Genomic DNA, 57,671 nt, shown 5'->3' with positions numbered 1-57,671 from the left:
CATTGGCCGTGGCGACACGGTTTCGGTGTTCATGCCCAATGGTGTAAACACGGCCAAAATCATCGTTGCCACCATGTACGGTGGTTTTGTCGTCAATCCGATTAACCTGCTCTGTCAGGAAAAACAACTGGCCTATATTATCGGCCACGCCGATACCAGAATCGTCTTTACCACAACAGAGCTGGAACCGGTGGTCCGCGCCGCATTGAAAGCCAGTGGCGCGCAGGCGATGGTCGTGGCCACGGCACCAGACGCGGCAGCGCTACCCACATTAACGCTCGCGCCGTTGCCGTCGAGCACAGGCGAGCCCGTTAGCGCCAGCCTGCCAGCCCTGCTCATGTACACATCGGGCACTACCGGTGTTCCCAAGGGCGTCGTACTTACCCATGCAAATCTGCTGGCCAGTGCCCGCGCCATTGCCAACGAACACCAACTGGAAAAATCGGATCGCTGCCTTTGCGTGCTGCCGCTGTATCACATTAATGCACTTGTGGTAAATATATTGACGCCGCTGCTGTGCGGCGCCGCTGTCATTATTGATTGCAAGTTTTCAGCCACGCATTTCTGGCCCCGAGTCCAGAAATTTGAGTGCACCTGGATCAATGCAGTGCCCACCATCATCAGCTATTTGATCAATGACGAAAACTTCTGCGCCATCGATCGCAGCCAAATCCGTTTTTGCCGCTCCGCATCGGCAGCACTGGCGCCCTTCCATCACAAATCATTCGAAGAAAAATTTGGCATCGGCATTATCGAAACCATGGGAATGACAGAAACGGCGGCGCCCATATTCAGCAACCCCTATGATCCGGCACAACGCAAGATCGGCAGTATCGGTCGGCCCTCCGGCGTGCAGGCCAGGGTCATCGACAAGCAAGGCATGGATTTGCCACCGGGAGAGAAAGGCGAAGTCCTGGTCCGGGGCGACAACGTCATGCTCGGGTACTACAAGTCGCCCGAACAGACCCAAAAAGCGTTTACTGCAGACGGCTGGCTGCGCACCGGCGATCTGGGATACCGGGATAGCGATGGCTTTTATTTTATTACCGGACGCGTCAAGGAGCTCATTATCAAGGGAGGTGAGAACATCGCACCGCGCGAGATCGATGAAATTTTACTGGCTCATCCGGACGTATTGGATGCCGCTGTGGTTGGAATAGACGACAAGCATTATGGCCAGAATATCGCGGCTTATATCGTAAAACGCATGACGACCCGAAACGACGATGACCTTATCCAGGACATCAATCAGTTTTGTCTCAGGGAGCTGGGCAGCTACAAATCGCCTGCCGCGTTCCGTTTTGTCACGGAGTTGCCAAGAGGACCTTCAGGGAAGGTGCAACGCCTCAAATTGCTGGAGCTGTAGAAATTGTCGGAACAGAAAACATGATTCAATCATCAAGGAGACAACATGATCAGGAACATAAAAACCAGACATATGATACTGGGCCTGCTGTGCGCAATGTATTTCATTGCCTATGTAGACCGGGTCAATATCGCCGTCGCAGCACCCTTTATCGCCGAAGAATTCAATCTGTCGCCGACAGAGCTTGGCTTCATCTTTTCCGCCTTTGCCTATCCGTATCTGGTCATGCAGATATTGGGCGGGTGGCTGGCTGACCGATTCGGCCCGAAAAAGATCCTGCTTATCCTGTCCCTGATCTGGGGCCTGGCGACATTGCTGACCGGTTTTATCGGCGGCCTGATGGCGCTTGTGATTATGCGCGTACTGCTGGGCGTTGGCGAAGGAGGCGCCTTTCCCACAGCCACGCGCGCCATGACCTCATGGATGCCCAAATCCTCTCGCGGTTTTGCCCAGGGTATTACGCATAGCTTTTCGCGACTGGGCGGCGCCATTACCCCGCCCGTTGTCCTCGCCATTGTGTATTACGCCGGCTGGCGCGAGGCGTTTATTGTGCTGGGCGCGATCAGCCTGTTATGGACGCTGGCCTATCTGCTGCTATTTACCGATACCCCCCATCAACACAAAACCATTACCCCTGCAGAACTGGAGGAAATCGGCGAGCCGGCCCGCAAGAACATGGCTTTGGGTAAAACCCCATGGAAAGACATGATCAGCAAAATGTGGCTGGTGACTTTTGTGGATTTTTGCTACGGCTGGTCCCTGTGGGTGTTTCTGACCTGGCTGCCCTCTTACCTGAAGGATGACAGGGGATTCGATCTGAAAGCGATGGCGCTGTTTACGACACTGCCGCTACTGGCCGGTGTGATCGGCGATACCCTTGGCGGAGTGATTTCCGACAAGCTGTATATCCGCACCAAACGCCTGCGCTTTGCCCGCGTATCTGTACTCTCGCTGGGCCTGTTTCTGGCGTTCCTGTGCATTATGCCCATGATATTCATCCGTGATCCGCTTATTGCGATTGTCCTTATCTCCGCCTGCTTTTTCTTTCTTGAATTGACCAATCCGGTTCTGTGGAGCCTGCCCATGGATATTGCCGGCAAGTATGCGGGCACGGCGGGCGGGATGATGAATTCAGGATTCGGCCTGGCAGGAGCGATTTCACCCGTGGTCTTCGGGTTCCTGATTCAGACAACGGGAAACTATACCCTGCCGTTTCTGATCTCCGGCGGTTTGCTGTTGATAGGCGCCATTGCAGCCTTGATGATCGATCCGAACCGGACCGTGAATGACGCAGCAACCAAGCCGGTCGACTTTCAGTTCAAGGCCAGACCAGCTCCGGCCTTTGCACTTGGCGTATCGTCAAGCCATAAGCGCTGATCTGGTGTGCTTTGCTGCCCGATGCCATACCAGGCGCCGGGCAGGACACAACTATTCACCTCCATGACAACTGGCATTACAGTGGAAACGGGCCTCGCATCTATGAGAATATACGAGGCCCGCGCTTCATACCAGACGCATTACTTCAACAACAATTCCGGCAGCCATAGCGAAAAGGCGGGCACATAGGTCACCAGCGCCAGGGCAAGAATCAGCGCCCCGTAGAACGGCCAGATGGTGCGCATGACAGTGCCCACCGAGACCTGGCCAATCGCGCAGCCAACAAACTGCGTGGTGCCAACCGGAGGCGTGTTCAGGCCCAGGGCGCAATTGAGGAGCATCACAATCCCAAATTGCACCGGCCCCATGCCATACTGCATGCAGATCGGCAGAAAGATCGGCGTGCAGATCAGGATGGTGGCGGCCATATCCAGAAAGGTGCCCAGCACAAACAGCGACACATTGACCATCAGGAAGATCGCCCATGGGCTGGTGGAAATGGAGGCCATCAGTTCGCCGGTTTTCTCCGCCACGCCATAAAAGCCGATCAGGTAGCCGAACGTGGCTGAAATGCCGATCAATAGCAGCACCACACCGGTGGTCTTTACTGCCTTGGCGGCGGCGCGCACAAATTGCTGCATGGTCAGCGAGCGATATACAAGGCCGGTGAGCAGCAACGAGTAGAGCACCGCAATGGCCGCCGATTCCGTGGCCGTAAATACCCCGCTCAATATCCCCGCGATGATCAGCACAATCACAAACATGCCGGGTATGGCGGCCACCATGGATGTGAACACGATACGCCATCCGGGAAACGTGCCCGCCGGATAACCGCGTTTGCGCGCAACCAGGTAGGCGGCAAGCAGATTGCACAGCGTCAGGATCACCGCCGGCACGATACCGGCAGCAATCAGCGCAGCAATGGATACTTTACCGCCGGCCGCAAGCGTGTAGATGATGATGTTATGACTGGTGGGCATCAGCGCTCCCACCAGCGCAGCATGCGTGGTCACGTTGACCGCATAATCGGCGTGGTAGCCTTCGCGTTTCATCATGGGAATCATCACCGACCCCATGGCCGATACATCTGCCACGGGCGATCCCGACACACCGCCAAATAACGTGCATGCAATCACATTCGACATTCCCAGGCCGCCGCGCACATGTCCGACCATGGATTTGGCGAAGTTGACAATGCGATCGGCGATGCCGCCGTACAGCATCAATTCCCCGGTAAAAATGAAGAACGGAATGGCCAGGAAGGAAAAGGCGTTCATGCCGGATGTCATTTGCTGGAACGCAACGGCAATGGGAAGGTCTTCATAAGCGATCGTGGCAATGGATGCCAGGCCAATGGCAAAGGCAACCGGTACGCCAATCACCAGAAAGCCGACGAACGACATGGAAAGAAGCGTCAAAGCCATGCGGGCACCACCTTTTGATTGCGCAATATCGCGATGATATGCTCGATCGAAAACAAGACGATCAACACACCGGACAGCATCGCGGGCACATACTTCCAGGCTTCCGAAAGACCAAGATTGGGAATTTTCACCGCATGCACCGATTCTGCCAGCTCGCCGCAATACCATGCCATCAGCGCGCCAAACAGCAACACCAGCGCATGCACGAAAATGCACAACCGGCGCTTTTGCAAAGGCGGCAGCAGATCAGCCAGCGATTCGAAACCGATATGCCCGGCATCACGCACCCCCACGGCGGCGCCCATCATCGTCACAAACAGCACCAGCAGCAGCGACAGGCTTTCAGCCCAGGTAGGCGTATCGTTCAGGACATGACGCCCGAACACCTGAAATGCCACGGCAGCGATCAGGCAGACCAGACCGGCGACACTGGCCATCATGCACAAACGCGCCAGCAGTGCGCATCCGCGCGCATACAGATCCAGCGGAGAAGTCCGGCCGCAGCCGGGCCTCCCCGCATGAACATCGCCAACGGTTTTGGATTCAATCATTTGCGCAGTCATCACAGATCCTATTTCACAGCCTGGATGCGCGCAACCAGATCTTTCATTTGCGGTGTCGTAATAAAACGATCATAGACGGGCTTCATTACCGCCTGAAACGAGGCCTTGTCCGGCTCTACAATCTGCGCACCACCCTTTTGAACCACTGCGCGGGATTTTTCTTCACGCTCTGCCCACAGTTTGCGCATATAAGGAACCGACTCCTGAGCCGCCTGGCGAATGATTTGCTGATCCGCTGCCGGCAGCTTGTCCCACTGCCGTTTGGAGTACACCAGGATCTCCGGCGTCATCGTGTGCTCTGTCAGCGAAAAGTACTTGGCCACTTCAAAATGATGACCGCTATCGTAGCTGGGAAAATTGTTTTCGGCTGCGTCCACCAGGCCGGTCTTGAGTGCCGTATAGACTTCGCCCATCGGCATGGGTGTCGCGTTGGCGCCAAGCGCTTCGACCATGGCGACCGACAGGTCAGACTGCTGTACCCGGATCTTCATCCCCTTGACGTCCGCAACAGTTTTAACCGGCTTGTTGCGGGTATACATGGAGCGCGCTCCACTGTCATACCATGCCAGACCGACAAAACCGGCATCTTCGCAGGACTTGAGAATCTGGCTCCCGATATCGCTGTCCAGCACTTTGTGCTGGTGCTCTACTGAACGAAACAGAAATGGCAGCGACGGCACCCGTGTGGTTTCACAAATGTTATGCATGGCAGCACTGCTTACCCGAGCCATGGCCAGCGCGCCCAGCTTGACCTGTTCGATCGAGTCGTCTTCGCTGCCCAGCTTACTGCCTGAAAATACCTTGACCGTAATACGGCCATCGCTTTTTTTCTTGATAAGATCGCCCATATATTCCACCGCTTTCACGGTGGGATAGTCACTGGGATGGATGTCGGCCGAGCGCAGTTCAAGCGCCTGGGCGGTGCTCATGCCTGCAAACGCAAACATGGCGGCGGTCACGATCTGACCGAAACGGCTGGGGGTCAATTGCATTGTCTTGCTCCGGGTTGGGGCTGATATTGTTGTCGGATATGAACTGATTAATAAAACGGTAAAGCGTGGTTGCTGCAATGCTGCGCGCCGACCTGTACGGGCCGGTTTCCTAAACTCATCACAATCGCTTAATCACGATAGCTGGGCTCCTCTATACCGCGTGTTCCGGGCTGCAAAGCGAACACTGCGCCATCCAGGGCGTCGGGCGCCGCATCTGCCGGACGTATGCTTGTCACAAACAATGTGTCAAAACTGCGACCACCGAAGGCGCACATGGCAACCCGGGGGACTGGCACCTGCACACTGCGATCCAGGCGGCCGTCGGGCGTATACCGATAGACCCGTCCCGCTTCGTTGCCGCAAATCCAGTAACAACCATCCTGGTCTATTGCGCCGCCGTCGGGGCGCCCGGCAGGCAAGGCATCAATGAAAACGCGGCGATTGCCCGGCAGGCCGGTCTCTGGATCGTAGTCATACACCCACACAGTCTTGCGCGATGGATGGGAGTCCGACAGATACATGCGGTGGCCATCAGGGCTGAACCCCATGCCATTTGGCACAATCAACGGCTCCGCCAGCGGCATGGCTAGCTCGCCGGCCGCGTAACGGTATAGCCGGCCTACCGGCGCGCCCGCAGCCATGTCCATGAGCATGGTGCCGGCCCAGAAGCGACCCTGGCGATCACAACGACCATCGTTAAAACGCATGCCGGAACGCGCGTGCATCACAGTTGCCATAGGTTGCACGCCTGGTGCGGGATCGGCGACGGTCAAATCAGAAAGCGAAAAAATCCCTGTTTCCATGGCTGCCAGCCAGCCATCGGCCCGCATGGCGATACAGCCGGCCATCTGCGGCAAAGACCATTGGTCAATAGCGCCGCTATCTGGCTTATAGCGCCACAATTGCCTGGCCGGAATATCAGTCCAGTAAAGCGCCTGGTGCTGCGGATGCCATACCGGGCTTTCTCCAACCTGGCACAACATGTTGCCGACCCGTTCAACATGGGCGTGCGTCATACATGTACTCCTGTCCTGGACTGGCGGACATCACATTCATCATTAACGTATGCGAGCAGTTGCTGCGTCGGTGCGCTTGTACGAGAAGCACAGCTCATTTGATGCAGCATGAGCCACCTCCGAGAAAAAAGGGATATGACGTCCGATAAGATATACAAAACCACTGTACCGAATGTGATACCCGCCCAGCATCTTGCAAACCGCGAAAAGTCGCCAAAAAGTCGCTGTCGATTCCTCATACTTTTCCTTTTTTCATAAGAAAAGTGAAGACTCGCAGCACGCAGAAAGAAAACAGAACAATGGATTTCATGGCGGTGATTTATATTTTCATTGTATGACATCATACAAGTTTGTGAGTAGTATGGAATTCAATATTTTGGCTGTCAAGCACTCATTAATTCGGGATATCCCTTGTTTGCAGCAAGCATCGGCGTGGCCATTACCTGGTTGAAAGCCTGCTTACGCCTGGCCCTCACAGCCCTGCAAAGGCACCACATTCGCATCAACCCATGATATTTGGCATATCATGATTATCATGAACATTCCGTAAACCAGCACAAGGCAGAAAAAAACCATGGTTGTGGCTACGAGCACACTCTCGAGCCAACCGTGGCTCGCCTGTCCGACAAAGCTGCCGAATGGCTGGTCAATGCGGTGGCGCATGGCAGCATTCACGTTCACGATGAGCGATCAACCTGCATACCTGACCTACATTGATCGATAGTTTATGCCAAATATGGAATTAGCTAAAATTAATCGGCAATAATATCGCTAATTGTTCCATAAATGGAATTCATAATTCTGTAATAAGTATTTTTCTATCGATATCAGAAGTCCATAATGAACTCACTGAATCCTGCAGTGCGTCAAAACCGACGCACACTCCCGCAGATTTCTACCGATCATATATGGAGTTAACATCATGAAAAACGTACTTGCTTCCCTTCTCTTTGGTGCCGCTTTTGTTGCCGGTGCCGCCCATGCTGCCGATTTTTCCGAAAGCCAATATCCCTTCCCTGAAAATGCGGTCAGCCCCGTGCAGCAAAATCTGATCGTTGAGCAAAGCAACACCAGCGACTCTTCCTACCCTGCGATTCTTGTACGAAGCACCGATAGCCGTGCTGATGTGCGACGCGATCTGGCTGACTATCAGGCAGAACATCCTGCAGACGAATACATGGGTGACTAAGCCAGGAACGCGCCAGCCTATTGCATCTGGTATAGCGTGAAAAAAAGGCCATATTCCGCAACGGATATGGCCTTTTCTTTGTTGACGAAGCTATTTAGGGAGGATTTTTACGGTTGGCTGGCCAGCAGCGCCTTGATATCTGCAATTCGGTAAGCGGCATTTCTCTTCATCACCTGGCTGAAGACTTCAATAAATGCGCGTGTGGCTGGCGACAGCAGACGGCGCCCGGGGGTGACACACCAGACGATAGCTTCGGGTAAATTCCAGCCCGGCAGAACAGGCACCAGCGTGCCGTTTTCAACAAACGGTCTGGCCATGGGTTCGGGCAAACCGCCGATGCCCATGCTATGGAGCGCCATGGTCCGCTGCAGACCCAGGGAATTTGAACTGAACATGCAAGCCGGCGAGCCTTCCCAAAAATCGGTGCCGCGGCTCAATCGCCAGCGCCGAATGTCGCCCATACTATTCATCAGCATCAATCCACGATGTGTTTTCAGATCCGCCGGCTCCTGGGGCGGGCCATGTTTGCTCATATAGGAAGGACTGGCATACAGGGACGTCACCAGTGTAGCAAGACGGCGGGCGACCAGGCTATTGTCGTCGGGCAAAGAGCTAGCCACACGAATGGCGGCATCAAATCGTTCTGCCAGCAGATCCACCCGTCTGGCCGACAGATCCAGTTCCAGCCGCACATTCGGATGCTGCTCTGAAAACAGAGGCAAAAACTCGGCGAGCGCATGTTCAAAAAAATCGGGAGGAAATGACACCCGCAATGTTCCCTGGGGGGTTGCCTGCCGGTCCCGGGCAAAAGCGATCGTGCATTCTGTTTCATCGACCAGTCGCCGGGCGTGTTCAAGAACTTCACTGCCAAACTCAGTGATCATCAGCTTGCGCGTGCTGCGGGTGATCAGGCGCTCGCCCAGCTCTGTCTCCAATCCGCTGATGCGGCGTGACAGGGTGGACTTAGGCAGGTCGAGTCGGTCGGCTGCGGCGGAAAAACTGCCGGAATCCATGACCTGGGCAAAAAGAATCAGGTCGTTTGCGTTGATTGTCATGACGGTTGCGATTGTTCCAGATAAAGGAAAAAGAGTTCCGAATTTCGGTCTACAGAATCCCTAATATACCCCATACAATAACAGTATCAGTGGTGCAACAGAGGGCGCGCTGCATTCAGTGCACATCCATTGCAAATGCACTTCAAATATAGCCTTCGAAGCACCCTAACCCATTATCAAGGAATAAACAAAATGCTGGAAATCAGAAAAAGTGAAGAACGCGGTGTTGCCGAGCACGGGTGGCTAAGTTCACGCCATTCGTTCTCGTTCGGCGGCTATCATGATCCCGCCCATACCGGATTTGGCCCGTTGCTTGTCATCAACGAGGACCGGGTGCAGCCCGGACGCGGCTTTGGCAAGCATGGTCATCGCGACATGGAAATTATCTCATATGTATTGGAAGGCAAGCTTGCTCACTCCGACAGTATGGGTAACGGTTCGGCCATTGGCTACGGCGACGTGCAGCGCATGAGCGCCGGGACCGGCATCATGCACAGCGAATATAATGATTCGGCCGAGCAACCGGTGCACTTCCTGCAAATATGGATTGAGCCAGACAGAGCCGGTATCGCACCTGGCTATGAAGAGAAAGCCTTCACACCGGCAGAGAAAAAAGGCCGCCTGCGCCTGATCGCTTCCCCCGACGGGGAACAGGGCTCGGTGCTGATCCATCAGAATGCAAGAATATATGCCAGCATCCTGAATGCCGATCCCGCACTGAGCCACGAACTGGCTGACGGGCGCGCCGGGTATGTGCATGTGGCCAAAGGCAGCGTGACTGTCAATGGCCAGCTGCTACAGGCGGGCGATGCGCTGAAGATCACGGATGAAAAATCCGTGGTTCTGGAAAATGGCAGCAACGCCGAAGTACTGATGTTTGATCTGCCTGCGCAATTCTAATGGTCACTGCCGCTGGCCGTTCAAACAGCAGGCACCGCATTCAGTTGCTGCCTGCAGCCTGAACGGCTCCAGACTTATAGACGTATTGCCGCAGTTGCAGGTAATCGCCACGTGATGAAAAGCCACCGATCCGCCAGGAGGAGACAACGGGCCGGATCGGTGGTAAAAACGTAGCAAAACTGATCGTTGCAAATTGATTTTACGCAATTTCGGTCGGCACGATGTGCCAGGACAGGTTCGCCCTCAATGGCTACCGATGAGACAATGCCGAAAGAAGGGGAAATCATCGCGTTTACGTTTGCTTTTAAGTTGGCAGGAAGCTCCCGGACCTTCAATGCTGTCGTACTCATCGGACGATTTCCTTATGGTGATTGATATCATCCATCGATATTTCAATTGTGATAAATTTTGTGTCATAGCGATCACCGCCTGACAAAGTCTACGCAGTGCACTTTGAATAGGGAACGTTTTTTTGCGATAAGCAAAGACACGATTCGCATTAGAGTTTGTGGTCACTTTCAAATGCAGCGTCCCGACTGGGCAGGATGAGCGAATGGCGTTGCTGCAAACGAGAACTCCTCCCGGTCATATTGCGTGCACTGAAAAAATGGTAAAGTGAAGTTGCCGTCTTTTGTATTGATGGCTGCGTATTTCAACTGACATCCGTGCCCGACGACCAGACGAGTTCCCATGAATAGCCGAGACCCTCATTTCGAAAATGAAACCCTGCAGGCAATCCTGACCCGCAAAAGCGTGCGCGGCTTTTTGCCCGATCCGGTTTCCACCGACGACATCCGCACTATTCTGCATGCAGCCGCCCGCGCGCCCAGCGGCAGTAATATTCAGCCCTGGAAAGTCCATGTGGTGACCGGCGCCGCGCGCGCCGCCATTGCGCAGGCCTTGATGCAGGCACACGACAACGGCGAGCCGGAAAAGCGCGAATACCAGTACTACCCGGTAAAATGGCGCGAACCTTATCTGGCAAGACGGCGCGAAACCGGCTGGTCACTGTACAACACGCTGGGCATAACCCGAGAGGACAAGATCGGTATGAAACGCCAGCATGGCCGCAATTTTGCGTTTTTTGATGCGCCGGTTGTCCTGTTCATTACGCTGGACAACGACATGGAGACCGGCAGCTGGATGGACACCGGCATGTTTATCCAGACCATCATGATCGCGGCCAGATCGCTGGGGCTGCATACCTGTCCCCAGGCGGCACTGAGCAACTATCCCGAAATCATTCGCAGCCATCTGCATATCGCGGATGACCAGATCATCGCATGCGGTATTTCGCTGGGCTATGAAGATACCGAACACCCGGCCAATCAGTTTTCCACCAGTCGGATCGAAGTTGACGAATTTACGGTATTTCACGCTGATGGGCAGGAAAGCGCATCATGACCGACGCCCCCCGCCCCCGACAAACGCCGCTGTCCAACAGCCTTCTTTCTTCACTGCTGCCCGTTTTGCAACTGTCCCCACAGTATGCGCGGGCGCATCTGCAACTGGGTGCGGGAAATTTTTTACCGTCCAATCTGCAGGTCAATGAACTGGCTTGCGGCGCCGTCGCTGCAGCCGCATTGTCCGCCGCCGATCTGCGCCAGGCGCAGACCGTGACGGTAGACCCCGCGCAAGTGTCAGTTGCCTTTCGCAATGATCAATTGCAAACAATAGACGGCGAGCACGCTGCGGTCTTCAAGTCTCACTCAGGTTTTTTTCAAACCACAGATGGCTGGGTCAGGTTACATGGCAACTATCCCCATCACCGCCAGCGCCTGCTGGACGCACTTGGCCTGCCCGATGCGTGCCCGCGTGAACAGTTGGCCGATACCCTCAAACAGTGGCGCGCTATTGACGTAGAAGAAACAGTAACCGCAGCCAAAGGCATTGCCGTCAAGGTGCGCGATACTGCGCAATGGCAGCAGTCGGAACAAGCGCAGCAAGCCGCTGGCGTGCCGCTGCTGTCCATAGACAATATCGCGCGGCAAACGCCAATCCCGCCCGGCTCCCAGCAGGGGCGGCCACGGGTGCTGGATCTGACCCGCGTGATTGCCGGACCGGTTGCCACGCGCACACTGGCTTATCTGGGCTGCGATGTGTTGCGGATTGATAATCCGGCCATGCCGGAGCTGCCGGTGCAACATGTGGACACCGGTGCCGATAAACGCTCTGCCCTGCTCGACTTGCGTGAACCCGAAGCATTGCACAGACTGCATGAACTATTGAGCACCGCCGATGTCCTGGTCACAGGCTATCGCCCGCAGGCACTGGCGGCTTTCGGGCTGGACAGCGCAACGCTGGCCCGAACCTACCCCCATCTGATTCACGCGACGCTATCGGCCTGGACGTTTGCAGGTCCATGGAGGGATCGACGCGGCTTTGACAGTATCGTGCAGGCGGCGACCGGCATTGGCATGCTGGAATCTGCGGACGGCGCCACGCCCGGGGCCCTGCCGGCGCAGGCGCTGGATCATGCCACCGGCTATCTGCTGGCGGCCGGCATTTTGCGTGCGCTCAAATGGCGCAGCGAACAGGGTGGCACCTGGCGCGTGCAGGCACATTTGCTGGCGACCGCCAACTGGCTGCTTGCCAGTGGTGCCGCTACCGATAAAGGTATTTCGCTAGCCGATGTGTCACCGTGGCAGTTGCGCCAGCCCAGCCCATCAGGAATCGTTATACAATCGCTTCCTGCCTTTGCCATAGACAGCCACGCCCGTTTTTCACAGGTCGGCGGTCTTTGGGGCAGTGACGATCCGTCCTGGCGGACCGACTAAACGGCTTGATAGCCTCCCTGCGCACCCCACTTCACCAACCTGCCTCATGCAACCTTCAACTTCCGGCACGACGCCACAACACGTGGCCCTGGCCCTGCTCGCGCTGTCCCTGGGCAGCTTTTGTATCGGCACCACTGAATTTGCCAGCATGGGAATATTGCCGCTGATCGTAAGCGATCTGCAGGTCAGCATACCGACTGCCGGTCATGCCATTTCAGCCTATGCCATTGGCGTTGTGACCGGCGCGCCGTTGCTGACCATGGCAGGCGCACGCCTGCATCGGCGACCGTTTCTGCTTCTGCTGTTTTTCATGTTCATTGTGGGCAATGTGCTGTCAGCGCTGGCGCCCTCTATCGAATCGCTGATTGTGGCGCGGTTTCTGACCGGGCTGCCGCATGGTTGCTATTTTGGCGCGGGCGTTGTGGCCGGCGCCCATCTGGTCGGCAAAAGCAAAACCGGCAGGGCTGTGTCGCTGATCCTGCTGGGCCTGACCGTGGCCAATATCATTGGTGCGCCTGCAGCCACCTTTGCCGGACAGGTATTGGGCTGGCGCAATACCTACCTGTTGGTCGCGCTGTTCGGCCTGCTGGCCTTCGGTTGCCTATGGCGCTGGTTACCCAAATCAGATGCGCTAAAGGGCAATCCGGTCAGCCAGGAGCTGCATGGTCTGAAAACACCCCAAGCCTGGTTTCTGCTCCTGATCATCGCCATTGGCACCAGCAGCATTTTTGCCGTTTATACCTATATTGGTCCCATGGTGACCGATGTGGCCCATTTGCCTGCGGCGATGATTCCGGTCGCCCTGATGACCTTTGGCGTCGGCATGACCAGCGGCAACCTGCTGGGCGGCTATCTGGCGGACAAATATCAACAGAAGGGAATCATCATCGGCTTTTGCTGTGTGCTGATTGTGCTGTTTATCCTGGGCCTGACGGCAAGCTCTTCCTGGATGCTGTTGATCTGTATGTTTGGCATTGCGTTCAGCTCCATGCTGGTGGTGCCTTCCATGCAGGTCCAGATCATGCTAAGCGCCCCGCAGGCGCCTACACTGATGGGTGCCTTGACACATGCCGCTTTCAATGCCGCCAATGCACTGGGCGCTTGGCTGGGCGGCATCACCATTACCGCCGGCCTGGGTCTGGTTTCGCCCGTATGGGCGGGCCTGCTGATGACACTGATCGGCCTGGTGATTTTCCTGATGCGAGGCGTTATTTTGCGCAGGCACCAACTGCGCACATAGCCCACTACGATACGCTTGCGCTGACAATTACGCTTGTGATGATAATTACGATGGCGATGATGCTCACGCGGCAGACAGGCGCCCGACGCATTGCCGGGCGCGCTGGCTGATCCGACAAGGATTCTTGGCGGTTTACCAGCCCGCTTCCGTAACCAGCGTCTGCACCATTTGCGTTGCCGGCATCGGCCGGGCCAATGCCGCCGCCTGGCCTGCCCATTGCGCGGCAAAGTCATCATTGCCTTTGGCGCTCGCAGCCGCGTTCAGTGCCTTGGCCGCATCATAGGTCATGGAATAGCCGGGGGTGGGCGGACGGGCGCTGGACGGTTCATCTATATACAGGCGGTTGCGCAAACCACGCGCTGCGCGCCCCGATAGCGTCGTCGTAACACGGGTGTCATAAGCGCGTTCGCTTTGCAACGCCTTGCGGTAGGCGGCATTGGCGGCCGATTCCGGGCACAGCACAAACGCCGTGCCGCATTGCACGCCAGCCGCGCCCAGGGCCAGCGCGGCCTTGATAGCAGCACCGTCCATAATGCCGCCAGCGGCCACCACCGGCAATGCCGATTGTGTTGCCAGCATATGCACCAGGGCAAACGTACCATACTGAGCGTCGCCATTTTCCGGGTCGAATACGCCCCGATGTCCGCCGGCTTCATATCCCTGGGCAATCAGCACATCAATGCCGGCGGCCTCGATCTGGCGGGCCTCTGCGGGCGTGGTTGCGCTGGCCATCAGAAGGATGCCGGCGTTTTTCAACGCGTCAATATATTCCTGCGACGGCAAGCCGAAATGGAAACTGACCACTGCCGGACGGGTTTGCAGCACCAGTTCAAGCATATCCGGGTAATCGGGAAATGGCCTGTAGATGTCCTTCAGTTCTGATGGCGGCGTGGCCCCGAACGCTTCGAACATGGGACGCAAGTGCTCCAGCCACGCCTGGCTGGCCGCCTGGTCCGGCGCGGTCGGCCGATGGCAGAAGAAATTGATGTTTACCGGATTGCGCGTCAGGCGCTGGACTTCGGTGATCATGCTGCGCGCCTGATCCAGCGAGGCGGACGCCAGTCCCAAAGAGCCCAGCGCACCGGCCTCCGATACGGCAGCGGCCAGTGCCGGCGTGGAAACGCCCGCCATAGGTGCCTGGATCAGCGGATATGTTGTATTCAATAATTGGACGAGTGATTTACTCATGACATTCCTTTTTGCGTGACTGCTCGGCCCGGCCGGGCCGAATGCAGCAACAGCACGGGTCAACACATGCAGCGCTTCACGATGTCCGACATCAGGTTTGCCGGCCCATCATACCAAAGCGGCAGGCGGAATTTGCCCTTGTCATACATCGCATTGGGGTTTTGATCGTTGTGTGAAAAACGGCCTGCACGCGTGCAGGCCGTCCATACCATCACTCACCCCTTGATTCAGTACCCCAGAGTGACGCCATCCGGATTACGCGGATCAGAGTAGCCATACATCATATTGTCGCGAATCTGTATGGTTTGCGTGCGGCCCATTGTGGGCTTGACAACGACCTTGTAGCCCTGTTTTTTCAGCAGCTCGATGGTATCGGGACTAAATCCGGGTTCCAGCCGCAGTTCGTCCGGCAGCCATTGGTGATGAAAGCGCGGCAGGGCAGCAGCAACGGCCGGGTTCATGCCAAAATCAATACTGTTGGTGAGCGTCTGCAACACAGTTGTGATAATGCGTGCGCCGCCAGGGCTACCGGTCACCAGCCAGGGCTTGTCGTCCTTGAGCACCATGGTTGGCGTCATGGACGACAGTGGCCGCTTGCCGGGCTCAATGGCATTGGCCTCCCCGCCGATCAGGCCGAAGGCATTAGGCACGCCCGGCTTGGCCGAAAAGTCATCCATCTCATTGTTCAGCAGAACGCCGGTATTGCCGGCTACAATCCCGCTGCCGAAATTCAGATTCAGCGTATAAGTGACTGCGACCGCATTGCCGTCCTTATCTACAACAGAGTAATGGGTAGTCTGGTCGCTTTCATATTTCTGCGGCGCGCCGGGCTTGATATCCCTGGCAGACGTCACTTTTTCTTCGGCCACCAGTTTGGCCAGATCATCAGCATAGGATTTGGCGATCAGGCCTTTTTGCGGGACTTTGACAAAATCGGTATCACCCAGATATTCGGACCGGTCGGCATAAGCGCGCTTCATGGTTTCTGCCATCAGGCGAATGGTTTTGGCGCTGTTGGGGCCCGATTCGTTCAATGGGAAGTGTTCCAGCACATTCAACATCTGAATGATATGGATACCGCCCGAGCTCGGAGGCGGCATGGACACAATCTTGTAGCCGCGATAGTCACCGGTGACTGGCTCACGTTCCACCACTTTGTAGTTGGCCAGGTCCTCTTTGCTAATCAGTCCCTGATGCTTGCCCATTTCCTGGACGATCTGCTCGGCAATGGCGCCCTTGTAAAACGCATCACTGCCCTGTTCTGCGATCATTTTCATGGAATTGGCCAGATCTTTCATGACCAGTTGCTCACCCGCCTTGAGCGGTTCGCCATCCTTGAAGAAAATGGCCTTGGTGTTTTCCCACTTGCCCAGGTTGTCTTTTTCCACAGCCAGCGCTTCGGCCAGCGTCGGGCTGACGGCATATCCCTTTTCCGCAAGGGCAATGGCCGGCTGGATCACCTCTGCCAGCGGCATGGTGCCCCATTTTTTCAGGGCATGCTCCATCCCTTTGACCGTACCCGGTACGCCAACGGCAAAATGGGTATACAGCGATTTATTATTGATGACCTGGCCCTTGTCATCCAGATACATGTCGCGGCCGGCCTTTGACGGGGCCATTTCACGAAAATCAAGCGCGATGGTCTTGCCCGATTTGGCCTCGTGCACCATCATAAAACCGCCACCGCCCAGGTTGCCCGCATTGGGCAATGCCACGGCCAGGGCAAAGCCCACAGCCACCGCCGCATCGACCGCATTACCGCCTTTTTTGAGAATCTCCAGTCCGATCTCCGAGGCCAGGCGCTGCTCGGATGCCACCATACCGTTTTTGGCGCTGACCGGATGGAAAATATCCATGTCGTAGTCATACTTGATGGTAGGCGGCGCCGGCAGGTTGACGGTGCTTGCGGCAGCCGGTGGTTCCTGCGCCGTGACCTGGCCTGCACCCAGCGCCAGCGCAACGCTCAGGCAGGTTGCCGACAGCGCAAGCCGGCTTATTCTTTTGTCGAACAACATGTCTGTACTCCTCGATTTTTTTAGATGTATATCCTGAACAACCTGAGAAAACACCCGTTGCACAGGCTGGGGGCCAATGGATTGAACACGATTGTAAAATCATCCGCAACAAATTGATAGGTGTTGGTGCCGCTGTTTAACCCCTTCTTACAATCTGTTTTATTGCCTGTGCAGATTTGGCGCGGTTTACCAGTCACCACCTTTTTTCACCTGTTCCAGTTGACGGCGATCACGCTTGGTCGGGCGGCCATGCTCAAGACTGAGGGCGGGCTCACCGGCCAGCCTCCGCTGTTCCTGCGCGGCCTCGCGCGCCAGCCGGCTCGCTTCGGTCTCTTCATAAAGCGTGCGCGCAACAGGCGCCGGCCCCCGTATGGCAGATAACGCCAGCACCTGAACCGTGATCGTGGTCTGATCACGTCGGACCGCCACCAGGTCGCCCGGGCTCACTTCACGGGCGGGTTTGATCGGGTGATCGTTGATCAGCACGCGGCCTTTGCCGATTTCAGTGGCCGCCAGCGAACGCGTCTTGTAAAAACGTGCTGCCCAGAGCCATTTATCAATACGTAGTTTTTCCATAGGATGATAGGTAAGCGGTTCTGCCCAAGCGGGCTTAATGCAGGCAAGACTTCGCATCGCATGTCGTTGGGGACGCGACAACATGCCGGACTATTGTAGTCGCATTTGGCAGCGCGCGCGCTGGCGATTGTCGCCTGCGGCCCGGGGTTTTCCTGGCAACTGTCCTGCAGCGCCCGATTGGGTGTAAACTCTTTGCCGACATTCAACTTATTCCCTTAGGTATCATGAGCATCATGAAACGATTCTTTCCCGCGCTTGCAACCTGCGCCGCGCTACTGAGCATCGCTGCCCCCGCCACTGCCGTCGCCGATGATATTGGCTGCGTCAGCACCACCTGGCGTATTGTCAACAATGACAAGGTCTGCGTACAGTCTTTCAACGATCCGCAAATCGAAGGCGTGACATGCCATCTGTCCTACGCCAAAACCGGCGGTGTGTCAGGCGCGCTGGGTTTTGCAGAAAACCCGTCACGTTTCTCGTTGTCGTGCCGCCAGACAGGCCCGCTCAAGGCTGCGCAGCCTGTGCGCAAGGTACAGGAAGATGTGTTTACCCAGCGCATGAGTTTTCTGTTCAAGGGACTCAATGTCTCGCGCCTGGTTGACATCGAAAACAAATCCCTGATCTATCTGGTTGTCAGCGAAAAACTGATTGACGGCTCGCCCTACAACAGCATTTCCGTTGTGCCGCTGATGCCCTGGCGCGATATCGAGCCGGTCATCACATTCAAGTGAGTTCGCCATGACAACAAGCGGATGCAAGGTCGCATTGCATGATTGTTGATGTGCTGTCCAGGCTGGACACGAGGCGCCCATGGTGGTCGCCTTTGCGCGCCTGGCTGCCAGGCCATACACATTGGGACGCGGCCTCCCTGGCAGCAGCGGCCATGAACGCACCCATACCAGTGGCGCCATTGCTCAATGCACTGGCGCCGGCGTCGTGCCCCATCCGATTTACCAGCCAGTCTGCACTGCCTGCGGACATGGCCTATGAGCAGTTCATCGGACAGAACGGCGAGTGTCCGACGCGGGACAATTTGCATGATTTTTTCAACGGCCTGTGCTGGTTCCGGTTTCCCAAGGTAAAAACCCTGTTCAACAGAATCCAGTGCCAGCAGATTTTGCGCCAGGGTGTGGGTCAGCGACGCGGCGTGGTTCGCGATACGATCACCCTGCTGGACGAGGGCGGCCTGTTTCTGCAAGCGCCATCCGCCTTGTGGGACGCAATCGAGCAACGGGATTGGCGTCGCGCGTTTGTCAAGGAACGCGCTTTGTGGCAGCAGACGCATGTTGCCATTGTCGGCCATGCCCTGCTGGAAAAATGCGTAAATCCATACAAGGCAATCACGGCAAATGTGATACGCATCCCGTCGGATACGCCCACCTGTGATATCGACGGGGTAATGGCGCAGACGTTGGAAAACCTCCTGACCGAGGAACAACTGCAGGCCAAGCCACACTGCCCCTTGCCTGTCATGGGCATCCCGGGCTGGGATGCCGCCAGCGAGAATCCGGCTTTCTACGACGACCCGCAGGTATTTCGCCCGCCGCGCCCATAACGCTTCACCAGGGCCTTGGGGCCCATAAAGGTCGTAAAGCCTGTAGGACCCGCCACGCCCGTAAGGCTCCATAAAGGCTCATAAGGCCCGTGCCCCTAGGGCGCAGCGGCCAGCGCCTGCGCAACTGCGTTACCCGCTAAACACACCGTATTGCTGCAGCGCCTTGAACAGCATATAGGCGGCCAGCGCAAACAACAGGCAGGCAAAGACCCTGCGCAGTTTATCTACCGGCAAGGTGTGTGCCATGCGTGCACCTACCGGCGCCAATAACACACTCATGATAACCAGCAATATGAGGGCCGGCCAGTAAACATAGCCCAGCATGCCGTCGCGCACGCCTACTTCGCGGATACCGGACGCTATATAGCCCACGCTATTGGAGAATGCAATGGGAAACCCAAGTGCGGCAGAGGTTGCAACCGCGTTGCGCAGGGGCACATTGCACCAGACCATGAAAGGGACCGACAAAAACCCGCCACCGGCGCCGACCAGACCAGAAATAAATCCGATGCCGGTACCGGCTGCCGTGCGTCCCACCATGCCGGGCAGTTGCCGGGACGGTTTGGGCTTTTTATTGCGCAACATGTTCACGCCCGAATAGCCAACAAACAGCGCAAAAAACAGCGACAACGCAGCGCCATGCAAATAGGCAAATACCGCGCCTCCCGAGAGCAGGCCACCGAGCACGATGCCCGGAGCCAGCGTAAAGACCACCGGCCACAGGACAGCGCCCTGTAGATGGTGGGCTCGCATGCTGGAGATCGATGTAAAGAGGATCATGCCCATGCTGGTCGCGATGGCCGAGTGAACCGCAAGGTCGGGCGACATCAGGGAGGCGCCAAACAACAGGGTCAGAAAGGGCACCAGCACCATGCCGCCGCCCACACCCAGCAAACCGGCCATGAAGCCGCCAAAGGCCCCCAGACACAACAAGGCAATAATGGTCAGCACGCTCATCGGCAGTCTCCTGCGTGAATGCGCATCGGCACAGGGAAAGCGGCAGCAGCAAAAACACGCCCGATAGCGGCGCGGTAGCCCCGCATTATTTCAGGTTTCCGGACAGGAACTGCTGCAGGCGTGGACTACGTGTATTGCCGAAGACCTCATCGGGCGTACCTTCTTCTTCTACCGTACCCTGGTGCAAAAACATGACATGACTGGCCAGGTTGCGGGCAAAGCCCATTTCATGGGTCACCACAATCATGGTCCGCCCTTCTTCGGCCAGTTTCTGCATCACGCGCAGCACCTCTCCGACCAGCTCAGGATCAAGCGCCGACGTGGGCTCGTCAAACAGCATCACCTCAGGTTCCATGGCCAGCGCCCGGGCAATGGCCACGCGCTGCTGCTGACCGCCGGACATCTGGGAGGGATATTGATTTTCCACCGCCGGCGGCAGGCCCACCTTGTTCAGGTATTGTCGCGCGCGCTCGATGGCTTCGGCCTTCGGCACGCCCAGCACATGCATAGGCGCTTCAATTATGTTTTCCAGCGCCGTCATGTGCGCCCACAGGTTGAAGTGCTGGAACACCATGGCCAGCTTGGTGCGAAATACCTGCAAGCGCTTTTCATCGGAGACGCGCAAGCGTCCCCTGGCGTCTTTGCTCACCGTCAGCGCCTGGCCATTGAGCGAGACCGATCCGCTATTGGGCTGTTCAAGAAAATTGATACAGCGCAGGAATGTACTTTTACCGGAGCCACTGGAACCGATCATGGCGATCACGTCACCTGCTTTGGCCTGCAGCGACACGCCTTTCAATACTTCGTTTTGTCCATAAGACTTATAGATGTTCTGAACATCGAGTTTATACATAACGATCCTAGTGTTGGCTGTGACCCAGAAAGCCCAGCGTTCTCTTTTCCAGCCGGCGAAACAGTGCCACGAGAACAAACGAGACACACATATACAAAACGGCTGCCGTACCATAAGCGGCAAACGTCAGATAGGTGGCGGCGTTGGCGTCGCGTGCCACCTTCAGAATATCCGGCACAGTGGCGGTAAAGGCCAGCGACGTGGCATGCAGCATAAGAATGACTTCGTTGCTATAGGCCGGCAACGCCCGACGCAGCGCCGAAGGTAAAATAACTCGCGTATACATTTTATACCGGGACATCCCGAAAGCACGCGCGGCATCCAGTTCGCCATGCGCACTGTTTTTGATGTAACCGGCAAAAATCTCGGTGGTGTAGGCCAGCGTATTGAGCATGAGGGCCAGCACCAGGCAATTGTAGCCGCTCATGAAAAAAGCGTGCAGCAAAGGCGTATCGCGCACCACCTGCAGGCCGATGACGCCGCTGTAAATCAGCAAAATCTGCACATACAAGGGCGTGCCACGAAACACGTAACTGAAGAACCAGATCGGCCAGGCGATCCAGCGATTTTTCGAGACCCGCCCCACCGACATGGGAATGGCCAGCACCAGCCCCAGGACCAGGGAGAGCACCAGCACCCATAGGGTGACCGCCAGCCCGGAAAACGCAGTGCCATCCCAGAACAGCAGCGGCTTCCAATAATCGTTCAGGATGGTAAGAAAATTATTGAGCGACTCGATCATAGCTGCGCCTCTCGCACGCCCACGGAATACTTGCGTTCCAGCAGCCACAGGACAATGTTGGACACGCTGGTGAGCACAAGATAGATGAACCCGGCCACACAAATGAACAGGAACATGGACGAGGTGGCCCGACCGGCACCCTGAGTCACCTGAACCAGGTCAGTAAGCCCGATAATGGAAACCAGGGCCGTGGCCTTGAGCACGACCTGCCAGTTGTTGCCTATGCCCGGCAGCGCAAAGCGCATCATTTGCGGAAACAGCACACGCCGAAACACCTGGCTGCTGCGCATGCCATAGGCGCGCGCCGCTTCCAGCTGGCCGCGTGGCACGGCAAGGAACGCGCCGCGAAAGGTCTCGGCAAAATAGGCGCCGTAGATAAAACCGATGGTAAGCACGCCGGCATAGAAAGGTTCGATTTCAATCACCTGCATGCCCAGCATATCGGTAATTTCATTGAGCCCCATCTGGATACTGAAAAATATTAGCAGCATCAGCACCAGATCGGGCACGCCCCGAATCAACGTCGTGTAGACCTGGGCCATGCCGCGCAACAGCCGGTTGCCGAACAACTTCGCGCTGGCGCCGATCAGGCCCAGCACAAAAGCGACCAGCAGCGACAACAAAGCCAGTTTGATGGTTTCCCAGGTGCCGTGCAGGATCTGGGCGCCATATCCATGCAAAAACATGCTATGGCTTCACGTTTTTCAGGTTGATTTCACCCGGCTTGAAGTACTTCCCGGCAAGTTTGGCAATGGTGCCATCCTGCTGCAATTGACCCAGCGCCGTATCGATGGCCTGCTTGAGCTTACTGTCCGACTTGCGCATGCCGATGGCGATTTCACCCGTCAATGCCTTGTCATCGGTAATGGCCGGGCCCACGAACGCAAAATCGCTGCCGGCGGGTTTGCTCAGAAAACCGCTTTGACCGTTGGGTTTTTCAATAATGGCGGCGTCGATCCGGCCGGCAGCCAGATCGGCGAAGGTTTGGTTCTGGTCCTGATAGGAGATTATCTGCACGCCGTTGCTACCCCATTTCTGTTTGGCATAGGTTTCCTGGGTGCTGCCCTGCAGCGCGCCAACCCGTTTGCCCTTCAGGGAATCGACGGTCGGCAACAGCCCGCTATCCTTGCGGGCCATCAAGTGGGTGGGGATCCCATAAATGGGTTGACTGAAGGAGAGGATTTTTTCCCGTTGCGGCGTAATTTGCATGCTTGAGTGGATCAGCGTGATTTTGCGTGCGGCCAGAGCTGGAATCAGGCTGTCGAAAGACTGTTCCACCCAGGTGCATTTGGCCTGCATTTTCTTGCAAATCTCGGTCATGACATCAGCATCAAACCCCTCGATCTCCCCTTTTGCATTTCTGTATTCGAACGGCGCATAGCCGGGCTCAATGCCCACCTTCAGTTCTTTCCAATCGCTGGCCAGCGCGGTGGCGCCAAAACCGGCAGACAGCCCCACCGTAACGGCAAGCAGCCAATTTTTCACATTCATCATCTTCTCACTTCAAAAATTTGTCTTACCACGAAAGCCGTGCGGGGGCGGTGATCAATCGCCACGGCCTGCACCCGCGCTTGCTGAAGTCGAAATAGTACTGATTTGTGAACCGTCTGACCACTAGGGATCACCTCTAGCGCGAATTTTGTCCGGATCGAATTGCCCCGGGCGGTAGCTCAAAGGCCATTTACGATCGCCTGTTATTCTTTATAATGCTATCTTTTGACCCTTGGCCTACGTTGGATTTTCTTATGATCACACCCTTTCCCAAGCCTCTTGCGCCTATTCAGCTTGAAGGGCACGGCCTCGTGCTGCAACCCATGCGTCTTGCCCATGCAGAGGGCCTGCGCAACGCGGCGGCCGACGGGCAACTATGGAATCTGACGTTCACATCGGTTCCAGACCCGGGCCAGGAGGCGGCGTATATCGAAGCGGCGCTCAAGGGACAGCAGGAAGGTCATATGCTGCCGTTCGTGGTGCTGGATGCCAAATCTCGCAAAATTATCGGCACCACCCGCTACCACGACATTGTGCCCGAGATCGCCCGGCTTGAAATCGGCTACACCTGGTACGGTCAATCCTGGCAGCGCACGCATGTGAATACTGTCTGCAAATATCTCATGCTGTTTTATGCGTTCGAATCGCTCAAGGCCAATGTAGTCGGCTGGCGTACCGACAATCTGAACCAGCGCTCCCAGAATGCCATTGAGCGCCTGGGCGCCAAAAAAGATGGCGTGCTGCGCGGCCACGCCCTGCGTCGTGATGGTACGGTTCGCGACACCCATATGTACAGCGTGACGCAAGAGGAATGGCCGGCCATCAAACACCAGCTCAAGGAAAAACTGCCCAAGTAAACCCCTGATCCCGAAGTCCCGCTAGCGGCGCCTGCGCGCCGCATCCAATGCCTCTTTTTTTGCAGTTTCCATGACTTCTTTGCTGCTCTCCCTGTTGCCCATCGCTGCCTGGCTGCTGGCCGGCTACATTGTTGGCTATCTGCTATCTGCCCGTGCCGTGTCGGTGCTGTCCCGCGCCATCACCCCATTCGTCTGGATCATGCTGTTTGCCATCGGCTATCGCTTCGGACAGCAATTGTCAGTCATGCATCAAGTACTGCTTATTCTGCAAACCGCGGTACTTTATTCGGTGGGCATTACGCTGTTGTGTTCTCTGGCGCTGCTGGTGCTGTTTCGCCCCGGCACCCGTGCACAGACGGGGCAGCATGACCTGGGCATCATGCACGTCATTCGAGAATGCGGTATTGCGCTGGCATTCTTGCTGGTCGGCCTTGGACTGGCGACGCTCGCGACCCGTTGGGCCATTTCTGTCCCCGTACCGGGCTCTGAGTTTTTTCTGTACGCTCTGCTGTTTCTGATTGGCGCCGATCTGGCGCATACGCCCTTGCAGCGCAATGCCATCCGTCCGGCGATGTTCACGTTGCCGTTGGTGGTCATTATTGTCTCCCTGCTGGCGGGCGCCCTCATCGCCTGGGCCACCAACACAGACATCCGGCACGGCCTGCTGCTTGGCAGCGGATTTGGCTGGTTCTCGCTCTCGGGCGTGCTCGTTACCGCCAGACTTGGCGAATTTTACGGTGCGACAGCCTTGCTCACAGACCTGTTCCGTGAGTTGCTTGCCATTGTCGTGCTGTTCTTTGCCGGAGCCCGCTATCCCATGGCAGGCATCGGCGCTGCCGGCGCAACCGCCATGGACACCACGCTGCCTATTGTTCGCAAAACTGCCGGCAATCCTTTCTTGGTAACGGCCATCTTTTCCGGCGTCGTGCTCAGCCTTGTCGCACCCTTCCTGCTTAGCTACGTGCTTTCATTGTTTGACTGAATATGCTATAATTGTTGTTAATTAATGATTAAATTCGCTTAATTTACGCTAATTGAAGGTTATTGTTAATTAAAAGCTATTTTGTAGCTTTGGCTATTTTATCGTTTTTTGTTTTTGTGCCATTTGGCTTTTCTCGGCCCGGACGTGTCCGCAGTCAGCCAGATATATCAGGTCTGATAAAAACACCTGAAAATACTGACAAGCAAGTACCCCTTATAAGCAAGTTCCCGATAAGCCGGACACGCCAGCGCTTAACAAGCGCCATGACGGCACGTGCAGACACGTACCTGTCACCTGGGGCAAGACGCGCCCTTTTCAACTTCGTGCAGCGGCTATTACGCTTGCGTGGCTTCGCTATGGCACCACATATCGCAGGTATCAGGCATCCGGCATCTAGTCATCGCCAAAGCGCAAAACTGTAGCCCTTGCATCCTGCAATAGTGTTTAGTTTTAACTATCAACTATATAAAAATAATAAATTTTACTAATTACGATCCATTGCGTACAATGGATACATCTGATGAAACATCGCTGTGTTATCAATAAGGCTTGGCAGCCACCAGCTTGCTTTCATCTACTGTTTGTTTCACTCAATAAGGAATCCAATATGTTGCAGAATAAAGAAGGCCAACGCGTTCCATCCGTTACATTTCCCGTGCGTTCTGGAGACGACTGGAAAAAAGTGTCTACCGACGACATTTTCAAGGGCAAAACCGTTGTTGTCTTTTCACTGCCTGGCGCATTCACCCCAACGTGCTCGTCCACGCACCTGCCACGCTATAACGAACTGGCCAAAGCGTTCAAAGAACGCGGTGTTGACGAAATCGTCTGCGTATCTGTAAACGACACTTTCGTTATGAACGAATGGAAAGCACAGCAGGAAGCCGACAATATCACGGTAATCCCTGATGGCAACTGCGAATTCACAGAAGGCATGGGCATGCTGGTAGACAAAGCCGACCTGGGCTTTGGCAAACGTTCATGGCGCTATTCCATGCTGGTCAAAGACGGTGTCGTTGAAAAAATGTTCATCGAGCCTGAAAAAGAAGGCGATCCGTTTGAAGTGTCTGATGCCGATACGATGATTCGCTATATCGATAAAGACTACCAGGACAAACCGTCCATTGTCATGTTCACCAAGCCTGGTTGCGGCTATTGCGCCAAAGCCAAAGCACTGCTGAAAGAAAAAGACCTGCCCTTTGAAGAAGTGGTTCTGGGCAAGGACGCCAGCACCGTAGCCATTCGCGCGATCACCGGCAAAACCAGCACACCACAGGTTTTCATTGGCGGTCAATATATCGGCGGCAGCGACGAACTGGCAGCACATTTCGCCGGCAAGTAATGCGGATGTTGCAGTGGCAACAGCAGGTCTCGCAGCCAGGTCAGTAACCTGAAGCGGCGATCTGCCCGGGTCTGCCGGAACCATTCCGGCAGACAGCAACTGCGCTGTCCAACGGCATGTTATTGCAACCTCGATAACGCAATCACAAAGCCGATAGATCGGCAGCGAGCACACCTGGGTGATGCCGCTGCTTTTTTTTCGCCCGCAAACCGGTAGAATCAGAGCTGGTTGCGTCAAAAACACCAATATCAGGGATCGAATATGAAATCAATCAACGCCGATGTCCTTATCCTGGGCGGTGGCACGGCCGGCATGAGCGCATTTCGCGCCGCCCGCAAATCCACAGACAATGTATACCTGGTAGAAGACCACAAGTTTGGCACCACCTGCGCACGCGTGGGCTGCATGCCTTCAAAATTGCTTGTTGCCGCCGCCGACGCTGCCCATCATGTGCGCACGGCCGATCAGTTCGGCGTGCATCCCGATGGCGCCCTGCGCATCGATGGCCGCCAGGTGATGGAAAGAGTGCGTGCCGAACGCGACCGGTTCGTCGGTTTTGTGCTGGAAGACGTGGAAGCGTTTCCCGCCACCCACCGGATTCTTGGCCGTGCACGCTTCAAAAATGAACATGTGGTCGTGGTCGATGACCATACCGAAATTACTGCGCAGCGTATCGTGATTGCTACCGGATCGCGTCCTTTTATCATACCTGCCTGGCAGTCGCTGGGTGAGCGCCTGATTGTCAACGATAATGTCTTTGACTGGGAAACCCTGCCTGCCAGCGTGGCTGTATTTGGCGCCGGCGTGATCGGCCTGGAAATCGGCCAGGCCCTGCATCGACTGGGTGTAAAGGTATCTGTGTTTGGCAAGGACAATGCGCTGGGTGGGATTACCGATCCGGTTGTGTTGGAAAACGCGCTGGACATTTTCGGCAAGGAAATGGATCTGCATCTGGATGCAGACACGCAGGTCAGCCTGTTGCCCAGCGGCAAGGGCGTAAAAATTGACTATGCTGAAAACGGCACAAGCGGCTCGGTCACGGTCGATTTCCTGCTTGCTGCCACCGGTCGCAAGCCCAATGTAGAAGACCTGGGCCTGGATAACCTGAACATTGACCTGGATGCGCGCGGTGTGCCAAAGGCCGACCCTTACACCATGCAAACCAGCGTGGCGCATATTTTCATCGCAGGAGATGCGTCCAACCAGCTGCCACTGCTGCACGAAGCGTCCGACCAGGGGCTTATCGCAGGCAAGAACGCCGGCACGTTCCCAACCGTTACAGAAGGCCTGCGCCGTTCTCCGATCAGCGTGGTATTCAGTGATCCGCAAATTGCCAGTATCGGCGTGCGTTTCAAGGACGTCACCAGCCAGTTTGATAATTGTGGCTGTTACGCGGTCGGGGAAGTCTCTTTCAGCAATCAGGGCCGCAGTCGTGTCATGGGTGTCAACAAGGGACATCTGCGCATTTATGCAGAGCATGGCAGTGGGCGCTTGCTGGGCGCTGAAATGGTCGGACCGGCAGCAGAACACCTGGCGCACCTGCTGGCCTGGGCTCATCAGCAAAAGATGACTGTCGCACAGATGCTGGATATGCCGTTTTATCATCCTGTCATTGAAGAGGGTGTTCGCACCGCATTGCGTGATCTGAGCAAGCAATTGCGTCTGGCAGAGGATCTGGCTGGCGAATGTGCCGAATGCCCCGGACAATAATGAGCGTGTCGTGGGCAATGACCATTGCACCATAAGGACTTATTGAAGGACTGGTAAGAATCCTTAGGACCCATAAACGCATGCCGGCATGCTATCGGTACTGCTTATCCGGCACCGGCAAACAGGGGCAGCGCAACAATACGCGCCCCTGTTTTTTTTTGCGTAGGCACAAGCCCTCTTCGGCCCCCTACGCTGGGCCCTGTGGTCGGCAACCACGGCGCAGCAAGGATAGAACCTCAGCACTACTGCGCCATCGCGGATTATCGCAGAGGGCTGGAGTAGCAATTAGGCCGGCCTTATAGCGATAATGGACCAATGAATTAATGGACTAATCGCACAACGCAGCAATAGACTAAGAGAACAACATGCCAATTGCCCCCTGACCGTCGCGCTGACGGAAACGCGTATTCCCTTTTCATATTCTGCTTATTTATTGAACGTGTGACCAATACTCACACCGGCATCAAAGATCCAGCCCCCAGGCATGCTCGATCTGCACCCGCACGGTCTGCCCATGCTCAAGCAGGCGGGCGTGGTAAAAAGTCACGGACTGGCCATCGGCCAGATTGGCGATATATTGGTAGCGCTCGCCCTTATAGACCCGATGCCGTACGGTTACGTCGATGCCATCATCGACAACCATGACATGTTCGGGTCGCACCAGCATGGCGCCGCGATGCATTGCCCCACTATTGGACAACAGGCTGAGAATGTCGTCGCTTCTCAGGTTTTTACCATGCACATGGCTGGGCACATCCAGCACCGCTCCCTGGCCGATAAAGGTGGCGATCCAGCGCGAGGCGGGACGGCGATACAGATTTTCCGGCGTGTCCCACTGCTCAAGACGGCCGTGGTTCATAACGGCAATCCGATCGGCCATCGCCATGGCTTCGGCCTGATCATGCGTCACATAAATGAATGTTGCCCCGGTGCGCGCATGGAAGTCGCGAAAGGTGGTTTCCATTGAGGCACGCAAATGCACATCCAGATTGGCCAGCGGCTCGTCCAGCAGGACTACGTCGGGATGGGAGATCAGACAGCGCGCCAAAGCGACACGCTGGCGCTGGCCGCCACTCAAGGCCTGGGGAAAGCGATCGGCCAAATGGCCCAGATTGACGGTTTCAAGCGCGGCAAATACCTGGTCACGATAAGGCTGGCCCCGGAGTCCACGCAGCGACAATGCATATCCTGCATTGTCCAGCACGGTCTTGTGAGGCCACAGCGCATACGACTGAAACACCATACTCATATTGCGCTGCTCCGGCGCGATATGCTGATCCGGTGAAGCCAGCAGCCTGTCATTGAGCACAATACGCCCCTGATCAAGCTGCTCAAAACCGGCAATCATTCTCAGGGTCGTGGTTTTGCCGCAGCCACTGGGGCCAAGCAGCGCTACAAACTGTCCTTTCTCGATGGCAAGACTGATGTCGTCGACGACCGCATGCTCGCCATAGCGTTTGCTAATATTTTCCAGGGTCAGTTGCGCCATGGAATCACTCCTTGTGGAACACGTCTGCCCAAGGCGTTCAGGCAGAGCATCAGAATCAGCACCATGAGCACAATCAGCACCGACACAGCTGAGGACAGCACCGTTTCACCGCCATCATCCAGATTGAACACCAGTACACCCAGGGTTTCGTTGCCGGCACTCCACAACAGGGCCGATACCGTAAGCTCATTGACTGCAATCAAAAAGACCAGCAGCATGCCAGCGAATGCCGCGGGAGCCAGTAGCGGGAAAACGATATCACGCAGTCGGCGCATCGGCCCGGCCCCGCAAAGTTGCGCCGCTTCTTCAAGCGCAGGATCCAGTTGCTGCATGCTGCTCTGTATCGGTTTGAGACACACCGTCATGAAGCGGGACAGATAGGCAAACAGAATCAGCCCCAACGTGCCATACAGCGTCACCTGAATCAGCGGCAGCGGGCGGGCAAAAAGCAGAATACACGCCACTGCCAGCACCACACCAGGAATGGCATAGGGAATATCGATAAGCCCCTGTAAAAGAGCGTTGCTGCGCGAAGGAAAGCGCACAAACAGATAGGCAAGGGGCAGGCAGATGCAGGCCAGGATCAGCGAGGCAGAGCCGGCCAGCAGGATGCTATTGCTGAAGGCCCGAAAGGTCACGCTTTGATGGAAAAGTATCTGCCAGTAGGCCTGCAGACTGACGGTATCCAGCGACAGCGGAATCCCCATGGCCGCAACCAGTGAACTGGAAATCAAGGCGATCAGCGGCACCACGACGATGGCCAGCACCAGCAAAAACAGCGCCAGCTCTGCCAGCCTGCGCCGTGCCCCGAGAGAAAACGCGAGCGGGCTGCCTGGCATGCCGGTCAGCGGCATACGTGAGGAAAAATGCTGCTGCGCGACCACGCCCACCAGCGCAATCACGCCAATGATCACCGACAGGCTGGACACGTCGGCCAGCATATCGGGTCCGAAATCGGCCATTTTCTGGTAGATCAACGTGGGCAATACGTAATAGGACACCGGGATGCCCAGCATTGCCGGAATCCCGAAGTTACCCAGGGCGGAGACAAAGGCGATGGCTGTGCCGGCAAGCAGACCGTTGCGGCACAGTGGCAGGATCATATCGCGGACCACATCACGTTGCGAGGCGCCGGCCAGACGGGCCGCTTCGATCAATTCCTTGGGCAGGGCAATCAGGCTCCCACGAACCGCCAAATAGACCAGGGGCGCATGCTGGATTCCCATGAGCATGGAAATACCCCACCAGGAACGCAGATGTTGCGGACTGCCCAGCGGCGGAGCCAGATGAAGCATTTGCAGCAGCGCACTACCCGGTCCACTTAACTGCAACCAGCTCAGGGCGGTTACCTGTGGCGGGATCATCATGGGCAGCATGATCATAAACACCCAGAAACCTTTGGCGCGGATGTCGGTGAGCACCACCAGCAACGCCAGTGTGGTACCCAGCAGCACAGAGAGCAAAGTGGCCAGGCCGGCAGTCAGCAGGCTGTTGCCGGTCGCCCGCCAGGTTGATGCGCTGCGCAGCATGGACCACATGGCCCCGCCGTCGTCCCCGGGCATATCGGTCATTGCCATGATCAGCAGCCGCGCCGGTGGCAGCAAGGCCAGAGCCAGCACCAGACACAGCAGCACTGGCGTCAAAATCGATGCCGGGTTTCTGCCAAACGGCCGCCAAAAGGAAAGAGATGTCGCCATAATGAAATTCAGGTTTGTGGTCTGGCTTGCCCGACCGCCTGATTTCGAATCGTGTTGTGTTCAAACATATCGGGATACATCGCCGGGGCGGGTTTATGTCGACCCTGATGGGGCCGCGGGGTCCACGCGCCGGCAAGCGCCTGCGCCATTGTACCTGCAGCCCTGCGATTGGAAGCATAGTTGGCAAGCGTCACATTGCAACGTTGCCCTGCGCTACCCGGGCATGCGCGGACAGCATGTTTGCGGGCACTATCGCACAATGCGCTCAACCGCCATAGGTATTGCTGAGTTTTTCCTTGTTCGCACCCGCATTCTGTAGTGCTGCAGCGGCATCAAATGGCAGCAGTTTGATTTGGTCGCGTGGTGGAAAGCCCGGGGGGTTTTTCATGCCATTGCGGCCTGGAATATAGCCCTGCTGCAGCACCAGTTCCTGGCCTTGCTGCGACAGCAGGAAATCAACGAATTTTTTTGCAGCGTCGGGATTTTTTGCCGACTTCATGATGGCAACAGGCTCGGTCACCAGGCTCACCCCTTCGACAGGAAAGACAAAGTCAATCGGCGCGCCCTTCGCCTTTTCACGGATTGCCATGTAGTCGACCAAAATACCATAGGGCTTGCCGCCAGACGTAATATCGGTCAGCACCCCGCCATTGCCTTTTTGTGAAGCCACACCATTGGCCTTCAGATCCTCATAGTACTTCCACCCAAAATCAGGATTGCTGGTCAGGGCCGACAGATGAATCATGGCTGCGCCCGAATACAGGGGGCTGGGCATGGACACCTGGTTTTTATAGTCAGGCTTGACCAGGTCGTTCCATGATTGGGGTTTTTGCGCGGCCTTGGTGTTATAGGCAATGCCGGACGTAATCAATTTGGTGCCATGGTAATAGCCACTGTTGTCATACAGCGCAGGGTCATATTGCGCGCTTTCCGGCGATTTATAAGCCAGCAGCTGGTCTTCTTTTTTCAATTGTTCCAGGGTCACGCTGTCGGCAATCAGCAACACATCGGGCTTTGCAACACCCGCGTTCATTTCCGCACGCAATTTGGTCATGAGTTTTGTCGTTCCGTCGCGGACCCATTCTACCGTGGTATCCGGGTGCGCTTTCTGGAATGCGTCAACAGTCATCTGCGCATCGGTTGCCGGCTGGCTTGTATACAGGACCAGCGTATCGGCGGCAGCGACACCGGAAAACGCCAACAGCGCGGCTGCAATTGAGTTTACTGCGACCTTCATGAAGACCTCATTTTATAAGCGGTAGAATTGAACGATAGTAAAAACTTTATATTTCATGATTGTGACATTCCGAATAATACCTTGGTAAACCGGCACTGCGTGAAAAGAACGGATGCAACGCCCGACACAGCCGGCAGCAACGGGACATTTTTTTCCGGTTTACAGCGAACCGATTAATCCATAACATGGAGCCTGTTTTTCCTGCGCCAGCCCGCTTCGGACTCGCCCACACATCGTTCACTGACAGGTCACACCATGCCACGCCACGCCACGGTCAACCCGCAAAGACGCACACGGCTGATACAGGTGCTCGCGTTTGCATTGAGCGCGGCCTGCGGCAAACTCCATGCCGCTGCCACCAGCGCCCGCGGCGCCTCGGCCGACGCAACAACAAAAGCACCAACACCGACCGATGCACCGCCATCCCCTGCCGCCGCGAACACAAGCACCCCTTTGCCGCCGCCGGCCGAGCCGGCGCCGCTACCCGCAAGCCTGGCCTGGAAAGACGCCGACAGCCTGCTTGTTCATAACCCGCATGCCATTGAAACGCGCCGCGCGGTGCTTGGTCGCCAGTTAATTACCCCGACGCAGTGCCTGTTTGTCCGCGACAACGCCCTGCCTCCGCCTGCGCGGCTGTTGGCCGAGGCTGGGCAATGGCCCGTCGCCTTCGACGGGGTCGCCCAGCCTGACGCCTACACATTGGCCGAGTTGCAGGCAATGCCCACCCGAACGGTGGCCACGGTGCTGCAGTGTGCCGAAAACGGCCGCGCCCTGCAAAGCAGGCCGGCCATTGGCACGCAATGGCAGACGGGCGGCGCCGCCTGTGTGATCTGGACGGGCGTGCCATTGACAACAGTCATACATGAGCTAGGGGGCGTTGTCCCCGGCAGCCGTTTTCTCACCGCCAGAGGGGCCGATAGCCTGCCCGATGGCATTGCCTCGGACTTCACCCGGGTTGAACGTTCGGTCCCGTTATCCGCACTCGAACACGCCCTGCTGGCCTGGACCCTCAATGGCGCGCCCATTCCCCTGGCGCATGGCGGCCCGCTGCGTCTCGTATTGCCGGGCTATGCCGGCATCAATTACATCAAGTATGTCAGGCGCATCGCCTTCACCACCGAAGAATCCAGCGCCCACATCCAGACAGCCGATTTCCGGGTGCCGCTGCGACCGGGCGAACCACGCCTTACCATCCCTGCCTGGAGACTTCCAGTCAAATCCTGGATCACCGAGCCCCTGGGCTCGGACGAACCGGTCAAAGCAGGCACCGTGCCAATCCGTGGAGTGGCCATGGGAGGCGCTTCAGCCGTGACCCGAATCGAGGTGACCGCCGACGGCGGCGCCACCTGGCACCCCGCCCAGTTTACCGGGAGCGATTTGGGCCCATTCGCCTGGCGCCTGTTCGAGATTTCGCTTAGCCTGCCACCCGGCCCCATCGAACTGGCCTGCCGCGCCACCAATGCCGCCGGACAACAGCAGCCCGACTTCACCACCGACAATACGGGGTATTTCGTCAATGGCTGGCGCGAGCATCACGTGGCCATAACTATCGCGCCTGCCGGATAAAACGCCGCTGCGGCTTGCAAGCCGCCTATGTGGTGGCGCATAATCGGTCCTGCTTCCCTCCTCTTACCGTTACCCGGAATTTCCATGCCTTTGCGTCACTGGCTTGCTGCCCTTCTTGTTGTCCTCCTGTGGGGGCTCAACTTCGTGGTGATCAAGTTTGGTGTCGATGAATTTCCTCCTTTGCTGCTGGGCGCCTTGCGTTTTGCCATGGTCGCCTTCCCCGCCATTCTGTTTATCCCCCGACCAGTCATTCCACTGCGATTGCTGCTGCTTTTCGGCCTGACGCTATGCTTCGGACAATTTGCCTTTCTGTTCAGCGCCATTGCAATGGGCATGCCGGCGGGCCTGGCCTCGCTGGTGCTGCAGTCGCAGGCATTCTTTTCTGTCTTGATCGCACCGCTACTGTTGAATGAAAAAGTACGGCTGCACAGTATTATTGCCATGGCCGTGGCCGCCATCGGTCTGGCCGTTATTGAAATGGGCGCTGACAGTGCCCAGCCGGTGCCGCTGTTTGCGTTCTTTCTTACCTTGTGTGCGGCATTCAGCTGGGGTTGCGGCAATATCGTCATAAAAAAGGCCGGCCCAGCGGTCAATATGTTCAGTCTGCTGACCTGGGGCGCCGTATTTCCTGTCTTTCCTTTTCTGCTGGCCTCCTTGTGGTTCGAAGGTCCCCAGGCGATGACCCACAGTCTGACCAATCTGTCGTGGACCGGCGTCGGCTCGGTCATGTACCTGGCCTATGCGGCCTCATTCGTTGGCTACTACTTATGGGGGCGCCTGCTGGCGCACCACCCGGTCAGCCTGGTGACCCCAATGTCATTGATGATTCCCGTGGTCGGTCTGCTGTCGGCTGAACTGGTCTTGCACGAAAAACTGTCGCTGGTGCAATGGCTTGGCAGCGCCGTGGTTGTCATGGGGTTGGCCATCAATATTTTCGGTGGCAAACTGTCTCGCGTACGGGCAGGTAAGGCGCCGCAAAAAAAGGATATTCGTGTACGTACAGCAACAGACAAAGGCAGATAAACCACGAAATCGCCGGTGCGTTTCAAAATAAAAGTCAATAGTCACACAGGGAACGCGCATAGCCGGTATGCTTTAAGGACAGACTGCGGCAGCGATCGCTTTACTAATATATGGAAACATTTTCCATTTGTGCGGAAGTAATCCTTCCTATATGATCTGATCGTTACATGCAGTCGGTAAATCCACTCATTTCAGGAGTAAAAGAATATGTCGATTATCATTACTATCGTGATTGGTTTTATTATTGGCTTGATCGCTCGCGCCGTGATGCCGGGCAACCAGTCCATGGGGCTCATTCTTACCACGATTCTGGGTATCGTCGGGTCTATCGTTGCAACCTACTTGGGTCAGGCGATGGGATGGTACGCGCAGGGTGACGCTGCAGGCTGGATCGCTTCTGTTGTCGGCGCCATTATTGTTCTTTTCGTATATGGTCTGATCGCCAAGCGCTCCTGACACCGGCATGTTATAAAGAGTGCGTGCCCAAGTGGCACGCATTTTTCGTTTTATCCGCCTTATTTTCATTGATTACGGGAGGCTCATGACTCATTACCACACGATTGATGCCAACACTCAGGACGCCGAAAAACCGGCAGGTCTTGTCAGAAAAATTGCCCGTATCGCCAAACGTGCCGGGCGTACCGCTATTCAGAAAGCCCTGCTACTGTACTATGCCGTTCGCAATCCGGCCACGCCCGCCTGGGCCCGTCGGGTCATATACGGCGCATTGGCCTACCTCGTGTTGCCGCTGGATGCCTTGCCGGACTTCATACCGGGCGTTGGGTATACCGACGACCTGAGCGTGCTTGCCGCCGCACTGGCTGCCGTCGCCTACTACATTACGCCAGAAGTGAGGCAGCAGGCCGAGCAGGCTGCCAAACGCTGGTTCAAGCACTGACACCCCCCAAGACAATCCACGCGATGGCTCGTCGTAATTTTTCATTCAAGGATTTCTGGCTGACCGAGGCTGTTCGCCTGCGCGAAGATCACTGGGGACCGCTTGATGACGCCGCCCTCATTCGCCAGTTGCGCAGTGGCAACGACAGCCCCGAAGAAAAAATCGTGCGCCGTGCGCGCCTGCTCGCGGATCGCGAAAACACCACCACGCTTGTTGAACAGTGGACGCAAGGTGCGAAACTGGCCCTGCTTATCCTGGCCGTAGTGGCCCTGCTGGGTGGTACAGGCGCTGCCGCTGGCGTTCTGGGTTCTGCCAATCGCCATATCAATGTACTGCTGGCCATTGTGACCCTGCTCGGCGTACACGGCCTGACATTCCTGTTCTGGATTCTTTCCCTGTTCTTGTCCTCACGGGCATTCAGCTGGCTGGGACAGCTCTGGCTGTGGCTCAGCCGCAAGATCGCGCGCGGCCCCGAAGCTGCGCTGGCGCCACAGTCTTTTGTCTCGCTGCTGGCGCAAAACAGCGCACTCAAGTGGGCTTTGTCCTGTGTCAGTCATGGATTCTGGGTATTGTTTTTTCTTGCCGCCCTGCTGACCATGCTGGGTCTGCTGGCAGCGCAGCGCTATACCTTTGGCTGGGAGACGACCATTCTGTCTCCCGACGTTTTTGTCTCGCTGACGCGCACGTTGGGCGGGCTGCCCGCCATGCTGGGCTTTCCCGTACCGGATGCCGAACTGGTGCGCCAGAGCACGGCTGGCGCAACGCTATCGGAAAGCACCTATGCCATCTGGTCGGCCTGGCTGCTGGGCGTAGTCCTGTGCTACGGCCTGCTGCTGCGCGTCGTCAGTCTGGCAATATGTCTTTGGCAATTGCGCCGGGCGTTGCTGGCACTCAGGCTGGATATTGATCTGCCTTCGTACAGCCCACTGGTTTCCCGGCTTGCGCCGACCAGCGAAAACCTGGGCATTGATGCCCCGGCCAGCGATGACACACTATCGGCGCCGGGCAACACCGTCACGCGCGCTTATTCGTCCGAACCTGTTTATGTGGGCATTGAGTTGCCCCCCGACACTACCTGGCCCGTGTTTCCCGTCGCCGCAGGCGTGCAGGATGGCGGCGTGCTCGAATCGCGTGAACAGCGTCATGCCCTGCTTGATCGGCTCCATGCCCAGCCCGTCAACGGCCTGCTGCTGGTCGTGGACGCGGCGCAGACGCCCGATCGCGGCACCCTGCGCCTGATTTCGGAACTGGCCGGCCTGGCTCGCGCCACCCATATTTTGCTGTGGCAGCGCGACGGCCAGGCATCGCGCCAACAGACCTGGCAGACACAACTGGCAGACGCCGGCTTTTTGCCCGATACGCTCCACCTGGACCCCGCCTCGCTTCCAGACTGGATCGCTGCGCCATGACGACCACAAACACTGCACTGCGTCTGGCTGTCGTTGGCCATACCAATACCGGCAAGACCTCGCTGTTGCGCACGCTCACACACGATGCTGGCTTCGGGCAGGTTTCAGATGCGCCCGGCACCACCCGCCACGTGGAAGGCGCGCGCCTGCTGCTCAATGGCGTAGCGGCGGTCGAACTGTACGACACCCCTGGTCTGGAAGACGGTATCGGGCTGCTGGATTATCTGGATCAGTTGCAGACCCAAACCGGCAGCCGGCATGATGGCCCCGAAAGCATTGCGCGATTTCTTGACTCGCCGGAGAGCAAACGGCGGTTCGAGCAGGAAGCCCGTGTGCTCAACAAACTCATCGGATGTGATGCGGGGCTCTATGTCATTGACGTCAGGGATCCGGTCCTGGCCAAGCACAAGGATGAACTGGCCATTCTGGCTCGCTGCGGCAAGCCCCTGGTTCCGGTGCTCAATTTCATCAACGATGCCCACGCGCGCAAGCAGGACTGGAAGGAAACATTGGCACGCCTGGGCTTGCATGTCGTTATCGAATTTGACACAGTCGCGCCCGCGCTCGATGGCGAAGCGCAGCTTTATCAGAAGCTGGCGCTAGTGCTCGACACGCACGCGGCAACACTGCAGGCGCTGTCCGAAGATGTCGGCGTACAGCGCGAACGGCGCCGCAATGCCGCCTTTGCGCTGGTTGCCGATATGCTGATCGACGTTGCCGCGCTGCGCCTGAGCAGCCAAACCGACGACGATAGTGTCAAAAACAGCACCCGGCTCATGCAGGACAAAGTGCGGCAACGCGAGCAGGCCGGCATCAAGGCATTGCTGACACACTACCGTTTCCGTCCTGAAGATTATCCCGGCCAGCCCCTGCCGCTTGAAGGGGGTCGATGGAATATGGATCTGTTCAATCCGCAGGCTCTGCTGGACACGGGCATTCACGTTGGCAAAGGCTTCGCCGCCGGCGCCATGGCCGGCGCCGCGGTAGATGTATTTACCGCAGGCTTGAGCCTGGGGACCGCCGCGCTGATTGGCGGCGTCCTGGGCAGCGTCTGGCAGGGCACCGACAAGCTAGGCAAACGGCTGTACGGACGCCTGCAGGGCTTTCATGAAATTACCGTCGAAGACAGCATTCTGCGTCTGCTGGCCATTCGCGCACACCAGTTGATACGTGCGCTAGAGCTACGCGGCCATGCCGATATGGCGCCGGTGCAGATCTCGATGCAAGCCGTCCAGGACGAACTCAAGGAACAGGCCCTGCCCGAACAATTGCAAGAGGCGCGCAGCCATCCAGAATGGTCAAGGCTGGGAGATCATTTTTCGCCGGGTTCGCGACGCAACGTCGCGGTAGGGCAATTGGGCAGAACACTCGCTCGCATCGGCACCCAATAGCGGTCCTGCAATCGTGCGATCGCAGTAAACGAGCACAGCAACAACAGATGCAGGACGCCAGGAAGGCGTCCGTTATTTCTCAGTCTTTAATTTTTAATCTTTAGTTTTCGAGGCTTTAGTTTTTTGGATTTTTAGCCAGTTGGGTCTGTTTGCTTTTTGGCCTGTTTAACCCTAAACCGCCAGACCGTTTTGCGCGCGCCAGCCCTAGAAAACGGCGCGCGCTACCTTAGTCTGCTTACAACAGGACGGGCGCATCCGGCAGATGATTGCGTCCATCGTCGCCTGACGGCTGCTCGGCACATGAGGTCTGCAATATCGCTTCGATAGCGCCGATCGCTTGCAGCAGTCCCTGTTCGTATTGCCTGGCGGCAAAACGCGTCTGCAGTATCGCGCAGATTTCATCCCACTGCTGCGGATCCACGCCAATACCGCGATCGGCGACAATCTCGAATTTGTGTTTATTCAGTGAAATATATAGCAGCAGGCCGGTGCGCATAGGCGTATCCCATACCTTCAGGCGTCCGAATATTTCCAGCGCCCGGATGGCGGTCTCCCGGCTGTGCCCCGGTGTGTCGTGTTCAATTGCCAGCACCAGCTCCCCGGAATGGCGCGCTTCACTCTTGCGTATTTCGCCAGTCAGCCGCTCCATCATAGCTTGCGTAAACACACGTCGCGACAGCCACCAACCATCGAGCCCGTCCAGTCCCAGCCATTCCCATTTATTACCAGCCACCTGAAGCTCCTCCGCCACCGCTGCTGCCGCCACCGCCACCGAAACCACCGCCGAAGCCGCCGCCTCCGAAGCCACCACCGCCGCGTCCACCGCGTCCGGCACCAAAACCGCCACCCAGGCCCCCCAGACCACCGCCAAGAATAGTGCCGTTACGCCGTGCTCCTCGCACTGCGCCACGGGGGACAATTTTTCGGGCAATACCGCTGATGACCAATGCTGCAATGGCGGCCAGCCCTGCCCATATAATATTGCCGGTGATCACAAACAACATGACGCCGGCCGCTACCGCGCTGATCACGGGCGGAAAAAATGCGATCAGAAAAAAGCCGAACATCAGCATGGGGCCTAACGCACCAAACAAACCTTCATCAAACCCATCGCTATCGCCCACCGGCTTTCTTTCGGGCGCAGGTAGCGCTTCGTTCTCGATCAGGGACGCCAGGGCCGTGACGCCGGCATTGACGCCGCCGGCGTAATCATTGGTCTTGAAATGCGGTGCGACATAATCATTGATAATGCGCGAGGCCAGGGCATCCGGCACCGCCCCTTCCAGCCCGTAGCCAACTTCCAGTCGCATGCGCCTGTCATTTTTGGCGATCAGAAACAGGATACCGTCATCCACATTGGCGCGGCCCACTTTCCATTGATCGAATACACGGCGCGAATAACTCTCGACGGTATCGGGCTGCACGGTCGGGACCATCAGTACAAACACCTGCGCGCCTTTCTTTTCTTCCAGCGCCTGCAGCTTGGCTTCAAGCGCCGCCTTCTGCCCCTGGTCAAGCGTACCAGAGGTATCGGTCACTCTGGCAGTCAGTTGCGGGACCGGTACTTCCTGCTGCGCCATGGCCGGCGCGAAAGCGGCCACTGCAACCAGCAGAATCAGGAAGCGAAACAGCGATTGAAAACGACACATGACAATCGATCGGCAGGATTGAAAAACGACAGACAGTAGCATTACTGGGCGGGCGCAGGTTGGGCCGGTGCTGCATTACCCGCAGGGGCGCGGGCGCCCGTGTCAAACTTGACCTCCGGATTGCGCATGATCTCGTCCTGATTATCGGTGCCGAAATTGGGCTTGACCTGATAGCCCATTATTTTGGCGGTGATTAATGTCGGGAACTGGCGAATCAGCGTGTTATATGCCTGGACGTCCTTAATGTAGCGGCCACGTGCGGTAGCGATCCGGTTTTCTGTCCCTTCCAGCTGCGCATTCAGGTCACGAAACAGGGCGTCGGCCTTCAGTTGCGGATAGTTTTCCGATACGGCAATCAGCCGTGACAGCGCGGAACCCAACTGGTTCTGGGCAGCCTGAAACTGTTGCAACTGTTCCGGCGAGGGAATCGTATCGGCAGAAATCTGTACGGTGCCCACCTTGGAGCGCGCCTCGGTGACCTGTGTGAGCACTTCGCGCTCGTTGACCATATAGGCATTTACACTGGCGACGATCTTGGGAACCAGATCTGCACGACGTTGATACTGGTTAAGCGTCTCGGACCAGGCCGCCTTGACCTGCTCATCCAGCGTCTGGATCTGGTTATAGCCGCAACCGGACAAAAACACGGCCATCATCAATGCGCAGATCATTCCGAAAAATCGTTTCATGTTGGTAGCAACCCATAAGGTAGTGAATCGGAAAAAACAATGCCCTAATGATAGCCGTTTTTTTTGCAGGCCGATGCAATTGGAGCCCTGCAGACGCGTTGCAGAGTGTTAATTTCATTAAATTGAGGGTTTGGCGTGACGTGCTGCCTACAAAGGCGGCCTTGTGGCGATGCGCGACAATTATCGCTTCTGCCCCCCTCAGCGGGCAGCGATGACAGGCAACCGTTAATGGGTCACTGATGGCTGGTGGTTGATACCCGGCAGGCGGTAGCGCGTGAGGTGGCAGTTGGCAAACTGCCGCAGCAATCGCTGTCGGCAGCAGAAAGCGTGTCTTCCGATCAACCTCGGATATTGTGTTCAAATGGCACTTTTTATATATATTTTGTGAAATACGCACAAATGAGCTATACTTGAACTAACGTCTCATCCCATCGGAGGCTTAGCCATGACCGCATTGCAACAACCCAAACCCGCGCCCGAAGCCGTTCTGGCCAAAGCGGTGCTGCGCGCTGCCGAACAACTCGGCCTGAAGCAGGCAGAGTTGGCCGCGGTGCTGGGCATGCACCGCACCGCAATCAGCCGCCTCAAAACCACCGCATCGCTGGACCCTGACAGCAAACAGGGCGAACTGGCCTTGCTGCTGTTGCGTCTTGCCCGCGCCCTTTTCGCCCTCACGGGCGGCGACCAGGAATGGATCCGCCACTTCATGCGCACGCCAAACAAAATCACCGGCGGCATCCCTGCAGCCCAGATTGAAACCATCCAGGGAATGACCACGGTGTTGCAGTTCGTCGATGCCATCCGCGGCAAAGTGTAATGATCTGGCAAGCCTGCAACGGTCCCGACCATATTCGGCCTATTGACGGCAAGCTGTACCGGCTTGTGGAAAGCCAGGAGCAGATTGCCACGCTGGGCTATGTAGACACGCTGGACGAACAGGCTCTGCTGGAACAGATGCTGGACCAGGCCAAGCCCGTTTCGCAACCAGACTGCGAGCCCCTGCATTATCTGCTCAAAACACCGTTCCGCTACCCGCCGCTCAAATGGGGTTCGCGCTTCGGCCGGGTGCACGAACGCAGCCTGTTCTACGGGGGCAAGAATATCGGTGCCGTGCTTGCCGAAAGCGCATTCTATCGTTTCGTGTTCTGGCACTCAATGGATGGCATGCCGGTCAAGGACAGGATCCGCAGCGAACATACGCTTTTTTCGGTACGCTACGGCACAGAAAAAGGGATACAGCTTCAGGAACAACCGTTTGATCAGTATCAGGCCGAGCTGACTGATCCGGTCAATTACCAGGCTGCCCAGCAGATGGGCAGCGCCATGCGCCAGGCCAACATTGAAGCCTTCGAATACTGCTCGGCCCGCGATCCTGAACACGGCCTGTGTGTTGCCCTCTTTTCCCCAGTGGCATTCAAACAAAAAAAACCACAAGAGACCAGCCAGTGGTTTGGTGCGGTCAGCGCAGATCAGGTATCGTTCACGCAACTGCGCTCGGGCAAAGTCATGACCTATGGCATCAGCTTTTTTCTGGTCAATGGTGTCCTGCCCCTGCCGGCCTGATATCCCCTTTGATCTCTCCTTGTTACCAGATTGCCTGCCTCAAACCGGTAAGCCCATATATGATGAGTCCATAACCGGCGAGCCATGTCCAGTCCATCGTCCACGCGCAAGCCAAAAAACCGGACTCATTTTGGCTCAGTTAACTTACACAAAGCTGAATTTATGTTAGCCTTTTAAATCCCGTAACAAATCCACAGCCCTTCATTAACCGCTCAGTAGAATGAAACGATATATTCCAAAAAAAGTTGTCTATTTTTTCAATAGCGCACCCGCCTCCGGCATCATCCTGATGGTTACTGCCGTGTTGGGAATCTGGCTCGCCAACTCCGTCATGGCCGATGCCTATTTCTCGACTCTGTCGAGCTACATTGCAGGCCTATCGGTTCTGCACTGGATCAATGACGGGCTGATGGCCGTGTTTTTTCTTTATGTGGGCCTGGAAGTCAAACGGGAATTGCTGACCGGAGAGCTGTCCAGCAACCAGAAGCGGTTGCTTCCCTGCATTGCCGCTATTGCGGGTGTGGTTGCTCCGGCCCTGATATACCTTGCCTTCAACTATCATGATCCGCAACAAATCCGCGGGTGGGCTGTACCGGCAGCAACCGATATCGCCTTTGCACTTGGCGTGCTGGCGCTGCTTGGTTCCCGTGTACCCACCTCGCTGAAGATCTTTCTGACGGCGCTGGCAATTATTGATGACCTGATCGCCATTGTCGTGATCGCCCTGTTTTACACGGCGCAAATACAAAGCCTGTACCTTGCACTCGCTGCAGGCACCCTTATCACGCTGATACTGCTGAACCGCAACAACGTCGTACGCACCCTGCCTTACGCCATCCTGGGCGTGTTCATGTGGTGGTTCGTGCTCAAGTCCGGCATTCACGCTACGCTGGCCGGTGTCGCGCTGGCGCTGACGCTGCCCATGTCAGGCAAAAATCAGGATATGAACTCCAGCCCGCTGCTTAAATGGGAACATGGCCTGTCGCCGTGGGTTGCATTTTTGATCGTGCCGATTTTCGGCTTTGCCAACGCCGGGGTCTCGTTTGGGGGACTTTCCTGGAGCCAGTTGGGACACCCGGTCGTGCTGGGCATCGCCGCGGGCCTGTTTCTTGGCAAGCAACTGGGTATTTTCGGACTGGTCTGGCTAACGGTCAAATTCGGTTTGGCAAAAAAACCGGAAGGGGCCAACTGGCCGCAGATCTACGGCGTGGCCATGCTGTGCGGCATCGGCTTTACCATGAGCCTGTTCATCGGCGCCCTGGCGTTTACTGACCCGGCGGTGCAGGATCTGGCCAAGATCGGCGTATTTGCCGGTTCAGTACTTGCGGCCGTCCTCGGGTATTTGATTCTGTTTTTCAGCGCGAAAGAAAAGCCATAGCAGGTCACAACGCCCTATCTCCCGCACCTGCCGCAGAGCCTTAGCGCCGCCAATGGTAATGAAACAGTTCAGGGCAGGAGTGAGCGCGTCGGCGCGCTCCAGGCTTGTTCTGACCAGCGCCGCCGGCGAGATATTTTGGGCGTGAATCAGCGCCATCAGCTCGGTCTCAAAAAGGGCACGAAGGCTTGTCATTACTATGACGATCAATAATCGTCAACAGCGACTATTGTGTGGCCTGCCGGCGGCGCCGGCGATCCGGGCGTGCTGGCGGCCCGAACCTGATGCCGCCTTGTTCAGTCGGCCACCGGCCCGCCAACCGGTCGCCGACGCATACTCGATGAATCATTTGCATCCAGCCCCGTTTCCGAGACCAGATACGCCAATTGCGTTTAACATGTAGGGTTTGCAGGCAATCGGCCCATTCTTCGGGCACATTCGCCCTTGCTCCCTTCTTCAAATTCAGAAAATAGCCCTAGATGTCTACTCATTCCATTCCGCAGGAAGTCGCCCGCCGTCGGACTTTTGCGATTATTTCTCACCCCGACGCCGGTAAAACAACGCTGACCGAAAAACTGCTCCTGTTCGCGGGTGCGATTCAGATTGCCGGCAGCGTCAAAGCGCGCAAGGCCAGTCGGCATGCCTCTTCAGACTGGATGGAGATCGAGAAGCAGCGTGGAATCTCGGTCGCTTCTTCTGTCATGCAGATGGAATATCGAGACTGCGTGATCAATCTGCTGGACACACCGGGCCACCAGGACTTCTCCGAAGATACGTATCGGGTATTGACCGCTGTGGATGCCGCGCTCATGGTGATTGACGCCGCCAACGGTGTCGAACCGCAGACTATTCGCCTGTTGCAGGTGTGCCGCGCACGCAACACGCCTATTATTACGTTCATCAACAAGATGGACCGTGAAGTCCAGGAACCGCTGGATCTGCTGGCCGAAATCGAATCGCATCTGGCCATGGACGCCGTGCCGTTTTCCTGGCCCGTGGGCATGGGCAAGTCATTTGGTGGCGTGTTCGACATACGACGCAATCGCATGCGTGTTTTCCGCGCCGGCCAGCAACGCCGCAACAATGACGAAGACATCATCGACGGCCTGGATAACCCTGAGATCAGCCGCCGTTTCGGCAGCGCGTTCGACAAGGCCAAGGAAGAGATCGATCTGCTGCAGGACGCCGCGCCAGCCTTCGAACACGAAGCTTTTCTGGCGGGCAAGCAGACGCCGGTGTTTTTCGGCTCGGCCATCAACAACTTCGGCGTGCAGGAAGTACTGGATACACTGGTCGAATGGGCGCCCAAACCGGGTGCGCGGCAGGCTCTGCAGCGCGTCGTGCAACCGGATGAAACCAAATTTTCAGGGGTTGTATTCAAAGTTCAGGCTAATATGGACCCTGCGCATCGGGACCGGGTCGCGTTTGTCCGTGTCAGTTCCGGTCGCTTTGAGCGTGGCATGCGCCTGAAAGTGAGTCGTACCGGCAAGGAAATCCGCCCCAATAACGTGGTGTCTTTCCTGTCCCAGCGACGCGACCTGCTTGATGAAGCCTATGCCGGCGACGTGATTGGTATCCCCAACCATGGCGTGCTGCAGCTGGGCGATGTCCTGACAGAAGGCGAAACCTTGCAGTTTACCGGTTTGCCGTTCTTTGCCCCGGAACTGTTCCAGGGCGTGGAAGTCAAGGATCCCCTGCGCACCAAGCAGTTGCGCACCGGCCTGACCCAACTAGGCGAGGAAGGGGCGATTCAGGTGTTCCGTCCACAGGCCGCAGGCGGCGCTTTGCTGCTGGGCGCGGTCGGGCAACTGCAATTCGAAGTTGTGGCGCATCGCCTCAAGACGGAATACGGCGCCGACGCCCGCATGATCCCCTCGCGCTATACCATGGCGCGCTGGGTCACCAGCGAGAACCCGAAAGCGCTCAAGAAGTTCATCGACAGCAATGCAGCACATATTGCCTACGATGTGGTGGATGCACTGGCGTTCCTGATTTCTTCACCCGCGCAGTTGCGGGTGGCGCAGGAGCTGAATCCGGAGATTAATTTTCACGCCATGCGTGAACATGGCGGCAAAGTATTTGGGGAAAACGGCTAAAATTGGCCGAATTACAACCGAGGTATGCAGATGTCCTGGCGTTTATTATTTTTGTCCCTTCTCATTGTGGCTGGCGTAGCCACATGGGGCGGCCTGCAGGCGGGAGACTGGCTGATTGAACACGCACCTGTCTCTGCCAATGTACCTAACGTCATGGAGTCCGACCCTAATCCCATGGTGGATGCACAAGGCCGTCCGATTCAACTGCAACCCCAGCAGCCGTTGATGAGCGGTGCCCAGGGTGTTCCCAAGCGGCCAGATCCGGTTCAATGGCACGTGGATGTAGAGCAAGGTGAGCAGGCCATTGAACAGGCCGTCACCACGACCAATAGTGAAGTAACCATTGGTGAAGCGACCGATACGATTGACGGCGGCAATGCCAGCGACATTGACCAGGGCATGGTCCCTATCCGGCGCTCGTCACGGGCCAGCCGCGCGGCACCAGCAGGCAACTGGGAACCGGCGTTTCATCAGGCAATGAGTGAATGTCGCGCCATGGGCTTTTTTGATCGTCCGGCCTGCCTGTCGCGGGTACGCAATCAGTATTGCGGCGCGAACAACGCATGGGGCAATGTGTCCGACTGCCCGTCACGATGATCGCCTCCCGACCCTGACCACAAAGACAACGCTTTTTTGTGGATCACACAACACCTTCAACAGCCTGATAAAACAACGGCATTTGAAGGTGGTTTTTTTTGCTGTGTATAGTCAGCCTGGCGTGACTTTCCAACCTGCTGCACATCAGACTGCTTTTATTGCATTTGAAATAAATGGCGCAATTATTCGAGATCCGGCATCCAGTTGGCCGAGCAGGAGCGGCCCAGGAAGCAGACCTGGGAATGGACAGACATACATAACGTACGGAAATTGTTGATCTGCTTTACTGCACGCTTAGCGAGGCGCGCCCGATATTGCAAGCGACCTTATCTGTGTCAGACGCTACGGGGTTCAATGAAATCACAACAGGGTTAAACGAAACCGCTAAGTATTAAAAATCAAAAGCAAGTTACAGATAGTGCCCGGATGCGTTATGCGACACACTCGCAATACTCCCAATCGCCATCAAAAGGTATGAACGCTATGTCGACCACAGATACATCTGCAATGTTGATGCTTGAACGCATGTTTTTGGCGGAAATGACTTACATGAAGTCCGGGCACAAAGACACCGCAATCCTGGCTACCGCGTTCCATCCCGATGTTGTCGTGCATGAACCGTCGTCCCTTCCCTATTGCGGCGACTGGAACGGGCTGCACGGTATTGCCACATTATTGTGCCAGATGGACAGGTGCTTTAGTGATATGCGCGTACAGGACTTGCAATGCGCCGGTACCGAGGCGCATTTATATGTCTCATGCAATCTGTTCCTGACTGCCAGGGCCACCGGAATCACAATCCAACAACCCTTCGTAGAAATACTGAGATTTGAAAACGGGCTGTTGCTTGAAGGCAGGCCCTATTACTTTGACACGACCGAAATAGGCCGAGCGTTGGGACACGAATCTTCCTCTGCATTCAGCCGCTAAGCATTACGCTGCTGCGAACCGGGCAGCAAGGGTTATCCATACTCAGCGCACACAGATGGTCAGGCATCAGGCATGCTAAGTGCTTTGTGATAAGGGCTTTATGACAAGTGCTATGCAACGCCGACAGCAGGCCATACAGATCTATGGCCTGATCGTATATGCGCAGCGTCGGGCCTTAGCCAGGATGTGTTCAACACGCTCAACCCGCGCTTGCAGCACCTGCTCAAATACCATGAGTTCGGCCCGGCAAAACCCCTGGCATGCTGTTGCCGCCGCACAAATCGGACAGTGGTTCTCTATCAGCAGAAACGTGCCGTCTTCAAGCTCCTCAAACTCGGCCATATAACCTTCGCGCGTGCGCAACTGTGCCAGTCTGGCGACACGATCTTTCAATTCGGGTAACCCGCTTAGCTCACGCTGGTACAACTGGCGGCTTGTCTGCTCACGCATATCGATGAGACGGTCAATTGCCTGTTCTCCGAATGCCTGGCGCACCGTATCCAGTAACTGTACCGTCAACTCCGAATGGGTATCGGGAAAATGCTTGTTTCCCGCCTGGGTGAGCTGCCAGAACTGGCTTGGCCGGCCAACGCCGCGCACCTGCGAGAAGGTTTCAACCATGCCTGTAGAAGCGAGTTTGGCCAGTTGCTGGCGCGCAGCTTCAGCCGTCATGCCCAGAACCTCACCGGCGTCGGCTGCCTGCTGCGGCCCTCTTGTCTTGAGCAAATGCAACAACCGTTGCCCGGTGGTCGATGGCGCTTTTCCTGAATTTTCCAAGTGATTGCTTGACAAAATATTGATGCCTTTCTAATATACAAAGAGTTTACTTTTTTTATTACTGTAGCGCATCGTGTCATCGCTGGCAATGGCTGCGTCCGTTTATCTGGAGTTTGTATGGCAGAACAAGAAGCAAGCTGGGGCAATCTGCTCTCCGGCCCGAATATGGCTCACTCCCTGGCGCTGTCTGGCGGTGTGGCACTTCACGCCATCAACGTCTTTGTGGCCACCACGGTGCTGCCTTCGGTCGTCAGGGAAATCGGTGGTCTTGAACTGTATGCCTGGAATACAACGCTGTTTGTGGTCGCCTCGATTCTTGGCTCGGCGCTCACACCCACGCTGCTATCACATTCGGGTTCACGCGGCGCATACGCGATAGCCACGATATTATTCATCGCAGGCAGTCTGACCTGCGCACTGGCCCCAAGCATGCCGGTCATGTTGATCGGCCGCACGTTGCAAGGACTGGGAGGCGGTTTTCTGTTTGCCCTGAGCTACGCCATGATCTATGCCGTTTTCGAGGAATACCTCTGGCCCAAAGCAATGGCATTGATTTCCGCCATGTGGGGCGTGGCAACATTGCTGGGTCCAGCCATTGGCGGCATGTTTGCCCAAATGGATGCCTGGCGGGCCGCATTCGGCATACTGATTCCCGTGACTCTGCTCTATATCATGCTGGTATGGTGGGTGCTTCCCACACGCAGCCGTGCAACAACGCCAACAACCAGCAAGATACCGATCGCGCAGTTGCTGCTACTGATTGCTGCGGTCCTGGCAGTCAGTGTCGGCAGCGCGTCTTCCGACCCGCTATGGAATATCGCCGGTGTACTGCTGGCGATCGTGCTCATGCTGCTATTGGTTTACAAAGAATCCATCAGCCAGGTGCGCCTGCTTCCCAGAAACGCGCTACGGCGCAATTCACCGTTGCTGGCTCTGTACCTTACCATCGGCCTGCTGGTTATCGGCATGACCAGCGAAACTTTCGTGCCGTATTTTTTGCAGACACTGCATGCACAAACACCGCTGATGTCCGGCTATCTGGCCGCGCTGATGGCAGCGGGCTGGACTATATCGGAAATATGGAGTTCGAACTACAAACATAGCGGTATACGTCGCGCTATAGTGAGTGGCCCGGTGTTGGTACTGGCCGGCATGGTGGTATTGGCCTTGAGCACGCCAATCCACGCCCAGGGCGGCTGGCTCGTGCTTGCCTTTATCTGCCTGGGATTGACGCTGATCGGCTTCGGTATCGGCCTGGGCTGGCCGCATTTGCTGACGCGAGTACTGCAGCTTGCGCCCGATGATGACCAGGATACCGCAGCCACTTCTATTACCACGGTGCAATTGCTCGCCACGGCGCTAGGGTCAGCACTGGCAGGAATGCTTGCCAACCTGGGCGGGATCAATCATCCGGGCGGTATCGAAGGCACTTCCAGTGCCGCATTCTGGGTATTCGCCATACTGGCCATTGCGCCACTCATCGCAATTGGCAGTGCCGTGCGCGTGGCCATCGTGCTCGGGCAGCAAAAGCAGGTGCCACTATCAGCAAAGACAGCATCATGGGGAAACGATCCTGCCCTTTACGGGCAAGGTGCCAGAAATGATGATCAACCGACTGCACGGTAACGCGGTGTGTTGTTGAACATGATCATATCTGCCCTATTGAATCTGACACACAATGAACAAGGGGCCTGTTCGGCCCCTTGTTCTGCAATCAGTCATTGTCTCCCATCTGGCTTTGCAGATAGTTCTCCAGACCAATTTTACCAATCAGTTCAATATTGGTTTCAAGCCAGTCGATCTGTTCTTCAACGTCTTCCAGGTTTTCCTGGAACAGGTCGCGCGTGACATAGTCACGCACGCTTTCACAGTGTGCAATCGCTTCGGTCAATGTCCGGTGATTGTCAATCTCGATCTTCAGATCGCATTTGAGAATTTCCGGTACGTTTTCGCCGATGTGCAGCTTGTGCAGGTCTTGCAGATTGGGCAGGCCTTCGAGCAGGAAGATGCGTTCGATGATGGCATCGGCATTCTTCATTTTTTCGATGGAAATATGATATTCGCTTTTGTTGTAGCGATTCAACCCCCAGTTCTTGACCATGCGGGCATGTAGAAAATACTGGTTGATTGAAGTCAACTCGTTGGTCAGTTGCTTATTCAGAAATTTGAGAACGTCCTTGTCGCCTTTCATGATAGTTTCCTTTGCTGTGAGAGGCACCGTCAGTAGCGGCTGATTGGCTGCGAAGGCAGCCCGGTGGTGCAGTTAAGAGAAATTATAAGGGAAGACGCAAGCTTTGCTCCGGTTTACCACAAAAGCCCTGCAGGTGGTAAATGAGAATGGAAATGAAAGTGTTTTTGTTCAGCAACCAGGCTTCATTTCCTGCCATCCTTTCTGCCCGCATTTCCCTTTTTAAGGCGGCGGGCAAAGGCGAGCTTGCGAACATAGACAAACGTGGGAACGCCGTTGTGCTATTGCGGCATCCACCGCGTTTTGACTATACGAACTTGATTGCACAATTATCTATTCTTCGTGCGATAGGGGCGAATTTTCTACTTTAATCACGCAACTGGCTTTATTGTTTCCTCAGCGAAACTCAGGTTGTGCGCCCGGCGCCGGCGTTGCACCAAACCCACCTCGGTCAATAACAGCTTGTCGGCCTCCGTGCTCATCCAGCAGCTTTATCTGATCATCCTTTGCGATGGCATCCTGTTGTTCCGGATCGACAATGGTGCGCAATACGGTTTTCAGTTGCTCAACAACTGCGCTATAGCTTTCTCCTGAGGCAAGATCGTTTAATTCTTCAGGATCGTTGTCCATATCAAATAGCTGTGGCTCCCTGCCTACATAGTAAATTAGTTTCCATTTTCCTTGTCTCACCATATATGCCGCAGATTCTGCTCCTGCCGCATGATATTCAGAAAAGACGACCCGTTGAGGATCATCTGGCTGGGCGGCAATCTTTAGGAGTGATTTACCAGGTAGAGACTCAGGAACTGGGACTCCCATCCACTCCAATAGTGTTGGCGCAACGTCCACGAGTGAAACGTGAGTGCCTACAACACGACTTGTGGTATGTCCTGGTGCACGCATGAGCAGAGGAATTCGAGAAGCCTCTTCATACATGGTGGATTTACCCCACAAACCTCGGGTTCCCATATTGTCGCCATGATCTGATGTGTAAATGACGAGCGCTTCATCAGCCAGTCCACATTCGTCGATTGTCTCGCAAATTTGCCGGAAATGATCATCCATAAAGCTGCAGAGTGCCCCATAGCTGAGCAGTGCGTGCCGCCGTTTCTGGTCATCGAAATAGTTATCGTGCGTAAAGCACTTGCGAAAGCTATCAATCCAGGGGTGGTCGTTGCGATCTTGTTCCTTGGATAGCTTTGGCAGGGGAATATCTTCCAATCGGTACTGGGAAGCAAATTGTTCGGGAGCAATCAGCGGAAAGTGCGGGGCAACGAATGAAGAAAAGAGCACCCATCGATCCTTCTCGGCATGACCTTTGATCCATTCTATTGATGCTTTGGCGATATCTCTGTCATATCGGGTATAGCTGCTTTCTCCAATTCCCACTTCATCGGCCATGGCGCGCGATTTGTGACGCACGGGGAGAGGGTCTCGCACCGAACCCAATAAATCGCCAACGCCATTTACCACATGCATTGGCAATATCTGTCGTGTAAAGCCTGTATCTTCCTGCTCACTGCGATAATGGAGTTTTCCTATTGAGGTTACGTCTATGCCTGCGTCACGTAGTTTATGTGTCCAGCCCTTTGGCGTTCCATAATATGGAAGCGCGTTGTCCCAGTTTCGGCTTTCATGCGCATAGAGACCCGTGGTGAATGCGGCTCGAGCTGGGATACAGATGGGGGAGTTGGTGTAGGCTGAGGCAAATCTTGTGTTTGCGCCCCCAAATGAGTCCATATATGGTGTTTTGATCCAAGGGTGCCCGGCAGAGGACAGAGCAACGCCAGAATGTTCATCTGACATCACAACGATTGCTATACGTCGCCCAGATTGTTTTGTTGTTATTGAATTCATCTTTATGCCTCCCTCAGGCCTTGACTGTTCACGATTTTCTGCCAGTGAGCCAAATCATCCGAAACGTATTTGGAAAAAGCTTCTTGGGTCATCGGCATTATCTCGATTCCTTCGCCGGCTAGCCTTTTTTTGACTTCTGGCTCAGCCAGCACGCGATCCACTGCCGACCACAGTGTGTGAGTGATGTCTGGGGGCATATCTTTGGGGCCCATGATGCCAAGCCATTGAACGGTTTCCAGTTCTGGAATGCCGATCTCTTTTAATGTTCTGACATCTGGCAATAGGGGTGCGCGCTGCGCTCCGCTTACGGCAAGTGCACGCATCCTGCCAGATTTGATGTATGGAGTCGCTCCTGCCAGCCCTGGCATACAGAATTGTATTTGACCAGCCACCATGTCATTGAAGCCCGGTCCCAGGCCCCGGTAGGGGACATGCAGCACATCGATATCGGTACTCAGTTTTAAACCTTCGAACACCAGATGGGTAATACTCCCCACGCCTCCGGATGCATAACTGAATTTTCCAGGGTTCTTTTTGGTTAATTCCAGAAATTCCTCAAAAGTCTCTGGCCCCGACGTATTGGTGACTAACACATTGGGGGCGCCTCCCATCATAGCAATATGCGTAAAATCGTTGATTGGGTCGTAAGGAACTTTGCGATAGGCCGGCAGCGTACCGTGGGTGCTGACATAACCAAGGATCAGGTTGTAGCCATCTGGGGATGCACGGGCCGTTGCCTGGGTCGCAATTTGACCGCTTGCGCCTCCCTGATTTTCGACTACCCAGGTGGTTTTCATTGTCCGGGATAGGTAATCTGCCATTATCCTGGCAACGCTATCAGTGCCGGCGCCAGGGCTCACCGGGACGACAAATTTTATCGCTCTGTCTGGATAGCCTTTGGCAATGACGATTTTGGGTATGGCACAGAAAGCCGCCCCCCCTAGGGCTGTTTTAAGTAAGTGACGCCGATTCATTAACATTTCCGAATGTCTCCCTTTTCGTTCTAGGTATGATGTTTTGCGTAAGAATCGATGTCAGTCTAAAGAAGTATTACCAAGGGGTGGTAGTACAATCGGCGCAGCCCCCTTCTCAAAAAAGTTGCACACCCAAAGGAGTCTTGGACTTGGCGCTCAATCTCGATCACCTGCATGCTTTCTTGGTCGTCACAGAAGAGGGCAGCATCAATCGTGCCGCTATAAGATTGCTGCGTGCGCAAACAGCAGTGGGACGGCAAATTAAGCTACTTGAAGAGGCGATGGGAGTGGCACTGTTTGAGCGTACAGCCGGCGGCGTCATACTCACGGAAGCGGGTACCGAACTCATTGAATTCGCGCGCCGAATTTTCCAGAACGTTGCAGAAGCCGAAGCGGCTATGGCCCGGGTAGGGGCGGATCCCTCAGGTGAGTTGGTGATTGCTGTCCCGAACGCATTGGTTGAACAATTGGGGCCTGTGCTCTTTACCGCAATCACGGACCAGTATCCATTGATCAGGCTCACGATGCTCGAAGGTGATAGTCACGCAATTCATCAGTGGATCACCAACGGTATGGCTCAGATAGGCTTATTGCCGGAAGGTCAAAACGACACAAGTTTGCACACGATTGAATGTGGTCGCCAGGTACTTTGTTTGTGCGGCGCAACAGAGGCGATGTCGAATTTTCCCAAAAAGATTGAACTCAAGCGGGCGTTGTCGATGCCATTGGCTTTGACCATGCGTCCAAACCGGATGCGCCAAATGATTGATCATGCAGCGACCAGTATTGGCTCCGAGGTTAGTCCGGTTCTAAGCACAAATTCGACCCATTTGATCAATATGCTCATGCGTCAGAATAAGGTTTATTCGATACGGCCCTACCTGGGTGGCGCCCCCGCCGTAGTAAATGGAATCACTTATATCCGGCTTTGCTCTCCGGAAGTCAGCCGTAGCATCAATATAGTATGGAGCACTGCCTACCCTGTGACTCGAACGACTGAGGCAGCACGCACTCTTCTTTGTGAGCTGATGGCGGGGTTGAGTTAAACCCAAGGAATCCACCCCCGAGATTGAATGTGCAACTTTTGCGCTGTAGCTATAATATCCTCGTTCAGTTCTATGGGATGGCCAAATTGTCTGCCAACCGCGGCGCACAAATCAGGATCGATCCGGGTGATATTGCGAAAGTGATAACGCAGTTGAATGTTGGGAACGTGGCACTGCAAGCGTGAGGTTGAAAATGCGCTGAGGCAGAGAAACCAGGCGCCGGTCCGCAAATGGTGATTTAGGACTAATTATTTGCCGCTTATCATTGGCGAATTATTATTTGCGGCTTATGATTTTGAGCATTATTGGTAGCAATGATTTTTGAAGGCGTGAACCTTGTGGCATGGTGACTTGTGCTTTGCAACGCCAGCCGATCAGGCGGCCGAACGCCAGAGCACCACAGATTCTGTTGCCAGCGCGTCACATTTGTCTTTGCCGCAATGGTCATTGGCGCCATCATGAGCAACAGGCGCACCGGTACAGGCTGCGCGCTCCAGATAGCTACAGGCCATTTGTGCGCAGCACCCGCAATTGGTGGCGACGCCCAGTTCTCGTTGCAGGTCACTCAGCGTGCTGGCGCCCTGGGAAATAGCGCTGACAACGGCGTCTTCGGTGACGGCATTACAAATGCAAATATACATGAGAGTTATTATCATCCAAGGCAAAAAAAGTTGCAAGCGCCTTGCCGGGTTTGATGAAAATGTCCAACAATTCCGTTCTTTCAGGGTGTTACCGCAATTTTTTGAGATTTATGGGGCATGGCACGTACGGCGCTGCCACCGCCAGTGCACGGGTCTATGGGTGCGTGCAACCAGGGCGCCAAGGCGGTGCGCCGGCAGGGCACGCAGAGGTTGCCAGCCAAACCTGATCACCGTCTTCTACGGCCGCAGCAGGAGGCCGCGTCTCCTTGCGTGTCCCTATTCCTGATTAAGACTGGCCCGCGCCTTGCGCAGCGATGCCGATGGAATGCCCAGGACTTCGCGGTATTTGGCCACCGTGCGGCGCGCGATGGTAATGCCCTCCTGAGCCAGCAGGTCGGTCAGGCGACTGTCCGATAGCGGCTTGCCCTCTGGCTCGGCCTGAATGTAATTGCGAATGCGGATCTGCACCGCTGTTGCCGATGCATTTTCGCCACTGTCTGTCGCCACGCCGGAGCCAAAAAACCGTTTCAGCTCAAATACCCCATGCGGCGTCGCGATAAACTTCTGCGTCGTGGCCCGGGAGATGGTTGATTCATGCATCCCCACTGCATCGGCCACATCGCGCAGGGTCAAAGGCTGCAGGCGCGCCATGCCGTACTCCAGAAAGTCGCGCTGCTTGTCCATAATGGCACGCGAGACGTCCAGAATCGTCGTAAAGCGCTGACTGACCTGGCGCATAAAACCCTTGGCCGCGGCCAGTTGCTCGCTCATTGCCGAGCCAGCCTCTTTGCCCAGACGACGAATCATGCTTTCGTATCCTTCGCTGATACGTAGCGATGGCATGACCGCCTGATTGATGGTCAGGACCCACTCCCCTTTTATCTTGCGCACCAGAACATCGGGCACGGCATAATCGGCCGTGGGCGTGCTAAATTGCTTGCCAGGCCGCGGATCCAGTTGCCGGATCAGGGCATGAGCCTGTCGAATCCGGTCAATATCGGCGCCGGTAACGGAACGCAGTTGCGCCATATCGGCACGTCCAAGCGCCTCCAGCCCGTGCTCGCAAATAAGGCGGGCGCAAGCCAGTACCTCGGGCTCTGGCGGGTTGGCCAGAGAAGAAACATCCAATTGCAGCAGCAGGCATTCAGAAAGCGTACGCGCGCCCACCCCGGGCGGATCACACGACTGCAGCAGGCGCAAGGCAACCGCCAGGTCGTCTTCGCTGACATCGGCCTCTTCCGAAAACAACGTTGCTATTTCCTGCAGGCTGGACATCAGATACCCGTTATCGTCCAGTTCCTCGATCAGGTAGTCGGCCAGACTGACATCCCGCTCCGATGCGTGGGTAAGCCGCAACTGCTCCCGCAGATGCTCGGAAAGCGACAGCCCTACCGCTGTTTCGGGTTGAAAATACTCGTCATCTCGCGATTTCTGACCCGGCTGCGAGGTCCAGTCCTGTTGTAAAAGCTCGGCATCATTTTCGCTTGTATTTGTACTATCTTCGGATATTTGGTTATTATCGACAAGTTCAAGCATGGGGTTGTCCTGCAACACCTGTGCCAGTTCTGTCTGGAGATCCAGCGCAGAACACTGCAACAAGCGCAAGGATTGTTGCAGTTGCGGGGTCAGCACCAACTGCTGGCCAGTTCGAAGTTCTAACGCATGACGCATATCGATTTGGAATACCTATGAAATACAGTAATGCCGCGGTTCAGCAAAATGATGCCAGATTGGTAAGCAAAACGCTGCTTAAACTGGCTACCCCAAGGATTATAATGCGTGCCGTCGTGATTATTGTCACAATCGTGATTTGGCTGTGGGTTGCCGCAAGTATCCTTGAGTTCGGTGCCGCCCAAGACTACGTTTTTCTGAACAAGTTTAACGTACAACTGGTCTCTTTTTTACAGAGTATCAATACCTACCTGTGGTGGGCAGTAGTGCTGCTAGGCACCCTGATCGTCTACTTCTTCCTGAGTGCCTGGTATAGCGGAAGCGTTGAGCGCGCTGCATACAAGACCGTGCCCGCAGATACGGCAGCCCAATTGATTGGCAGCCTCTCTCCGGAAGGCCGGGACGTGCTCGGCTGGGTCTGGCGTGACCGCAGCGAACCCATCAATATCGGTAACCTGAAAACCACCAAGGATGAACTGGATAACAACCGGGTGAGCAAACTGGCTCAGATCCGGGAACAGGAAAGGCTGCTGGGCCCGGGCCCGATGGTGGCGGCAGACAATCGCATTGCCGCCACACTAGCACAAACAGAGGAGCAGGAGGAGCCTGGCCAGGTGCCGACCCTGCGGCCAGAACCCGAAGCGGCCAAACCCGTCGCTACCGATACCCGCCCAACAGCGCCGGCTGCCGGCGCGGCGACTGCGGGCACGCTGGGTTCAGCGTCCAATGCCACAACGGTTG

At 56.0% G+C, this 57,671-nt stretch carries 54 protein-coding genes (1 of these 54 running past the window's edge); 29 read left to right on the top strand and 25 right to left on the bottom strand.

Annotation, left to right across the window (positions count from 1 at the left end; genetic code table 11):
• Both INT32_RS17070 and INT32_RS17065 read left to right on the top strand, forming a co-directional pair.
• A protein-coding gene (locus tag INT32_RS17070) for an AMP-binding protein (RefSeq protein ID WP_193089919.1) crosses the window boundary here: on the top strand, positions 1-1,366 show its 3' portion. The gene continues 161 nt to the left of window position 1, outside the view; the window shows 1,366 of its 1,527 coding nt (coding positions 162-1,527); its start codon lies beyond the left edge, outside the window; the stop codon is at positions 1,364-1,366.
• Between the two features lie 45 nt (positions 1,367-1,411).
• A complete protein-coding gene (locus INT32_RS17065) occupies positions 1,412-2,743 on the top strand; it encodes an MFS transporter (protein WP_193089918.1) in 1,332 nt (443 codons plus the stop codon).
• A 140-nt stretch (positions 2,744-2,883) separates the two neighbouring features.
• Here INT32_RS17065 and INT32_RS17060 read toward each other — a convergent pair whose 3' ends face one another.
• From INT32_RS17060 to INT32_RS17045, 4 genes are all read right to left on the bottom strand, one after another.
• Positions 2,884-4,167 carry a TRAP transporter large permease gene (locus INT32_RS17060; RefSeq protein WP_193089917.1) on the bottom strand — a complete coding sequence of 428 codons (1,284 nt, stop codon included), beginning with the start codon at positions 4,165-4,167 and terminating at the stop codon, positions 2,884-2,886.
• Positions 4,158-4,730 carry a TRAP transporter small permease gene (locus tag INT32_RS17055; RefSeq protein ID WP_370540252.1) on the bottom strand — a complete coding sequence of 191 codons (573 nt, stop codon included), beginning with the start codon at positions 4,728-4,730 and terminating at the stop codon, positions 4,158-4,160. Before INT32_RS17055 ends, INT32_RS17060 begins: the two co-directional genes overlap by 10 nt.
• Before the next feature lie 8 nt (positions 4,731-4,738).
• Positions 4,739-5,722 (bottom strand): TRAP transporter substrate-binding protein, encoded by a 984-nt coding sequence (locus tag INT32_RS17050; protein ID WP_193089916.1) that lies wholly within the window; start codon positions 5,720-5,722, stop codon positions 4,739-4,741.
• Positions 5,723-5,850: 128 nt separating this feature from the next.
• The gene (locus INT32_RS17045; protein ID WP_193089915.1) at positions 5,851-6,738 is read right to left on the bottom strand and encodes an SMP-30/gluconolactonase/LRE family protein; all 888 of its coding nucleotides are present in this window, start codon (positions 6,736-6,738) and stop codon (positions 5,851-5,853) included.
• A 922-nt stretch (positions 6,739-7,660) separates the two neighbouring features.
• On the opposite strand from INT32_RS17045, the gene INT32_RS17040 reads away from it, so the two are divergent.
• Entirely contained in the window at positions 7,661-7,927 is a 267-nt protein-coding gene (locus tag INT32_RS17040) for a hypothetical protein (protein ID WP_193089914.1), read from the top strand.
• Between the two features lie 107 nt (positions 7,928-8,034).
• On the opposite strand, the gene INT32_RS17035 is transcribed toward INT32_RS17040, so the two are convergent.
• Positions 8,035-8,982 (bottom strand): LysR family transcriptional regulator, encoded by a 948-nt coding sequence (locus tag INT32_RS17035; protein ID WP_193089913.1) that lies wholly within the window; start codon positions 8,980-8,982, stop codon positions 8,035-8,037.
• A gap of 192 nt (positions 8,983-9,174) precedes the next feature.
• Here INT32_RS17035 and INT32_RS17030 point away from each other — a divergent pair, with 192 nt between their 5' ends.
• From INT32_RS17030 to INT32_RS17015, 4 genes are all read left to right on the top strand, one after another.
• Positions 9,175-9,882: a pirin family protein gene (locus INT32_RS17030; RefSeq protein WP_193089912.1), complete on the top strand. Its 708-nt coding sequence runs from the start codon at positions 9,175-9,177 to the stop codon at positions 9,880-9,882.
• Between the two features lie 690 nt (positions 9,883-10,572).
• The gene (locus tag INT32_RS17025) at positions 10,573-11,286 is read left to right on the top strand and encodes a nitroreductase (RefSeq protein ID WP_193089911.1); all 714 of its coding nucleotides are present in this window, start codon (positions 10,573-10,575) and stop codon (positions 11,284-11,286) included.
• Entirely contained in the window at positions 11,283-12,659 is a 1,377-nt protein-coding gene (locus INT32_RS17020) for a CoA transferase (protein ID WP_193089910.1), read from the top strand. The genes INT32_RS17025 and INT32_RS17020 overlap by 4 nt, the downstream gene beginning before the upstream one ends.
• Positions 12,660-12,705: 46 nt before the next feature.
• Positions 12,706-13,899, top strand: a complete 1,194-nt coding sequence (locus tag INT32_RS17015) for an MFS transporter (RefSeq protein ID WP_193089909.1) — start codon at positions 12,706-12,708, stop codon at positions 13,897-13,899.
• A gap of 132 nt (positions 13,900-14,031) precedes the next feature.
• Here the strand turns inward: INT32_RS17015 and INT32_RS17010 are convergent, their stop codons facing one another.
• The 3 genes from INT32_RS17010 to INT32_RS17000 all read right to left on the bottom strand — a co-directional run bounded on the left by INT32_RS17010 (position 14,032) and on the right by INT32_RS17000 (position 17,678).
• Positions 14,032-15,087, bottom strand: a complete 1,056-nt coding sequence (locus INT32_RS17010; protein WP_193089908.1) for a nitronate monooxygenase family protein — start codon at positions 15,085-15,087, stop codon at positions 14,032-14,034.
• 227 nt (positions 15,088-15,314) lie between these two features.
• Positions 15,315-17,102 carry a gamma-glutamyltransferase gene (ggt, locus tag INT32_RS17005; protein WP_193089907.1) on the bottom strand — a complete coding sequence of 596 codons (1,788 nt, stop codon included), beginning with the start codon at positions 17,100-17,102 and terminating at the stop codon, positions 15,315-15,317.
• Between the two features lie 186 nt (positions 17,103-17,288).
• Complete coding sequence (locus tag INT32_RS17000) at positions 17,289-17,678, bottom strand: RNA-binding S4 domain-containing protein (protein ID WP_193089906.1); 390 nt, start codon at positions 17,676-17,678, stop codon at positions 17,289-17,291.
• 233 nt (positions 17,679-17,911) lie between these two features.
• Here INT32_RS17000 and INT32_RS16995 point away from each other — a divergent pair, with 233 nt between their 5' ends.
• Both INT32_RS16995 and INT32_RS16990 read left to right on the top strand, forming a co-directional pair.
• Entirely contained in the window at positions 17,912-18,409 is a 498-nt protein-coding gene (locus tag INT32_RS16995) for a CreA family protein (RefSeq protein ID WP_226817216.1), read from the top strand.
• A 38-nt stretch (positions 18,410-18,447) separates the two neighbouring features.
• The gene (locus INT32_RS16990; RefSeq protein WP_226817215.1) at positions 18,448-19,233 is read left to right on the top strand and encodes a DUF3025 domain-containing protein; all 786 of its coding nucleotides are present in this window, start codon (positions 18,448-18,450) and stop codon (positions 19,231-19,233) included.
• Between the two features lie 129 nt (positions 19,234-19,362).
• Here INT32_RS16990 and INT32_RS16985 read toward each other — a convergent pair whose 3' ends face one another.
• The 5 genes from INT32_RS16985 to INT32_RS16965 all read right to left on the bottom strand — a co-directional run bounded on the left by INT32_RS16985 (position 19,363) and on the right by INT32_RS16965 (position 23,279).
• Positions 19,363-20,190, bottom strand: a complete 828-nt coding sequence (locus INT32_RS16985) for a sulfite exporter TauE/SafE family protein (protein WP_193089904.1) — start codon at positions 20,188-20,190, stop codon at positions 19,363-19,365.
• An 85-nt stretch (positions 20,191-20,275) separates the two neighbouring features.
• Positions 20,276-21,043, bottom strand: coding sequence for an ABC transporter ATP-binding protein (locus tag INT32_RS16980; protein WP_193089903.1), 768 nt, complete (start codon positions 21,041-21,043; stop codon positions 20,276-20,278).
• 7 nt (positions 21,044-21,050) lie between these two features.
• A complete protein-coding gene (hisM, locus tag INT32_RS16975) occupies positions 21,051-21,785 on the bottom strand; it encodes a histidine ABC transporter permease HisM (protein WP_193089902.1) in 735 nt (244 codons plus the stop codon).
• The gene (locus INT32_RS16970) at positions 21,782-22,471 is read right to left on the bottom strand and encodes an ABC transporter permease (protein ID WP_193089901.1); all 690 of its coding nucleotides are present in this window, start codon (positions 22,469-22,471) and stop codon (positions 21,782-21,784) included. The genes hisM and INT32_RS16970 overlap by 4 nt, the downstream gene beginning before the upstream one ends.
• 1 nt (position 22,472) lies before the next feature.
• Positions 22,473-23,279 (bottom strand): transporter substrate-binding domain-containing protein, encoded by an 807-nt coding sequence (locus tag INT32_RS16965; protein WP_193089900.1) that lies wholly within the window; start codon positions 23,277-23,279, stop codon positions 22,473-22,475.
• A 251-nt stretch (positions 23,280-23,530) separates the two neighbouring features.
• On the opposite strand from INT32_RS16965, the gene INT32_RS16960 reads away from it, so the two are divergent.
• From INT32_RS16960 to INT32_RS16945, 4 genes are all read left to right on the top strand, one after another.
• Positions 23,531-24,133 carry a GNAT family N-acetyltransferase gene (locus tag INT32_RS16960; protein ID WP_193089899.1) on the top strand — a complete coding sequence of 201 codons (603 nt, stop codon included), beginning with the start codon at positions 23,531-23,533 and terminating at the stop codon, positions 24,131-24,133.
• Between the two features lie 70 nt (positions 24,134-24,203).
• Complete coding sequence (locus INT32_RS16955) at positions 24,204-25,115, top strand: lysine exporter LysO family protein (protein ID WP_193089898.1); 912 nt, start codon at positions 24,204-24,206, stop codon at positions 25,113-25,115.
• Between the two features lie 607 nt (positions 25,116-25,722).
• Positions 25,723-26,457, top strand: coding sequence for a glutathione peroxidase (locus INT32_RS16950; RefSeq protein ID WP_193089897.1), 735 nt, complete (start codon positions 25,723-25,725; stop codon positions 26,455-26,457).
• Between the two features lie 261 nt (positions 26,458-26,718).
• Entirely contained in the window at positions 26,719-28,167 is a 1,449-nt protein-coding gene (locus INT32_RS16945) for a dihydrolipoyl dehydrogenase (RefSeq protein ID WP_193089896.1), read from the top strand.
• 463 nt (positions 28,168-28,630) lie between these two features.
• On the opposite strand, the gene INT32_RS16940 is transcribed toward INT32_RS16945, so the two are convergent.
• From INT32_RS16940 to INT32_RS16930, 3 genes are all read right to left on the bottom strand, one after another.
• On the bottom strand, positions 28,631-29,656 hold the full coding sequence (locus INT32_RS16940; protein ID WP_193089895.1) for an ABC transporter ATP-binding protein: 1,026 nt from the start codon (positions 29,654-29,656) through the stop codon (positions 28,631-28,633).
• Entirely contained in the window at positions 29,644-31,353 is a 1,710-nt protein-coding gene (locus tag INT32_RS16935; protein WP_193089894.1) for an iron ABC transporter permease, read from the bottom strand. Before INT32_RS16935 ends, INT32_RS16940 begins: the two co-directional genes overlap by 13 nt.
• A 265-nt stretch (positions 31,354-31,618) precedes the next feature.
• A complete protein-coding gene (locus tag INT32_RS16930) occupies positions 31,619-32,590 on the bottom strand; it encodes an ABC transporter substrate-binding protein (RefSeq protein WP_193089893.1) in 972 nt (323 codons plus the stop codon).
• A 255-nt stretch (positions 32,591-32,845) separates the two neighbouring features.
• Here INT32_RS16930 and INT32_RS16925 point away from each other — a divergent pair, with 255 nt between their 5' ends.
• The 6 genes from INT32_RS16925 (at position 32,846) to INT32_RS16900 (ending at position 38,877) form a co-directional block, all read left to right on the top strand.
• A complete protein-coding gene (locus INT32_RS16925; protein WP_193089892.1) occupies positions 32,846-34,156 on the top strand; it encodes a sulfite oxidase in 1,311 nt (436 codons plus the stop codon).
• 84 nt (positions 34,157-34,240) lie between these two features.
• A complete protein-coding gene (locus INT32_RS16920) occupies positions 34,241-35,179 on the top strand; it encodes an EamA family transporter (protein WP_193089891.1) in 939 nt (312 codons plus the stop codon).
• 207 nt (positions 35,180-35,386) lie between these two features.
• Positions 35,387-35,635, top strand: coding sequence for a GlsB/YeaQ/YmgE family stress response membrane protein (locus INT32_RS16915; protein WP_193089890.1), 249 nt, complete (start codon positions 35,387-35,389; stop codon positions 35,633-35,635).
• A gap of 85 nt (positions 35,636-35,720) precedes the next feature.
• Positions 35,721-36,077, top strand: a complete 357-nt coding sequence (locus INT32_RS16910; protein WP_193089889.1) for a YkvA family protein — start codon at positions 35,721-35,723, stop codon at positions 36,075-36,077.
• A 23-nt stretch (positions 36,078-36,100) separates the two neighbouring features.
• Positions 36,101-37,486, top strand: a complete 1,386-nt coding sequence (locus INT32_RS16905; protein WP_193089888.1) for a DUF2868 domain-containing protein — start codon at positions 36,101-36,103, stop codon at positions 37,484-37,486.
• On the top strand, positions 37,483-38,877 hold the full coding sequence (locus INT32_RS16900) for a DUF3482 domain-containing protein (protein ID WP_193089887.1): 1,395 nt from the start codon (positions 37,483-37,485) through the stop codon (positions 38,875-38,877). Before INT32_RS16905 ends, INT32_RS16900 begins: the two co-directional genes overlap by 4 nt.
• A 235-nt stretch (positions 38,878-39,112) precedes the next feature.
• Here the strand turns inward: INT32_RS16900 and INT32_RS16895 are convergent, their stop codons facing one another.
• Genes INT32_RS16895 through INT32_RS16885 form a run of 3 tightly spaced genes read right to left on the bottom strand, consistent with a single transcriptional unit; the run spans position 39,113 to position 41,215 of the window.
• A complete protein-coding gene (locus tag INT32_RS16895) occupies positions 39,113-39,610 on the bottom strand; it encodes a TPM domain-containing protein (protein WP_193089886.1) in 498 nt (165 codons plus the stop codon).
• A complete protein-coding gene (locus INT32_RS16890; protein ID WP_226817213.1) occupies positions 39,600-40,526 on the bottom strand; it encodes a YgcG family protein in 927 nt (308 codons plus the stop codon). The genes INT32_RS16895 and INT32_RS16890 overlap by 11 nt, the downstream gene beginning before the upstream one ends.
• 41 nt (positions 40,527-40,567) lie before the next feature.
• On the bottom strand, positions 40,568-41,215 hold the full coding sequence (locus INT32_RS16885) for a LemA family protein (RefSeq protein ID WP_193089885.1): 648 nt from the start codon (positions 41,213-41,215) through the stop codon (positions 40,568-40,570).
• A gap of 445 nt (positions 41,216-41,660) precedes the next feature.
• Here INT32_RS16885 and INT32_RS16880 point away from each other — a divergent pair, with 445 nt between their 5' ends.
• The 6 genes from INT32_RS16880 (at position 41,661) to INT32_RS16855 (ending at position 47,776) form a co-directional block, all read left to right on the top strand.
• The gene (locus INT32_RS16880) at positions 41,661-42,032 is read left to right on the top strand and encodes an XRE family transcriptional regulator (RefSeq protein ID WP_193089884.1); all 372 of its coding nucleotides are present in this window, start codon (positions 41,661-41,663) and stop codon (positions 42,030-42,032) included.
• Positions 42,032-42,778, top strand: coding sequence for an RES family NAD+ phosphorylase (locus tag INT32_RS16875; RefSeq protein WP_193089883.1), 747 nt, complete (start codon positions 42,032-42,034; stop codon positions 42,776-42,778). Before INT32_RS16880 ends, INT32_RS16875 begins: the two co-directional genes overlap by 1 nt.
• A gap of 220 nt (positions 42,779-42,998) precedes the next feature.
• Positions 42,999-44,156, top strand: a complete 1,158-nt coding sequence (gene nhaA, locus INT32_RS16870) for a Na+/H+ antiporter NhaA (protein WP_193089882.1) — start codon at positions 42,999-43,001, stop codon at positions 44,154-44,156.
• A gap of 476 nt (positions 44,157-44,632) precedes the next feature.
• The gene (locus tag INT32_RS16865) at positions 44,633-46,249 is read left to right on the top strand and encodes a peptide chain release factor 3 (protein ID WP_193089881.1); all 1,617 of its coding nucleotides are present in this window, start codon (positions 44,633-44,635) and stop codon (positions 46,247-46,249) included.
• A 30-nt stretch (positions 46,250-46,279) separates the two neighbouring features.
• A complete protein-coding gene (locus tag INT32_RS16860) occupies positions 46,280-46,846 on the top strand; it encodes a hypothetical protein (protein ID WP_193089880.1) in 567 nt (188 codons plus the stop codon).
• A 483-nt stretch (positions 46,847-47,329) separates the two neighbouring features.
• Positions 47,330-47,776 carry a nuclear transport factor 2 family protein gene (locus tag INT32_RS16855; RefSeq protein ID WP_226817211.1) on the top strand — a complete coding sequence of 149 codons (447 nt, stop codon included), beginning with the start codon at positions 47,330-47,332 and terminating at the stop codon, positions 47,774-47,776.
• 141 nt (positions 47,777-47,917) lie between these two features.
• On the opposite strand, the gene INT32_RS16850 is transcribed toward INT32_RS16855, so the two are convergent.
• Positions 47,918-48,553, bottom strand: coding sequence for a metalloregulator ArsR/SmtB family transcription factor (locus INT32_RS16850; RefSeq protein WP_226817209.1), 636 nt, complete (start codon positions 48,551-48,553; stop codon positions 47,918-47,920).
• A 117-nt stretch (positions 48,554-48,670) separates the two neighbouring features.
• On the opposite strand from INT32_RS16850, the gene INT32_RS16845 reads away from it, so the two are divergent.
• Positions 48,671-50,179, top strand: coding sequence for an MFS transporter (locus INT32_RS16845; RefSeq protein ID WP_226817207.1), 1,509 nt, complete (start codon positions 48,671-48,673; stop codon positions 50,177-50,179).
• 88 nt (positions 50,180-50,267) lie between these two features.
• Here the strand turns inward: INT32_RS16845 and bfr are convergent, their stop codons facing one another.
• Positions 50,268-50,744 (bottom strand): bacterioferritin, encoded by a 477-nt coding sequence (gene bfr, locus INT32_RS16840; RefSeq protein ID WP_128393768.1) that lies wholly within the window; start codon positions 50,742-50,744, stop codon positions 50,268-50,270.
• 146 nt (positions 50,745-50,890) lie between these two features.
• Here bfr and INT32_RS16835 point away from each other — a divergent pair, with 146 nt between their 5' ends.
• Entirely contained in the window at positions 50,891-51,112 is a 222-nt protein-coding gene (locus INT32_RS16835) for a hypothetical protein (RefSeq protein WP_193089878.1), read from the top strand.
• A gap of 25 nt (positions 51,113-51,137) precedes the next feature.
• Here the strand turns inward: INT32_RS16835 and INT32_RS16830 are convergent, their stop codons facing one another.
• Positions 51,138-52,598: a sulfatase-like hydrolase/transferase gene (locus tag INT32_RS16830; protein ID WP_226817205.1), complete on the bottom strand. Its 1,461-nt coding sequence runs from the start codon at positions 52,596-52,598 to the stop codon at positions 51,138-51,140.
• Between the two features lie 2 nt (positions 52,599-52,600).
• Positions 52,601-53,572 (bottom strand): tripartite tricarboxylate transporter substrate binding protein, encoded by a 972-nt coding sequence (locus tag INT32_RS16825; protein WP_193089877.1) that lies wholly within the window; start codon positions 53,570-53,572, stop codon positions 52,601-52,603.
• A gap of 149 nt (positions 53,573-53,721) precedes the next feature.
• On the opposite strand from INT32_RS16825, the gene INT32_RS16820 reads away from it, so the two are divergent.
• Entirely contained in the window at positions 53,722-54,618 is an 897-nt protein-coding gene (locus tag INT32_RS16820; protein WP_193089876.1) for a LysR family transcriptional regulator, read from the top strand.
• A gap of 374 nt (positions 54,619-54,992) precedes the next feature.
• On the opposite strand, the gene INT32_RS16815 is transcribed toward INT32_RS16820, so the two are convergent.
• Both INT32_RS16815 and rpoN read right to left on the bottom strand, forming a co-directional pair.
• Positions 54,993-55,259, bottom strand: a complete 267-nt coding sequence (locus INT32_RS16815) for a bacterioferritin-associated ferredoxin (RefSeq protein WP_014749194.1) — start codon at positions 55,257-55,259, stop codon at positions 54,993-54,995.
• Positions 55,260-55,535: 276 nt separating this feature from the next.
• A complete protein-coding gene (gene rpoN / locus INT32_RS16810) occupies positions 55,536-56,930 on the bottom strand; it encodes an RNA polymerase factor sigma-54 (RefSeq protein ID WP_193089875.1) in 1,395 nt (464 codons plus the stop codon).
• A gap of 17 nt (positions 56,931-56,947) precedes the next feature.
• On the opposite strand from rpoN, the gene INT32_RS16805 reads away from it, so the two are divergent.
• Positions 56,948-57,671: hypothetical protein (locus tag INT32_RS16805; protein ID WP_193089874.1), on the top strand; the 724-nt coding region annotated here is incomplete at its 3' end.

Origin of the sequence: Advenella sp. FME57 (genome assembly GCF_014897675.1) — a bacterium.
Lineage (GTDB): Bacteria > Pseudomonadota > Gammaproteobacteria > Burkholderiales > Burkholderiaceae_B > Advenella.
The sequence above is the reverse complement of the archived record's forward strand: the minus strand, read 5'-3'. Positions and strand labels throughout refer to the sequence as shown.

Coding starts and splice junctions, on each gene's coding strand:
- INT32_RS16950 (WP_193089897.1), top strand. CDS start 25,723: ATGTTGCAGAATAAAGAAGGCCAACGCGTTCCATCCGTTACATTTCCC.
- INT32_RS16920 (WP_193089891.1), top strand. CDS start 34,241: ATGCCTTTGCGTCACTGGCTTGCTGCCCTTCTTGTTGTCCTCCTGTGG.
- INT32_RS16990 (WP_226817215.1), top strand. CDS start 18,448: ATGATTGTTGATGTGCTGTCCAGGCTGGACACGAGGCGCCCATGGTGG.
- INT32_RS16880 (WP_193089884.1), top strand. CDS start 41,661: ATGACCGCATTGCAACAACCCAAACCCGCGCCCGAAGCCGTTCTGGCC.
- INT32_RS16995 (WP_226817216.1), top strand. CDS start 17,912: ATGAAACGATTCTTTCCCGCGCTTGCAACCTGCGCCGCGCTACTGAGC.
- INT32_RS17050 (WP_193089916.1), bottom strand. CDS start 5,722: ATGCAATTGACCCCCAGCCGTTTCGGTCAGATCGTGACCGCCGCCATG.
- INT32_RS16910 (WP_193089889.1), top strand. CDS start 35,721: ATGACTCATTACCACACGATTGATGCCAACACTCAGGACGCCGAAAAA.
- INT32_RS16905 (WP_193089888.1), top strand. CDS start 36,101: ATGGCTCGTCGTAATTTTTCATTCAAGGATTTCTGGCTGACCGAGGCT.
- INT32_RS16960 (WP_193089899.1), top strand. CDS start 23,531: ATGATCACACCCTTTCCCAAGCCTCTTGCGCCTATTCAGCTTGAAGGG.
- INT32_RS17060 (WP_193089917.1), bottom strand. CDS start 4,167: ATGGCTTTGACGCTTCTTTCCATGTCGTTCGTCGGCTTTCTGGTGATT.
- INT32_RS16965 (WP_193089900.1), bottom strand. CDS start 23,279: ATGATGAATGTGAAAAATTGGCTGCTTGCCGTTACGGTGGGGCTGTCT.
- INT32_RS16875 (WP_193089883.1), top strand. CDS start 42,032: ATGATCTGGCAAGCCTGCAACGGTCCCGACCATATTCGGCCTATTGAC.
- INT32_RS17035 (WP_193089913.1), bottom strand. CDS start 8,982: ATGACAATCAACGCAAACGACCTGATTCTTTTTGCCCAGGTCATGGAT.
- INT32_RS16860 (WP_193089880.1), top strand. CDS start 46,280: ATGTCCTGGCGTTTATTATTTTTGTCCCTTCTCATTGTGGCTGGCGTA.
- INT32_RS16925 (WP_193089892.1), top strand. CDS start 32,846: ATGCCACGCCACGCCACGGTCAACCCGCAAAGACGCACACGGCTGATA.
- nhaA (WP_193089882.1), top strand. CDS start 42,999: ATGAAACGATATATTCCAAAAAAAGTTGTCTATTTTTTCAATAGCGCA.
- INT32_RS17000 (WP_193089906.1), bottom strand. CDS start 17,678: ATGGAAAAACTACGTATTGATAAATGGCTCTGGGCAGCACGTTTTTAC.
- INT32_RS16930 (WP_193089893.1), bottom strand. CDS start 32,590: ATGAAGGTCGCAGTAAACTCAATTGCAGCCGCGCTGTTGGCGTTTTCC.
- INT32_RS17065 (WP_193089918.1), top strand. CDS start 1,412: ATGATCAGGAACATAAAAACCAGACATATGATACTGGGCCTGCTGTGC.
- INT32_RS16885 (WP_193089885.1), bottom strand. CDS start 41,215: ATGAAACGATTTTTCGGAATGATCTGCGCATTGATGATGGCCGTGTTT.
- INT32_RS16890 (WP_226817213.1), bottom strand. CDS start 40,526: ATGTGTCGTTTTCAATCGCTGTTTCGCTTCCTGATTCTGCTGGTTGCA.
- INT32_RS16855 (WP_226817211.1), top strand. CDS start 47,330: ATGTCGACCACAGATACATCTGCAATGTTGATGCTTGAACGCATGTTT.
- INT32_RS16815 (WP_014749194.1), bottom strand. CDS start 55,259: ATGTATATTTGCATTTGTAATGCCGTCACCGAAGACGCCGTTGTCAGC.
- INT32_RS17025 (WP_193089911.1), top strand. CDS start 10,573: ATGAATAGCCGAGACCCTCATTTCGAAAATGAAACCCTGCAGGCAATC.
- INT32_RS16970 (WP_193089901.1), bottom strand. CDS start 22,471: ATGTTTTTGCATGGATATGGCGCCCAGATCCTGCACGGCACCTGGGAA.
- INT32_RS16945 (WP_193089896.1), top strand. CDS start 26,719: ATGAAATCAATCAACGCCGATGTCCTTATCCTGGGCGGTGGCACGGCC.
- INT32_RS16825 (WP_193089877.1), bottom strand. CDS start 53,572: ATGAATCGGCGTCACTTACTTAAAACAGCCCTAGGGGGGGCGGCTTTC.
- INT32_RS17030 (WP_193089912.1), top strand. CDS start 9,175: ATGCTGGAAATCAGAAAAAGTGAAGAACGCGGTGTTGCCGAGCACGGG.
- INT32_RS17045 (WP_193089915.1), bottom strand. CDS start 6,738: ATGACGCACGCCCATGTTGAACGGGTCGGCAACATGTTGTGCCAGGTT.
- INT32_RS17040 (WP_193089914.1), top strand. CDS start 7,661: ATGAAAAACGTACTTGCTTCCCTTCTCTTTGGTGCCGCTTTTGTTGCC.
- INT32_RS17055 (WP_370540252.1), bottom strand. CDS start 4,730: ATGACTGCGCAAATGATTGAATCCAAAACCGTTGGCGATGTTCATGCG.
- INT32_RS16835 (WP_193089878.1), top strand. CDS start 50,891: ATGGAAATGAAAGTGTTTTTGTTCAGCAACCAGGCTTCATTTCCTGCC.
- INT32_RS16935 (WP_193089894.1), bottom strand. CDS start 31,353: ATGGCGACATCTCTTTCCTTTTGGCGGCCGTTTGGCAGAAACCCGGCA.
- INT32_RS17020 (WP_193089910.1), top strand. CDS start 11,283: ATGACCGACGCCCCCCGCCCCCGACAAACGCCGCTGTCCAACAGCCTT.
- INT32_RS16985 (WP_193089904.1), bottom strand. CDS start 20,190: ATGAGCGTGCTGACCATTATTGCCTTGTTGTGTCTGGGGGCCTTTGGC.
- INT32_RS16915 (WP_193089890.1), top strand. CDS start 35,387: ATGTCGATTATCATTACTATCGTGATTGGTTTTATTATTGGCTTGATC.
- INT32_RS16955 (WP_193089898.1), top strand. CDS start 24,204: ATGACTTCTTTGCTGCTCTCCCTGTTGCCCATCGCTGCCTGGCTGCTG.
- INT32_RS17015 (WP_193089909.1), top strand. CDS start 12,706: ATGCAACCTTCAACTTCCGGCACGACGCCACAACACGTGGCCCTGGCC.
- ggt (WP_193089907.1), bottom strand. CDS start 17,102: ATGTTGTTCGACAAAAGAATAAGCCGGCTTGCGCTGTCGGCAACCTGC.
- INT32_RS16830 (WP_226817205.1), bottom strand. CDS start 52,598: ATGAATTCAATAACAACAAAACAATCTGGGCGACGTATAGCAATCGTT.
- bfr (WP_128393768.1), bottom strand. CDS start 50,744: ATGAAAGGCGACAAGGACGTTCTCAAATTTCTGAATAAGCAACTGACC.
- rpoN (WP_193089875.1), bottom strand. CDS start 56,930: ATGCGTCATGCGTTAGAACTTCGAACTGGCCAGCAGTTGGTGCTGACC.
- INT32_RS17010 (WP_193089908.1), bottom strand. CDS start 15,087: ATGAGTAAATCACTCGTCCAATTATTGAATACAACATATCCGCTGATC.
- INT32_RS16845 (WP_226817207.1), top strand. CDS start 48,671: ATGGCAGAACAAGAAGCAAGCTGGGGCAATCTGCTCTCCGGCCCGAAT.
- INT32_RS16980 (WP_193089903.1), bottom strand. CDS start 21,043: ATGTATAAACTCGATGTTCAGAACATCTATAAGTCTTATGGACAAAAC.
- hisM (WP_193089902.1), bottom strand. CDS start 21,785: ATGATCGAGTCGCTCAATAATTTTCTTACCATCCTGAACGATTATTGG.
- INT32_RS16865 (WP_193089881.1), top strand. CDS start 44,633: ATGTCTACTCATTCCATTCCGCAGGAAGTCGCCCGCCGTCGGACTTTT.
- INT32_RS16940 (WP_193089895.1), bottom strand. CDS start 29,656: ATGGCGCAACTGACCCTGGAAAATATTAGCAAACGCTATGGCGAGCAT.
- INT32_RS16900 (WP_193089887.1), top strand. CDS start 37,483: ATGACGACCACAAACACTGCACTGCGTCTGGCTGTCGTTGGCCATACC.